The organism is Ruegeria sp. AK11 (genome assembly GCF_056541095.1).
The window spans coordinates 1-55,525 of the sequence record NZ_JBQFXU010000008.1 but is presented as its reverse complement, the minus strand read 5'-3'; the positions used below and the strand labels follow the sequence as shown (position 1 = coordinate 55,525).

Here is a 55,525-nt window from a genome sequence, read left to right as displayed (position 1 = left end):
CGGCCGATTTGGGCTGCTCAATGGCGGCACAATTACGCTGGATTCGAATTCCGGCCTGATCCGTCCGGATAGTGGAACAGCTACCTTTGTTGGTGACGTGGTCATCACCACGGTGGATGGGCTCAAGGTTACGACGGATCTGCTCAATACCTCGTTGGACGAAGTCCGGGGCGATACGCCGGGGCAGGTGAACGGAACCGGTCCGATCGGTAACTTTTCCGCGGGGCGTATGACCTTTGGCACTGAAAAAACGGACGGGCCGGTCCATATTGTTTTTACAGATGGTGTGAAGCTGGTATACGAGCCTGAAAAAGCAGAAAGATAACTTGTGTTCGATTTTCGATTTGTTCCTTTGTGCCTCGCCTTGATCGCGGGCGCCGCGCCCGTGACTGCGCAAGAGGCGCAGGTGGCTTTTGGGTCCGCGAATGCCGATCCGAGTCTGCCGGTCGAGGTGACATCGGAAACCCTGAACGTCAATCAAGAGGACGGATCGGCCGAGTTCATCGGGAATGTCATCGTCGTACAGGGTGAAATGCGCCTGACAGCCGAACGCGTGCTGGTTATCTACAATCAGGAACGCTCGGCGATCGAGCGAATGGAGGCGACCGAGAATGTGGTTCTGGTCAGCCCGCCGGATGCAGCAGAAGGCGACTGGGCTGAATACAAGATCGGCTCGGGTGAGATTGTCATGAAGGGCAATGTCCTGCTGACACAGGGCCCCAGCATCATCAGTGGCGATCAGATGAACGCCAACCTGACATCGGGCACTGCGACAATGACCGGGCGGGTCAAAACGATCTTGCAGCAGGGAAACAACTGATGGCGCGTCCCGACCTGAAACTGACCGAGGGCAGTTCCGGGCTGCGCATCGAGAAGCTGCGGAAGTCCTACAAAAAAAAGACGGTGATCCGCGATGTTTCGATGACGTTGGGCCGGTCCGAAGTGGTGGCGCTGCTGGGGCCGAACGGGTCTGGTAAAACCACAACGTTCTATTCAGTTGCGGGCCTTGTGTTCCCAGAGGCGGGAAAAGTCACGATAGACGGCCAGAATGTGACTACGTTGCCGATGTACCGGCGGGCACGGATGGGGATCGGCTATTTGCCGCAGGAGATGTCGATCTTTCGCGGCATGAGCGTCGAGGACAACATTGCTGCCGTTCTGGATATCACGGTCTCTCATGCGCATAAGCGCAAAGAGCGTTTGGAAGAGCTGTTGTCTGACTTCTCGATCGAACACTTGCGCCGGGCCCCGGCTCTGGCGTTGTCAGGCGGCGAGCGCCGCCGTGTTGAGATCGCGCGCTGTTTGGCCGCAGACCCCAAATACCTGCTGCTGGATGAACCGTTTGCAGGCGTTGACCCGATCAGTGTTGGGGATATTCGCCATCTGGTCGCGGATTTGAAAAAACGCGGTATTGGTGTGCTGATCACCGATCACAACGTCCGGGAAACGCTGGAAATTGTCGACCGGGCCTATATCCTGCATGACGGTCAGGTTTTGATGTCCGGCACACCTGATGAGGTTGTCGAAAACGAGAATGTGCGCCGCGTCTATCTGGGCGAGAATTTCCGCATTTCATAACCTTGCGCGGAGTTGTGCCAATTGCATGGCGGAAATCGCGTATATACACATCTGTTTTGATTGACTCTTCCCTCGTCTCTTGCCTCAATTGGCTTATGGCATTTACCCGGTTCCAGTCTGGATCTCGATGTCCCTTCTTCGAAGGGCTGGAAACAAGGCAACCGCGGAAAATGTCTCTACCCCCCACCCGATAAAAACAAGCTCGCCGCGTTTCGCGGCGTCAGAATGGGTGTGAATTGTGAAGGAGATCACATGCGTTACCAAATCAGCGGAAAACAGATCGACATCGGTGCGGCGTTGCAGACACACGTGCAGACCGAACTGAATGAGGTCGTGGGCAAGTATGCGCAGCGGCCTACGGATGCCAACGTCGTCTTTTCCCGTTCGGCGCATGAATATGTATGCGAAACAACGGTGCACCTGTCCACTGGCCTGACGGCGCAGGCCAAGGCCCATGCAACCGAGATCTACGCGGCATTTGAGGCATGCTGTGATAAAATGGAAAAACAGTTGCGTCGTTACAAGCGCCGCCTGAAGGACCACCACAAGGATCGGGCCGAACCGGTTGAACTCTTTGGGGCGTCCTCTTATATCCTCGCTTCTAATGAATCGGAGTCGGTCGAAGAACCCGAATCGCTTCAGCCAATGATTGTGGCTGAGATGGAAACAAAAATCCCATCTTTGAGCGTTGGAGAGGCCGTTATGCAAATGGAACTTGCCGGTGCGCCAGTACTGGTGTTCAGAAATGAAAACAAGGACGGATTGAATGTCGTTTATCGTCGCGAAGACGGTAATATCGGCTGGATTGATCCGTAACAGGCAAGGATACGGGGCTGCACCCGCTGATGCGGGTGCGTGCCATGGAGCGTGATCATGGAGCTTTCGAGCATACTGAAGCCTGAAGCGGTGCGTGTATTGTCCGCGGCTTCCAGCAAGAAGCGGCTGTTTCAGGAAATCGGTGACGTCGCCGCGGCGACGCTGGGCATCGATCCTCAGGAAGCAGTTGATTTCCTGCTGGAGCGGGAAAGCCTTGGACCGACCGGTGTCGGCCATGGTGTGGCGCTGCCGCATGCGCGCCTGCCCGATCTTGATTCGGTTTCAGGTGTTTTTGTCATGCTTGAGAAGCCCATCGATTTCGGTTCAGTTGATCGCCAGCCTGTGGACATCGCCTTCGCGCTGTTTGCACCGGAAGAGGCGGGTGTTGATCACCTCAAAGCTCTGGCGCTGGTGTCTCGCACATTGCGGGATACTTCGGTTTGCACCAAGCTCCGGGCGAACCCTGATCCGGTAAAGCTCTATGCGATCCTGACTGAGGCGCAGTCTATGCAAGCCGCCTGATTAACAAAAAAAGCCCCCGAAAACCGGGGGCTTTTTTCTTTTCATTTGACCGGATCAACCACCGGTTCCCATTTCCAGCGTCCACCAGATTTTACCACCGCCTTCCTGATGCCAGGCGAATCCCATTTGGGTGGCTTTGGCGTCCATGATGACAGACCTTGGTCCAGGTTCCTGCATCCATGCGGCAAGTGTTTCCGTCTCGGTCTCGTAGGTTTCGGAAATGGCTTCCCCAAGGAACGTTCCGAAATAGCCGACACGCGCTGCCCGGTCGATTGGTGATGAACCGTCTGACCCAAAATGCCAGGGCCGGTTCTGCCGCGACATATCCTTCGAATGTGTCGCTGCCGCTGCGTTCAGCTGCGCGTTCAGCTGTACGGGCTGCAACCCCTGAGCCTGACGCAAAGCATTGACCGAATCAAGCATGCGGAACTGCAGCTTTTCCGGATTGCCGCGGATCTTGTACACGGTCGGCAATGGGCGACCATCAGATCCCAGAGTGGTTGAGCCAGTGTTGGTACATGCCGCAAGTGCGACAAAGCAAATCAACAGTAAAGAAACGATGCGCGTCATGTTCGACCTGATTATTGTATCTCAACAGGGCATAGCGCGCCTGCTTGTTCTGAGCAAACGCGCAATGGCCACAACTTGCGTGATTCTGCCGGTTTGGTTTGCGACTGAAGCATTCTGGCAATAGAATGCCTCTGATTTCAGACCTCACCTAAACACAGGACCCGTCGTCATGGTCAAGAAGCGCATTCATTCGCCCACCCGCAGGGGGTTTCTGGCAGGGGCTACCGCCACTCTGGCTACACCGGCACTGGCGCAATATATCCCGGGCGACCCGCTGCGCCCTGCACCCGAAACCGAACCGGCGGTTCGCCGCAACGTATCCGGGTTCCGGGCATTGGATTGGCAACCGTATTTCTCGAACACCAGAAATGGCGCCATATTGGTCGACACCGTCTCAAGAGCGCTGCATTACTGGTCGGATGACCAAACAGTCTATAAATTGTACCCGTCGTCGGTTCCGCTGACCGAAGAACTCACCCGGCGCGGGCGCACCAGTGTGATCCGCAAGGTCGAAGGCCCAAGCTGGTCTCCGACGCCGTCGATGAAGAAGAGAAATCCGGAATGGCCGGACTACATTCCTCCGGGTCCTGATAACCCATTGGGAACACACGCTTTATACCTGAGCTGGAAGTATTATCGCATTCACGGGACGCACGATACACGCAAAATCGGCCGCAGATCTTCGAACGGCTGCATCGGCCTTTTCAACGAAGACATCGCCGAGCTGTTTTCGATGGCGAAGGTTGGCACGCAAGTGTTGCTAATTTGACGACATTTTCGTGTACGAACCCGCTCACCGGTCAAGTTGCAATTGCATTCCCGCTCTAATGCTGATTAGAAAAAACTACGAGGTAAGTCTTAGATGTGCGGCTCTGGATATTGGAGCCGTGCAAATTCTGGAGGTTAATATGAAGAAACTCGTTCTCGCCGCAGCTCTGACTGCAGCAGCTTCGACTGCATATGCTGGCAACCTGGAAGAGCCGGTTGTTGAAGCACCAGTTGTTGTTGAAGAAACTCAGGGTTCGTCGCAGGGCATTCTGCTGCCGCTGATCCTGCTGGTCGTTGTTGCTGCTGCTGTTGCTGCAAGCTAATCCGACACGGAATTCATGAAAAAGGCGGTGGAGCAATCCACCGCCTTTTTTAATTCCAACAGGTCTTCAAGCCTGTTGCGCGCCGGGGGATACTGACAGGCCAGTATCAAGCCGAGCCTAACGTTCTCATAGGAAATGCGGGTTGCGTTCTGTAAACGCTTTACTCCAGCCACCCGCACAGATTGTCTTCGATCACTTTTCCAAGTGCCGCGATATGGGCGTCGTCATCGTTAAGGCATGATATATAGGTAAACGCCTCCCCGCCTGCTTCTTCGAAGCTTTCTTTGATTTCTTCGTTAATCTCTTCAAGCGTTTCGATGCAGTCAGCAGAAAACGCCGGGGCAATAACTGCAATGTTCTTTTTGCCTTGCTTCGCCAGGTCGGCCACGTGATCCACCGTGTAAGGTTTCAACCATTCTTCGGGGCCGAAGCGCGACTGGAAGGTCGATACCAATTGATCATCTGTCCAGCCCAGCCGCTCCTTTAACAGCCTCGTCGTTTTAGCGCATTGGCAGTGATAGGGATCGCCCTGCTGAAGATACCGTTCGGGCATCCCGTGATATGAGCAGACAAGAATGTCGGGCTTTGTCTCCATAGCCTCGTATGCGCGTTCAACAGACTGTGCCAGCGCATCGATATAGATGGGTTCATCGAAATAGGCCGGAACGGTTCGCGTCGCGGGCTGCCAGGCTTCGTCCATCAGTGCGCGAAAGAACTGGTCGTTGGCGGTGGCCGTCGTTGCGCCAGCGTATTGAGGGTAAAGCGGAAAAAACAAGATGCGATCGCACCCTGCCGCTACCATCGCGCGCACTTTGGATTTGGTCGACGGGTTGCCGTAACGCATACAGAAATCGACCATGACCTGATCACCGTATCGTGCGTGCATCGTCTGGCTTAGCTTGGCGGTCTGGTCCTTGGTGATGGTCATCAGCGGGCTTTCGCCTTTTTCCTGGTTCCAGATCGATTTGTAAGCCTCGCCGGAACTGAAAGGTCGCTTGGTCAGGATGATCGCCTGTAGAATCGGTTGCCATTTCCACTTTGGATAATCGATGACACGCTGGTCCGACAAAAACTCATTCAGATATCGGCGCATCGGCCAATATGTGTAGTCGTCCGGCGTGCCCAGATTGGCCAGCAATATGCCGACGCGCCCCATCCTGATCTTGGGGTGATCCGTAGGAGCGTGAGCGGGTCGCGTGGCATCAAACATATGAGGCTTCCTGAATTTCTTGCGTTAGGGCCTGAAATAAGGGGATTTGGTCGCGCGTCAATCGGGCAGTTTGCCCTCGTCCGTGCGCAAGGCGTCAGCCAAACGTGCTTGCGCCGACCCAGGACGCAGTGGTTTGGGTTGACTGTCGTGAGGGGACCATCCGGTCAGGCAGATCAGTTCGAACGTGGCTGCCAGACGTCCCGACTCTGTGGTGAAATGAGACGCGTAGATGTTTTGCGCGGCCTCAAATACTGCGCGTTTGGTCGGGTGTTTCAGTCGCCCGGATAACGCATTGGCCTCACCCATATGCCGCAGATCGTGCATCAGGTGCCAGATGTCACGGTACTCAGCCGTGAGCGGCACCGAGTCTGCGACTGGCAAGGCCAGACCTGCCCGCTGCAACAAACCGCCCATGTCTCGCAACCCGGCCATCGGGGCGATGCGGGGGCTGAGGCCACCGGTAACGTCAATCTCGGCCTGACCCAACGCCGCGCGCAATTCGTGCAGCGTTTCGCCGCCCAGACAAACAACCAGCAACAACCCGTCGGGTTTCAGCGCGCGGTGGCATTGGATCAACTGGCCCACCGGATCGTTTGCGCAGTGCAGTGTCATGGCGTGGATCACAAGGTCATGTACGCCGGGTTGCAGTGCCAGCACGTCGTCATCCGCAATGATCGAGGCTTCGGGAAACGCGTCCGTCCAAAGCTGCGGGTATGCGGTCACGATCGCTGCCGCCGTAAAGGTTTTGTTAACCATGGAGAGCCGATCCTGAACCTCGTCCATCGCGGCGCGGTGCAGAAAAAGGGCGTCATCCTGCACGCGGCTGCGATGACGCAGAATGGCGGCACGGTCAAAAAGTGAGGGTGCAGTGGGTTCGGGCAGTTTCATAGCTGGCAAGTATCGCATCGCGCAACGGATTCAAACCGCACTTGCGCTGATTTATCCACCACGTTGCATGGGGTGCGGCGACCTGACCGAGTCCGATTTTGGCCTGTGTGGTCCATGCTGGCGGGAAACGCCATTCATTGGCGGCACGGTCTGTGAAAGTTGCGGTCTGCCCCTGATCGGGGGGCAGGACGAGTTTCGGACCGAGTGCGATGATTGCCTGAAGACCGCGCGCCCCTGGAGGGCAGGCCGCGCCGCGCTTTTGTATGACGGCAAGGCGCGGTCACTGATCCTGGCGTTGAAACATGGTGATCGGCCCGAACTGGCCCGCCCTGCCGCGCAGTGGATGGTGCAGGCAGGGCGCCCATTGTTGCGACCGGATATGGTGATTGTTCCGGTTCCTTTGCATTGGTCTCGATTGCTGAAAAGGCGATACAACCAGTCAGCGCTGTTGGCGCAGAACCTGGCGCGCGAGACAGGATTGGAATGTGTGCCCGATCTGTTGATTCGCAAAAACAAGACGCAGGTATTGGATGGCAAAACAGCAGCCGAGCGGGCACAGATTTTGGAAGACGCAATATGCCTTCACCCCCGAAATGCCCGCCATCTGACGGGCCGGAACGTTTTGCTGGTGGACGATGTGATGACGTCCGGGGCAACACTGGCCGCATGCACTCGTGCCTGTCAGGCGGCGGGGGCAAATCATATTTTCGTGTTGGCTCTGGCGCGCGTTGCCAAGGATGCCTAATTCGCCCAAGATTGCGCGAAATCCGAAGGGAACGGAAAATGAAGTCGGTAGAGATCTATACATCGCCACTGTGCGGCTTTTGTCATGCGGCCAAACGCCTGCTGAAGCAGAAAGGTGTCGAGTTCAAGGAGATCGACGTGTTGATGCACCCCAAACGCAAACCTGAAATGATTCAACGTGCCGGGGGTAAACGCACGGTCCCGCAGATTTTCATCGGCGCTACGCATGTCGGCGGTTGCGATGATTTGTACGAGTTGGAGCGTCAGGGCAAGCTTGACCCTCTGCTTGCGGCCTGATGAAAACCGCGCTGCTGCAAATCACCTCGTCGGACGATCCGGCTGAAAACCTCGGGATGGTACGAGGCATGATGGCCGAAGCGGCAGAACAGGGCGCCCGCTTTGTTCTGACACCAGAGGTTACGAATTGCGTTTCGACCAGCACCACACGGCAGCGCGCGGTTTTACAACATGAAGAAGATGACATCACCTTGGCGGGCCTGCGCGAACAGGCTGCTGATCTGGGTGTGTGGCTTCTGATCGGCTCGTTGGGGCTCAAGACCCATGAGAGTGACGGTCGCTTTGCCAATCGTTGCTTTATGATCGGACCGCAAGGTCAGATCGTGGCGCGGTATGACAAAATTCATATGTTCGATGTGCAGGTCACCGAGACCGAGACGTTCCGCGAATCGAAAAACTACCGTCCAGGTGAAAGAGCGGTCATCGCCGAGACGGATTTCGGCAAGGTTGGTCTGACCATCTGTTACGATATTCGCTTTCCATATTTGCACGCGGCACTGGCGCAGGCGGGCGCGCGCATTCTGACCGTCCCGGCCGCGTTCTCGCCGGTCACAGGTGCCGCGCATTGGGAAGCCTTGCTGCGCGCACGTGCAATCGAAACCGGGTGCTGGGTGCTGGCCCCGGCCCAAACAGGGGAACATCCAAAAACCGGCGATAAAACACGCTATACTCACGGTCACAGCATGGTCGTCGACCCGTGGGGAAAGGTGCTGATCGACGCAGGGACCGATCCAGGCATTCACATTTTCGATTTGGATGATAGTTCTGTGACTGAGGCACGGCGACGTGTCCCTTCACTGCACCACCGCCGTTCCTTCGACGGACCCTGACAGAACGGAACAATGACAGACGACACCAATGCCCTTGCGGTCACGCTGTTCAGCGAGATCCTGACCGCCGACCAGCTATTGCGGAACCGGCTTAGCCGGGTGCTGCCCAAGGGCATGGAAATCTCGCATTTCTCGGTTCTGAACCACCTGGCTTTTGTCGCGGATGAGCGTAGCCCGGCGCAGCTGGCCAACACGTTCCACGTGACCCGAGGGGCGATGACCAACACCTTGGCCAAGCTGGAATGGGCTGGATACATCCACATCCGACCCGATTGGGACGATGCCCGCCGCAAGATGGTCGCGATCAGCCCCGCCGGTAAACGCGCGCGGGATCAGGCGATTTCCTCGATTGCTCCGTTGATCAACCGCGTGGTCGGAGAGTTGGGGGACGACCGTGTTCGGTCGACATTGCCAGTGCTGCGCGATCTGAGAAAACAGCTGGAAGGGGAATAACCCTCAGCCCGGCTTCACACTCGCCGTCACATAGTTCACGCTTAGATCCCGGTCCGAGATCGACCAACTCCAGAGGATCGGGTTGAAGACGAACCCCTTGCGGTCCACCGGGTCCATCCCCGCCTGACGCAGCAGGTCGAACAACTCATCAGGGGTGATGAACTTGTTCCACTCATGCGTGCCGCGCGGCAGCCAGCGCATGACGACCTCGGCCCCGAAAATGGCCATGGCATAGGATTTCGGGTTGCGGTTGATGGTTGAGCAGATCAGCAGCCCACCCGGCTTGAGCAATTGTTGCGAGGCGGTCAGGAAACCCGCCGGGTCGGCCACATGCTCGACCACTTCCATGTTCAGGACCACGTCGAACTGCTCACCTGCGGCGGCCATGTCTTCGGCTGTGGTGTGGCGATAGTCGATCTGCAAACCGGATTGCTCGGCATGGATACGCGCAACAGGCAGGTTGCCTCCGGCGGCATCGGCCCCAACGACCTCGGCCCCCAGACGTGCCATGGGTTCGCTCAGCAGACCACCGCCACAACCGATATCCAGCAGGCGCAGCCCTTCGAACGGTTTCCGCGCTTTCAGATCGCGGTCGAATTCACCGGCGATCTGCTGTGTGATATAATCCAAACGGCAAGGATTCAGCATGTGCAAGGGTTTGAATTTCCCATGAGGATTCCACCATTCCGCCGCCATCGCTTCGAATTTTGCGATCTCGGATGGATCCACCGTGTTCGGATGCGCTTGCATTCCTGTCTCCGTATGCTCTTTTACGCTTAAGGACTATATAGGGCCATAATGGACAAGTACCCGGACCAAAAGCGCGCAGTTCAATATCTGTACCCGCCGATCGATCCGTTCGATCAGCGTATGGTCGATATGGGCGACGGGCACCGTATCTATGTGGAACAATGCGGCAACCCCGAAGGCATACCGGTGGTGATCCTGCATGGCGGTCCAGGCGGTGGCTGTAGCCCCGCAATGCGGCGTTATTTTGATCCACAGGCCTACAGGGTGATTCTATTTGATCAGCGTGGGTGTGGCCGGTCTCGCCCCACGGCTTCGGTTGAAAACAACACGACATGGCATTTGGTGGCCGATATTGAACGGTTGCGCGACCTGTTCGAGATTGATGAATGGATTGCTTTTGGCGGCAGCTGGGGCGCGACCCTTGCGTTGATCTATGCGCAGTCGCATCCAGACCGGGTCAGCCGATTGGTGCTGCGCGGTGTGTTCCTGGCAACTGACGCTGAACTTGACTGGTTTTATGGCGGCGGAGCGGGACGTTTCTGGCCGGAACAGTGGCAGAAATTTACCTCACTGTTGCCCGAGGTGGAGCTGAAGGACACCATCACCGCCTACAATAAACGCCTGTTCTCGGGGGACCGCGCGACCGAGACCCTGTATGCGCGGGCATGGTCGCACTGGGAAAATGCGCTGGCGTCGATCCACACGAACGGATCAGTGGGCGAAAGCCCCGGCGAATACGCCCGTACATTTGCCCGGCTCGAGAATCACTATTTCTACAATAAGGCGTTCCTGGAAACGGATGGGCAGATCCTAGATCAAATGGACCGGATCGCTCATATCCCGGGACACATCGTGCAGGGGCGATACGACATGATTTGCCCGCCGCAGGCCGCCTGGTCGCTGAGCGAACGCTGGCCGAATGCCGAGATCAAGATGGTACGTCAGGCCGGTCATGCGCTTTCTGAACCCGGGATCAGCGCAGAACTCATCCGGATCATGGATCGCGTAGCGGAGGGTTTGGCATGACACGCATCGACCGCCGTGCCTTGTTTGCCTCGGGTGCCGCCGCCGCGCTGCTTGCCGCGACAGGCGCGTCCCTGGCGGACAGACCTGAGAAAGGCGGCACGCTGCGATTGGCCGTACCGCGCGACGACAGTCTTGAGCAGGTGGCGCGCGGTGCGGTTTTCGACACGCTGACCGAGATCGCCCCGGATGGCACTTTGCGGGGCGAGCTTGCGACGGGCTGGCAAACCGACGCCGATGCGAGGGTCTGGAGCTTTGATCTGCGCAACGATGCGGTGTTCCACGACGGCGCGTTTTTGGACATCGCAGATGTTGCGGCCGTATTGGCCGAGGTCGGGCATACCGAGGCATTGACTGCCAACCGTTTGCGGCTGGAACTGGCCGAGGCAAATCCGGGCCTTCCATTCCTTTTGGCGGACAGTCGTTTTATCATTGCCCGCAATGGCGAAGGCGTCACGCCGCTACACAACGCCAATGGCACGGGTTGCTACCGTGTCGAACGCGCCGAAGACGGGCGGCATTTCCTGGGTCGCCGTGTTTTGGGGCATTACAAGGACGGTCAGGCCGGTTGGGTCGATGCATTCGAAGTGATCGTTATTCCCGATGCCCGTGTCCGCGCCGAGGCATTGCGTGATGGCTATGTCGATGTCGCCGCCTTCCCCGATTCGTCAGAGATCCGCGGTACGCGCGGTCTTCGCTACTATCCTTCCGAGACCGATATGGCACTGGCCGTCTCTGGGGCGGTGGGATTGCCGCGGCAGATTGCCGGACGCACGGTTCTGGACGACGGTCGTATCGCTGAACGGTGGTGGATCGTGTAATTTCGGGTGACACTTCTGTCGGGGGTTGCAGACTCGGATCATCCTGCGTATATGCAGTCTCAACAGCGGTGCGTTGGACTTCCGGTCCAAGGCTCCACCGGAAAATTCGACGGGCCGCGCGCCCGTTTTTTTGTGCCCGACTGACAGGGTAGAGAACCTGATGACAAACGACCTGATAGCCAAAGCTGCCATCGACCGGCGACTTGCCGAGATCATCACCCCGGTGATCGAAGATCTGGGGTATGAGCTGGTCCGTGTCCGGCTGATGAGTGGTAAGCAGACCACGCTGCAAATCATGGCTGACAAACCCGAAGGCGGCATCGAAGTGGATGACTGCGCCGAGATTTCGAATGCGGTCAGCGCCACCCTGGATGTCGAGGACCCGATCCTTGACGCCTATACGCTTGAGGTGTCCAGCCCCGGTATCGACCGCCCCCTGACCCGCCTCAAGGATTTCGAGACTTTCGAGGGGTATGAGGCCAAGATCGAAACTTCTGAACTGATCGATGGCCGCCGCCGGTTCAAAGGGGAACTGGCCGGGATTGAAGGGGAAGAGGTTCTGATCAATATCCCCGAAGGGTCCGAGACGATCACCATCGGCCTGCAATTCGACTGGCTGAGTGATGCCAAGCTGGTCCTGACCGATGACCTGATCAAGGAAATGCTGCGCCAGCGCAAGGACGCCGGTGCCCTGAACGAAAACGCTTTCGACGAGATTGAGACCGAAGGGTCCGAAGAGGAGACGAACTGATGGCAATTACCTCAGCCAACCAGCTGGAGCTGCTGCAGACTGCCGAGGCCGTGGCCCGCGAAAAGATGATCGACCCCGGTCTGGTTGTCGAAGCGATGGAGGAATCGCTCGCCCGCGCTGCCAAGAGCCGCTACGGTGCCGAGATGGACATCCGCGTGTCCATCGACCGCAAGACCGGCAAGGCGACTTTCACCCGTGTGCGAACCGTGGTCGAGGATGAGGAGCTTGAGAACTATCAGGCCGAGTTCACCGTCGAACAAGCCAAGCAGTACATGGAAGATCCACAGGTCGGTGACGTTTTTGTTGAAGAAGTGCCGCCGGTCGAAATGGGCCGGATTGCGGCGCAGTCCGCCAAGCAAGTGATCCTGCAAAAGGTCCGCGAAGCCGAGCGTGATCGTCAGTATGAGGAATTCAAGGATCGTGCGGGCACCATCATCAACGGTGCCGTCAAGCGCGAAGAATTCGGCAATGTCATCGTCGATCTCGGCGGTGCTGAGGCTGTTCTGCGCCGCAATGACAAGATCGGTCGCGAAAGCTATCGCCCGAATGATCGTGTGCGCGCGTATATCAAGGAAGTCCGCCGCGAAGTGCGTGGCCACCAGATCTTCCTGTCGCGTACCGCGCCAGAGTTCATGGCCGAGCTGTTCAAGATGGAAGTGCCGGAAATCTATGACGGTATCATCGAGGTCAAGGCCGTGGCCCGTGACCCCGGTTCTCGCGCCAAAATCGCCGTGATCTCGTATGACGGCTCGATCGACCCTGTTGGCGCCTGCGTTGGTATGCGCGGCAGCCGCGTGCAGGCCGTTGTGAACGAACTGCAGGGTGAGAAGATTGACATCATCCCGTGGAACGAAGACCAACCGACCTTCCTGGTGAACGCGCTGCAACCTGCCGAGGTTTCGAAGGTTGTTCTGGACGAAGAAGCAGGCAAGATCGAGGTTGTCGTTCCGGAAGAGCAGTTGTCTCTTGCAATCGGTCGTCGCGGTCAGAACGTGCGTCTGGCAAGCCAACTGACCGGGCTGGATATCGACATCATGACCGAAGCTGAAGAATCGGCGCGTCGTCAGAAGGAATTCGAATCTCGTACCAAACTGTTCATGGACAGTCTGGATCTGGACGAGTTCTTTGCGCAACTGCTGGTTTCCGAAGGCTTCACCAACCTCGAAGAAGTTGCCTATGTCGAGATTGATGAACTTCTGGTCATTGACGGCGTCGACGAAGGCACTGCGCAGGAACTTCAGACCCGGGCGCGCGAGTTCCTGGAAGCCCAGGCCAAAGCCGCTCTGGATGCGGCGCGCGCACTGGGTGCCGAGGACAGCCTCATTGAATTCGAAGGCCTGACCCCCCAGATGGTAGAGGCGCTGGCCAAGGACGATGTAAAGACGCTGGAAGATTTCGCAACCTGTGCAGACTGGGAACTGGCCGGTGGCTGGACCACGGTCGACGGTGAACGCGTCAAGGATGATGGCGTGCTGGAGCCCTTTGGCGTCACGCTCGAAGAAGCACAAGACATGGTCATGACTGCGCGTATCCTGTTGGGTTGGGTTGATCCGGCCGAGTTGGAGCAGGCGGAAGAAGACATCGACGGCGACGCAGCAGACGAGGAGGTCGAGGCCTGATCTCAGGTCTCGGGTGGCGCGTATGGGTCGCGGTGGCGTCCATAAGGATCGGTCTGACGGACCCGAACGCAAGTGCATCGCCACAGGCGAGGTTCAGCCTAAATATGGCTTGATCCGCTTTGTGACGGGCCCGGACGGTCAGGTCTTTCCGGATGTCGCGGCAAAGTTGCCGGGACGGGGCGTTTATGTGGCGGCGGATCGTGCTGCGCTGGACAAGGCCATTGGTAAGAAACTGTTTGCGCGGGGGTTCAAGGCACAGGTGACTGTGCCTCAGAACCTCGCGACAGAAGTTGAAAAGCAGATCGCGCGCCGTGTGATTGAGTTGCTCAGTCTGGCGCGCAAGTCCGGCGACGCGGTTGCCGGGTATGAAAAGGTCAAGTCGTGGCTGGACCGGGAAGAGGCTCAGGTGCTGATTCAGGCCACTGATGGATCGGGGCGCGGCAAGTCGAAGCTCAGTACGCCGCACTTCGGAAAATACATCGGTTGGCTGACGGCAGACGAATTAGGGCAGGCATTTGGGCGCCAAACGGTGATTCATGCGGCCTTGGCCTCTGGCGGACTCGCCAAACGTGTTGTAGAGGAAGCGCAGCGCCTGCGTGGCTTGCGCGAAACGGATGACGGCGGCAAGGGCCGCGCGGAAGGGTAAGAAGCTTTATGAGCGATAGTGACGGCAAAAAGACATTGGGTCTTCGTGGCGGGGCACGCCCCGGAAATGTGAAACAGAGTTTCAGCCACGGACGCACCAAGAATGTCGTGGTGGAAACCAAACGCAAGCGCGTGGTGGTCCCCAAGCCGGGCGCGGCAAAGCCGGGTGGCGGTGCCGCCCCTTCGGGTGATCCGTCGCGTCGTCCCGCAGGTATTTCGGACGCGGAAATGGCGCGCCGTATGAAGGCTTTGCAGGCTGCCAAGGCCCGCGAGGTCGAAGAGGCCGCTGAACGCGAAGCCGCTGAAAAGGCACGCGAAGAAGAGCGCGTGCGCCGCCGCGCGGAACAGGAAGCGAAAGAACGCGAGCAGCGTGAAGCGGAAGAGCGCGCGCGTCAGAAAGCCGAAGATGAAGAGCGCAAGCGCGTGGAGGCTGAAGAAGAAGCCAAGCGTGCCGCTGTTGCTGCTGCCGCTTCGCCGGCCCCTGAAGAAGCCAAAGCTGCACGCAGCCCGGCCAGCAAACCTGCGCCTGCTGCCGCACCTCGCAAGCAGGATCGCGAACGCGAACAGCGCGGTCGTGGCAAGGGTCGTGAAGACAACCGTCGTTCGGGCAAGCTGACACTGGGTCAGGCCACCGGTGACGAAGGCAGCCGCCAGCGGTCGATGGCAGCGATGAAGCGCAAGCAGGAACGCGCCCGTCAGAAAGCCATGGGCGGTTCGGTCGAGCGGGAAAAGGTGATCCGCGACGTACAACTGCCTGAGGCGATCATGGTCTCGGAACTGGCCAACCGTATGGCCGAGCGCGTGGCTGACGTGGTCAAATCACTTATGCAGATGGGCATGATGGTCACGCAGAACCAGACCATCGACGCTGATACTGCCGAGCTGATTATCGAAGAGTTTGGCCATAAGGTCACCCGCGTCTCTGATTCGGATGTTGAGGACGTCATCAAAGAGGTCGAAGACAGCGAAGCCGATCTGAAGCCTCGTCCGCCCGTCATCACCATCATGGGTCACGTCGACCACGGGAAAACATCGCTGCTGGATGCAATCCGCGATGCGCGTGTTGTGGCTGGTGAGGCCGGTGGCATCACCCAGCATATCGGCGCCTATCAGGTGAAAACCGATGGCGGCTCGACGCTGACCTTCCTGGATACACCCGGACACGCGGCCTTCACCTCGATGCGCTCGCGTGGTGCCCAGGTGACCGACATCGTGGTTCTGGTCGTCGCTGCCGATGACGCGGTCATGCCGCAGACAATTGAGGCGATCAATCACGCGAAGGCAGCCAAGGTGCCGATGATCGTGGCGATCAACAAGATCGACAAACATGATGCAAATCCGGACAAGGTGCGCACCGATCTGCTGCAACACGAAGTGATCGTCGAGAAAATGTCGGGTGAGGTTCAGGACGTAGAAGTGTCTGCCATCACCGGTCAAGGTCTGGACGAGTTGCTGGAAGCCATCGCATTGCAGGCCGAGATTCTGGAACTGAAAGCCAACCCTGATCGCGCTGCCCAGGGTGCCGTGATCGAGGCACAGCTGGACGTGGGCCGCGGCCCGGTCGCTACGGTTCTGGTTCAGAACGGTACATTGCGTCAGGGCGATATCTTTGTCGTGGGTGAGCAGTATGGTAAGGTCCGTGCTCTGATCAACGACAAGGGTGAGCGCGTCAAGGAAGCTGGCCCGTCGGTTCCCGTTGAGGTTCTTGGTCTAAACGGTACGCCTGAAGCAGGCGATGTTCTGAACGTGACCGAGACCGAAGCACAAGCCCGTGAAATCGCCGCCTACCGTGAACAGGCCGCCAAGGACAAACGCGCTGCCGCTGGTGCCGCAACGACCCTTGAACAGTTGATGCAGAAGGCAAAGGAAGACGAAAACGTCACCGAGTTGCCCATTCTGATGAAAGCAGACGTTCAGGGTTCGGCGGAAGCCATCGTTCAGGCAATGGAGAAGATCGGCAACGAAGAAGTACGCGTGCGCGTTCTGCATTCGGGTGTTGGTGCCATTACTGAAACGGATGTCGGTCTGGCTGAAGCGTCGGGCGCTCCAATCTTTGGCTTCAACGTGCGGGCCAATGCCTCAGCACGGAATACCGCAAACCAGAAGGGCGTCGAGATTCGCTATTACTCGGTGATTTATGACCTCGTAGACGACGTAAAAGCAGCCGCATCCGGCCTGTTGAGCGCCGAAATTCGCGAGAAGTTCATTGGCTACGCCGAGATTCGCGAAGTCTTCAAGGTTACTGGCGTTGGCAAGGTTGCTGGCTGTCTGGTCACCGAAGGCGTGGCGCGTCGTTCTGCCGGTGTCCGCTTGCTGCGCGACAACGTGGTGATTCACGAAGGCACGCTGAAGACGCTGAAGCGTTTCAAGGACGAAGTGGCCGAGGTTCAGTCGGGTCAGGAATGCGGTATGGCGTTCGAAAACTACGACGATATCCGCGCAGGCGACGTGATCGAAATCTTCGAGCGCGAAGAAGTCACCCGCACGCTGGACTAGCCCGGCAAAGGATGAAAACGAAAAACAGCGGCCCCCTTAGGCCGCTGTTTTCTTTTACCGAAGCGCTTATTTTGTCTGGGGCAGAAACGCATCTGAATGCATGATGATATCGAAATGATGCATTCCTTGCGCGAGCATAAAGCTGACAGAGTGTCCGGCCTTTCGCAGCCTTTCAGCATAGTCGCGGCTTTGGCGAATGAACTCACCTGTATCCCGTTCGGCTACCGAAACATGGTATCGAGGACCGGGCCGGGGCAGATTGCGGATGGGTGACAGATCGTTGACCTCGACCGGCGTCAATTGCAGTGGATCGTTCACCGACATCAGGCTGATCGGTTCCAGGTCGTATATTCCGCTGATCAGAATCACATCCCGCACCCGGAGCCCCGCTTTGGCAAGGGCATCTGATGAGGTTGCCATCACCATCGCCGCCAGATGCGCGCCTGCACTGTGACCTGACAGGGTGATCCGCGACGGATCGAACCCCAACTCCCCCGCCTTGGCCGCCAGCCACAACAACGCGTCACGGCATTCGTCGATCATGTCGCCAACCCGGGCATCGGGTGCCAGCGTGTAGTTTACAGTCGCAAAAGCTTGCCCGTGTTCTACCAGACCTGGTGCCATCAGAGACGATTCATTCTGGCTGAGCGCCTGCCAGTACCCGCCGTGAATGAAGACGTGCAGGGGTGCCTTGTCATCGCGAGCGGGAAAGAAATCAAGGACTTGTACGGGGCTGTCACCATAAGCCAGGTTTTCCCGTACCGGATAGTCGGCCCGCGCCTGAGCGCTTAGCGCCTTATAGCTGGCAAGATACGGGCTTAGGTCGCCGCCGATCATTGTGCTGGGGGAGTACTCCCGCTCCAGCTCGGATTGCGAAAATCCTCGATACAACATGTCTTAGGTCTGCCCGCTGTACATCAATTCGGTGCGCACGTCGTAAAGGTCGTGGAAAAACCGCAGCTCTAGCGCCTTTCGCAAAAAGGCCACGCCGCTTGAGCCACCAGTGCCGGGTTGCATCCCGATCACGCGCTCAACTGCGGTGGCATGATCAAAGCGCCAGCGTTGAAACAGGCTTTCCACATCCATCAGTTTTTCGGCCAAAGCATAAAGATCCCAGTATTTTTCAGTGTTGCGGAATACCTCCACCCAGATTTGTACCACGCGCGAATCGCCGCAATAGGGTTGGGCGTAATCGCGTTCGATCAGATCCTTGGGCACGTCGAACCCTTGACGGGCCAGCATGTGCAACACTTCGTCATAAAGCGACGGTTTGGTCAGAGCGGCATTCAGCATCTCCATCACCTCTGGGTCATGCGCATGGACCTTCAGTGTTGACGCATCCTTGTTGCCAAGAATGAACTCAATCTGCCGATACCCGTAGCTCTGAAACCCTGACGAGCTGCCCAGTGCCTGCCGAAACGTTAAATAGTCGGCAGGCGTCATGGTCAGAAGGGTTTCCCAGGCCGCAATCAGCTGCCGCTGAATGGCCTTGATGCGGTCGAGGTTTTTCATCGCTGGGCCAAATTCATCCTGTTGCAAAAAACGGCGCACCTCGACCAGTTGGTGATGCATCAGTTTCAGCCACAGTTCGCTAACCTGATGGATGATAATGAACAGCATCTCGTCCGGCTGCGCGGGGTCCTGAAAGGTCTTTTGCAGATTCAGCAGTGTTTTGAGTTGCAGAAAATCTCCATAGCTTTTGCGATGTGTCTCGGCGAAATCAGTGACCAGAGTGTCTTCGACACCTCTTTGCAACAGACGATCGTCTTTGTTCGCGCCCATCTCATGCCTCCCTTGTGCGATCCTTGCACCTGTCTAGGCGTTGAGTTCGTAACTTTCCAGCGGGTTAGGTCCAGTCAAGGACAACCTTGCCAGAGAGGCCGGATTTCATCGCGGCAAATCCATCCGCAAAATCATCAACCTCAAAGCGATGCGTGATCACGCGGGACACATCCAAACCGTTTTGCAGCATGGCGATCATCTTGTACCAGGTCTCGAACATCTCGCGACCATAGACACCCTTGATTGTGATCGCCTTGAAAACGATACGCGACCAGTCGACCGGAGATTTCCCCGGCGGTATCCCCAGCAGGGCGATTTTCCCACCCATCACAAGCGCCTCGACCATCTGGTCAAGCGCGGCTTGTGAGCCGGACATTTCAAGCCCCACATCAAAGCCTTCTTTCATTCCAAGCTGTGCGATGACATCGTGCAAATCTTGTTTGGAAACATCAACGGTCCGCACCGATGGCACCACATGTTCCGCCAGTTTCAACCGTTCGGCGTTAATGTCTGTGATCACAACATTGCGGGCGCCTGCATGGCGGGCAACGGCGGCGGCCATGATGCCGATGGGTCCTGCGCCGGTGATCAGGACGTCCTCGCCCAGAAGGTCAAAGCTTAGCGCGGTGTGTACAGCATTGCCCAGCGGATCAAGGATTGCCCCGATCTCATCCGGGATATCGTCCGGCAGGGGAACAACGTTGAAGGCAGGCAATTTCAGGTATTGCGCAAACGCGCCCTGTTCATTCACCCCGATCCCGCGCGTACCGGGGTCGAGGTGAAATTTGCCTGCGCGGCTTTGACGGCTTTCAGTGCCGATCAGATGCCCTTCGCCGGAACAGCGCTGCCCAACGTCCAGCCCGGTGACGTTGCGCCCAACTTCGACGATTTCCCCGGCGAACTCATGACCAGTGATCATCGGAACCGGAACGGTGTGAGAGGCCCACTCATCCCAGTTCCAGATGTGAATGTCGGTACCGCAAATTCCGGTCTTGTTGATCTTGATCAGTACCTCATCAGGCCCGATTTCAGGGACCGGGGCCTGTACCATCCACAACCCTTCTTCAGGTTTCGACTTTTCCAGCGCTTTCATCGTGTTGGGTCGCATCAGATCACCCCCAGTTCCTTGCCAACCTTGCCAAAGGCCGCCAGCGCGCGGTCCAGTTCGTCCCGTGTCAGGGCGGCGTTCATCTGCGTTCTGATCCGCGCCTGTCCGCGGGGAACAACAGGAAAGAAGAAGCCCGAGACATACACGCCCTCGTCAAACAGCTTGGCGGCCATCTCTTGTGCCAGCGTTGCATCGCCCAGCATGACAGGGATAATCGGATGTTCACCGGGCAAAAGGTCAAAGCCAAGCTTTTCCAGACCGGCACGCCAGTACTTTGCGTTTCCGAATAACTGCGCGCGTAGAATGTCGCCTTCTTCGACCAGGCGGATTGCCTCAAGTCCTGCGGCGACGATGGATGGCGGCAGCGAGTTCGAGAACAGATAGGGCCGCGCCCGCTGCCGCAGCAGGTCGATCACTGGCTGCGGCCCGGCGATGTAGCCGCCGATTGCCCCCCCAAGTGCCTTGCCCAAAGTTCCTGTCAGAATGTCGACATCAACACCAAAGTGATCCGGTGTTCCGGCGCCGCGCGGGCCCATGAAGCCGGTTGCATGGCAATCATCGACCATGACGATGGCATCGTATTTATCAGCCAGTTCGCGAATTTTCGGCAAGTTGGCCAAATAGCCATCCATCGAGAACACGCCATCGGTTGCGATCATGATATGACGCGCGCCATCCTCGCGCGCCTGCTTCAGCCACGCTTCCAGGTCGTTCATGTCATTGTTCAGATAGCGATAGCGCTTGGCCTTGCACAGCCGCACCCCGTCAATGATAGAGGCGTGGTTCAGACTGTCCGAAATGATGGCATCTTCAGGCCCCAGCAACGGTTCGAACAACCCGCCATTGGCATCAAAACAGGCCGCGAACAGGATCGCATCATCCTTGTTCAGGAATATCGCCAACCGCTGTTCCAGTTCACGGTGAATATCCTGCGTTCCGCAAATGAACCGGACCGAGGCCATGCCGAATCCTTTCGGACCCATCGCATTTGTTGCGGCCTCGATCAGCGCGGGGTGATCCGCAAGACCCAGATAGTTGTTGGCGCACAGGTTGATCACCCGTTTGCCGCCCACCGTAATCTCACCGCCCTGAGGCGAGGTGATCATTCGTTCGCGTTTATACAGCCCCTCGGATTCGATCTGTGCGAGTGTGTCCGTGATGTGGGACAGGAATGCATCTGCCATGGCGACCTCCGTTCAACTGAGTCGCACATCTAACATAGCGGATGAATTTCCCAAATAGGGGAATTTCAATATACAGGAAAATTTTCCGTGAAGGCGGAAATTTGCTGACGTCAGGCGTTCTTTACGATCAAAAACACCCGCGCTGGTTCTTTGGCTGAGATGGAATGCACGATATCCGCGGCATAGCGGGCGGTGTCCCCTTGGCTCAGATCCGACACGGCACTGCCCGATTTAATTTTGACGGCGCCTTCCAGCACGGTCAGCTGCTCACGCGCGCCGCGCGCATGCGGCTGGCTGTTCAAGGCCCCGCCTTTGTCGAACTCGATATCATAAACCTCATGACCACCGGCCTCTTCCGGTGGGGACAGGATGCGAATGCGGCAGTTCTGCCCCATATTGTCGATGCTGGGCACTTCGGACGCGCGCAGCACCTCGATCTGATCACTGGCTTTTGATCCTTCCAGAAGACCGGCAAAATCCACCTGTAATGCACGGGTCAGGTTCCAGAGGGTCGAGATCGTCGGGCTGCTTTCACCGCGTTCGATCTGGCTTACCATGGATCTGGATACGCCGCTCAGGTTTGCGACTGCTTCCAGCGACAGTCCTTTGGCCCGGCGTGCTTCTTTCAGGCGAGCAGGCAAAAGGTTCAGGATATCGTCTGTATTCTCCGTCATGACGGAATCCATGCGTGTTGGGACCCGGCTTGTCAATTCCATCCGTGACGGCACGTCCTATAGGACAGGATCATGCTGCATGTGCATACTGACGACGATTCCAAGAGGAGAAAGACATGACAGACATCGTATTGCTGGATGGTGCGCGCACCGCGATTGGAACTTTCGGTGGCGCACTTGCGTCAACCGCACCCATTGATCTGGCGACGGTGGTCACCGAAGCGGCCTTAGAACGGTCAGGGGTAGAAGGTGCGCAAATCGGGCATGTTGTATTTGGCCACGTCATCAATACCGAGCCTCGGGACATGTACCTGTCGCGTGTTGCCGCGATGCAGGCTGGGATTCCGAATGGCACCCCTGCGATGAATGTAAACCGTCTGTGTGGCTCGGGCGCACAGGCGATCGTGTCGGCGATGCAGTCCTTGATGCTTGGCGATGCCGATTTCGCTGTGGCAGGTGGCGCAGAAAGCATGTCGCGCAGCCCTTACATTGTTCCACAGGCACGCTGGGGCGCGAAAATGGGTGATGTCACTTCGCTGGACATGATGCTGGGTGCGTTGAACTGCCCCTTTGGCACAGGGCACATGGGTGTGACGGCCGAGAACGTTGCCGATGAACACCAGATCAGCCGTGAACAGATGGACGACTTCGCCCTGACCAGCCAGACCCGCGCGGCAGCCGCAATTGAAGCCGGATATTTCGAAAGCCAGATCGTGCCCGTTCAGGTGAAGGTCAAGCGCGACATGGTGGATTTCAAAGTTGATGAGCATCCCAAAGCGACGACAGCCGATGCGCTGGCCGGGTTGCGACCAGTGTTCAAGAAAGATGGGCGTGTGACGGCGGGCAATGCCTCGGGCATCAACGACGGTGCGGCGGCGATGGTGCTGGCAACGGCAGACGCGGCGGAAAAGGCCGGGTTGAAGCCAAAAGCGCGCGTGATCGGATATGCACATGCTGGCGTGCGCCCCGAAGTCATGGGTATTGGCCCGGTACCGGCTGTGCAAAACCTGCTCAGGAGGACGGGTTTGTCAGTGGAAGACTTTGATGTGATCGAAAGCAACGAAGCATTTGCCGCGCAGGCGCTGGCCGTCAACCAGGAGCTTGGGTTGAATGCAGCGAAGGTGAACCCGAATGGAGGTGCGATTGCGCTGGGGCATCCTGTCGGTGCGACGGGCGCCATCATTACCATGAAGACGCTTTATGAGCTGGAGCGCACAGGCGGATCAAAAGGGTTGATCACCATGTGTATTGGTGGTGGTCAGGGGATCGCCATTGCCATCGAGCGGCTCTGATCCGGGTCTGGGCAAAGGGGGGCTGTCTGCCCCCCATCGCGCAAGGCGCGATTCCCCCCGAGGATATTTTTAGCCAGATGAACCTGCGGATCACAATCAGCCGAGTGTAGTGATCAACAGAACTATGGCTGCGCCGGCAACCGCACCGAGAGCGGCGGGTAGGATTTTTGGCAACAGACCCGAGTTTTCCGGTTCTTCTTTGTGCGTCTGTGCAATCAACGCGTTTTCGACCAATGTCGGCAGGCGCGGACCAAAGCGTGCCAGAACCATAGCGGTTTTGGCAAAGTCACGAAGCGCGGCGCGCGGGCCGATGGATTGTTTGATGTAATCTTCGACCACGGGGCGGGCAACTTCCCAGATATTGATGTGGTCGTCCAGTGACCGGGCAACGCCTTCAACCACGACCATCGTGCGCTGTAGAAGGATCAGCTCGGTTCGGGTTTCCATGCCAAAACGCTCTGTCACTTCGAACAGATAGCTTAGCAAACGGCCCATCGAAATATGCGAGGCATCCATACCGAAGATGGGCTCACCAACCGCACGCAGGGCGCGGGCGAATTCATCGACGTCCTGGTGTGCAGGAACGTAACCGGCTTCGAAATGCACTTCGGCTACGCGCTTGTAGTCGCGGCGGATGAAACCGAACAGAATCTCGGCGTAGACCCGGCGCGTGTATTCGTCGATATGGCCCATGATACCGTAATCATAAGCGATGATATCACCGTTGGCGGCGACCTTGAGGTTGCCCTGATGCATATCGGCGTGGAAATAGCCGTCGCGCAGGGCGTGAAGAAGGAACAGGCGCAGCACACGTTCAGCCAGATCGCGGCGATCGTGGCCAGCGGCGTCCAGTGCGTCATTTTCACCCAATGGAACACCGTCGGCCCAGCTGAGTGTCATCACGCGCCGTGCCGACAGTGACCACAATATAGGCGGCAGCCAGAACCCTTTGTCGTCTTTTGTGTTGGCCGCATATTCCGAGGCAGCAGCGCTTTCCAGACGCAGATCCAGTTCACCCCGTACAACGCCATCGAAATGTTCAATGACCTCCATCGGACGCAATCGGCGAGCACCGGGCGCAAACAAATCGACTATGCGAGCGGCGAAATAAAACGCGTCCACGTCCTTGCGAAATGCGCGCTCAATCCCTGGGCGCAGAACTTTGACGGCGACATCCTCGCCCGTGCTAACAAGTTTGGCTTTGTGGACCTGAGCAATGGACGCGGCTGCAATGGGTTCACTGAAATCGCAGAATATCTCGGCAACAGGCTGCCCCAGTTCCTTTTCCACTTCGGCCAAAGCCACGGCTTTCGAGAACGGCGGCAGCTTGTCCTGCAAAACACGAAGTTGCACAGCCAGTTCATCGCCTACTACATCCGGGCGCGTCGAAAGCACCTGACCAAACTTGATGTAGGCCGGGCCCAAAGCGGTGAGTGCACGTGTTGCAGGCGGCATTTCCGGGTCGCCCTTGTACCCCAGCCACCAAAACGGTTTGCCTAGAGCGTGGGCAAGAAACCGGATAGCCCTTGGCGCCTCGAACGCGTCGAGGACCACGTTCATGGCACCGGTGCGCTCAAGCGTTGCGCCTGTACGGATCAGGCGGATGAAGTTGTGGGGACCACGCATGCGTCAGATCTTCCAGCCGGAATGCAGCGCGGCGATACCCATGCTGAGATTGCGGTATTTGGCGTTTTTGAAGCCAGCAGTTCGGACCATGTTCAGGAAGGTTTCCTGATCGGGGAACTTGCGGATCGACTCCACCAGATACTGATAGCTGTCGTAATCATTCGCGATCAGCTTTCCCATGCGTGGAATGACATTGAAGCTGTAGAGGTCATAGAGCTTCTGCAGCCCGTCATTGGGAAGCTGACTGAACTCCAGTACCATCAGGCGGCCACCGGGTTTCAGCACGCGAAAGGCTTCGTTCAGGGCCTCTTGCGGGCGGGTCACGTTCCGGATGCCGAAAGAAATCGTGTAGACGTCAAAGGTGTTGTCCTCGAACGGCAGGGCCATGGCATCGCCCACCACCCAGTTCAGGCTATCGGCCATCTGGTCGGCTTCGGCGCGTTGCCGGCCTTCGACCAGCATAGGTTCTGTCAGATCAAGAACCGTGGCATGGCCATAGCCTGCACGTTTCAGAAAGCGAAAGGAAATGTCACCGGTTCCGCCTGCAACATCCAGCAAACGCTGACCGGGACGTGGTGCCAGCCAGTCCATCATCGCGTCTTTCCAGACCCGGTGGATACCCATCGACATGACGTCGTTCATCACGTCATATTTCGAGGCGACCGAGTTGAACACGCCCTGCACGCGCCCGGCCTTGTCAGCCTCGCGTACGGTTTCGAACCCGAAATGAGTGGTGTTGTCGCTGTTGTCGGACATAAGCCTTGCCGTTTGTCGAATTTCGCTTCTGTTATAGGGCTCTGGAAGCGGGGCACAATGCGGCCCTTTGGAATAGGAGCCCTGTAATGCCAGAATTGCCCGAGGTCGAGACCGTAAGACGCGGCCTGAGCCTTGCGATGGAGGGGGTCGAGATCGAACGCGCCGATGTGAATCGCCCGGATCTGCGCTGTCCATTTCCCGAACGCATGGCAGAACGGCTGACCGGGCAGCGCGTGGATCGGTTACGGCGGCGATCAAAATATATCCTGGCCGATCTCAGCAGCGGCGAGACATTGTTGATCCATCTGGGGATGTCCGGGCGAATGACGGTGTCAGGGGATCCACTAGGTCATTTCCTGCGCGAACATCCTGCCGCTGAGAAACATGACCATGTTGTTTTTCACATGGCCAACGGGACGCGTATCACCTTTAACGATCCACGCCGGTTCGGAGCGATGGACCTGCTGCCCACAGCCACAGCCGAGGATCACAAGCTTCTGGCGGTTCTGGGACCAGAGCCCTTGGGCAATGATTTCCACGAGCAACACCTGATTGAGGCGCTCAAAGGCAGGAATACCCCAGTCAAATCAGCTCTGCTGGATCAGGGAATCGTTGCCGGATTGGGGAATATCTATGTTTGCGAGGCACTTTATCGCGGCAAGGTGTCGCCACGTCGCAAAGCAGGGCAAATATCTGCGGCACGTGTCGCATCGCTGGTTCCCATCATTCGGAGGGTGTTGCAGGACGCGATCGAAGCAGGCGGATCATCCCTGCGGGATTTCCGCCAAGCTGATGGAGAACTTGGATATTTTCAGCACAGCTTTGATGTCTACGGTCGCGAAGGAAAGCCCTGCCGCACCGAAGGTTGCACTGGTCTGATCCAGAGAATCACCCAGTCCGGCCGCTCATCCTTCTACTGTGCGCAATGCCAAAGATAGCTTGATCCAGAGAATTCGCGTGGTAAGGACTCGTAACTGAACGGAACAACCGGAAGCTTTTTTCTCATGGCTTTTGAGACGATCATCGTCGAAATCGAAGACCACGTCGCCTTAATCAAACTCGACAGACCGGATGCGTTGAATGCGCTGAACTCCCAGTTGCTGGGTGAGTTGTGTACCGCGCTGGAAGAGGCGGACAGCAACGACAAGGTGCGTTGCATCGTCATCACCGGATCGGACAAGGCCTTTGCCGCAGGCGCGGACATCAGGGAAATGTCCGAGATGAGCTTTGTCGATGTCTACACCACCAACCTTTTTGCTGATGCAAACAACCGGGTTTTGGCGATTCGCAAACCGATCATCGCCGCGGTTGCGGGCTATGCTCTGGGTGGGGGATGCGAGTTGGCAATGCTTTGCGATTTCATCATTGCGGCGGACACTGCAAAATTCGGCCAGCCTGAAATCAACCTTGGCGTCATAGCCGGGTTGGGCGGCACCCAGCGTTTGACGCGCTTTGTCGGCAAGTCCAAGGCGATGGACATGAACCTGACTGGTCGGTTTATGGACGCGGACGAAGCCGAGCGCGCTGGTTTGGTCAGCCGGGTCGTACCGGCCAAGAAGCTGATCGAGGAAGCCGTCGGTGCGGCGCAAAAAATAGCCGAGAAATCGGCACTGACGGCAGCGGCGGCAAAAGAAGCGGTCAATCGCAGTTACGAGCTTCCGCTGAGTGAAGGAATGCTGTTTGAGCGTCGCGTCTTCCATTCCATGTTTGCCACCGAGGACCAGAAAGAGGGCATGGCGGCGTTTCTTGAAAAGCGGGCTGCGCAGTTTCGCGACAAGTAAAACGCAAGAGACTAATGAAAGGCGGGCTATGCCCGCCTTTTCTTTACCCGATTTGTGAGCCCCAAGAATCGGCTTGGCAATCCTTGAAATGTTCGGTATTGAGCGCCGCAATACATGCGCGTGCGGCCCGCATGGCCCGACTCACACTCGTGATTTCTGATCCGGTGCGGATATATCCGTGGCGCGCAACCCTTGATAACCGTACCGAACGAAGGTCAGAGATACATGGCAAATTCGCCCCAGGCAAAGAAACGCGCCCGTCAGAACGAAAAGCGTTTCGCTGTTAACAAAGCGCGTCGTTCGCGCATCCGCACCTACCTGCGTAAAGTCGAAGAAGCGATTGCATCCGGTGACAAAGATGCGGCAACCGCAGCACTGCGCGCCGCCCAGCCTGAGCTGATGCGCGGCGTCACCAAAGGCGTGTTCCACAAGAACACTGCCGCGCGTAAAATGTCGCGCCTGTCGGCCCGGGTCAAAGCTCTGGGCTAAAGCCTGAGGGTTACCTTAGGTCAAGTCAGCAAGGCTGAACTAATGTCAAAGGCGCTGCGCATTGCGGCGCTTTTTTCGTGTTGCCGGAATACCGCGCCTTCACGAAACCGAGAGATTCTTTCGACCAAAGACCCGAGTCAATATCAGAGTTTCGTTGCCGCGCCCCATTTCAAGTTGCTACCACTGATGTCAGCGATTCACTCGCTTGGGGGGACAGGCTGTTTACTCGATCGGACTGACGGGCATCAGATCGATCTGGAAACATTCGTCGACGACTGGCGCAAGCTGGGCTGCCGATCTGCCGCGAAGTCCGGGTTATCCGGGATTCTCGGCCCTGTCTGAAAATTGAGATTGTGACGTGCAGCCCGAGTTTCGGGACGCTCATCTATTTTTGAGCGTCGAAAATCCGGGTGCACCGAACTTTCAGGGGCAATCCCCGCCAAACCGTTAGGTTTGGCGACAGGTTCCCTTTGGGTGTGTGAATGCAAGACCGGGCAACCGGCTTCGTATGATAAGGCCGACAGGCCAATAAGAATGGGATGCGTGAGGCGCTGAATGACACAAGAGAAATGGGGACTACTGCGTAACAAATTGCTGAAGGCTGTCGGTCGGAATAATTACACCACATGGATCGAGCCTCTGGAATTTAAAGAGCTGCAGGATGGTGTGGCGGTTTTTTCCGTGCCAACGAACTTTATGGGGAACTACGTTAGCCAGAATTTTGCGGACCTCATCTTGTACGAGCTGAATACGGCTGGGGAAACCGTTCAGCGTCTGGACTTCCGTGTTGCTGCCAACTCGCCCGCGCGTCCCAAGCCCGCAGCCAAGGTGGTCACCGAAACTCAGCCAGAGCCGGTACCCTTAGCGGCGACGGATAGTGCGCAGAACGCTTTGGAGTCGTTGCAGGCCGCGCCGCTCGATTCACGTTTCACCTTTGACAGTTTTGTGGTGGGTAAACCCAACGAGCTGGCCCATGCTGCCGCGCGCCGTGTGTCCGAAGGCGGCCCGGTAACATTCAACCCGCTTGTTCTGTATGGTGGAGTGGGTCTGGGTAAGACCCACCTGATGCACGCAATTGCCTGGGAGCTGAAAACCAAGCATCCGGAACTGAATGTCCTGTACCTGTCAGCCGAACAGTTCATGTATCGCTTCGTGCAGGCCCTGCGGGAACGCCGGATGATGGATTTCAAACATTTGTTCCGTTCGGTCGATGTGTTGATGGTCGATGACGTGCAGTTCATTGCCGGAAAGGATTCTACTCAGGAAGAGTTTTTCCATACGTTCAATGCGCTGGTGGATCAGAACAAGCAGATCATCATCTCGGCCGACCGCGCCCCGGGCGAAATCAAGGATCTGGAAGATCGTGTAAAGTCCCGCCTTCAATGTGGTTTGGTCGTTGACCTGCATCCGACCGACTATGAATTGCGTCTGGGCATTCTTCAGAACAAGGTCCAGCAATATAGCAGTTCCTATCCCGACCTGACGATTGCAGATGGCGTCCTTGAATTTTTGGCTCATCGTATCTCGACCAATGTCCGCGTGCTGGAAGGTGCTCTGACACGTCTGTTTGCCTTTGCCTCGTTGGTTGGACGCGAGATCGACATGGAGCTGACGCAGGATTGTCTGGCAGATGTCCTGCGCGCATCCGAGCGTAAGATCACGGTTGAAGAGATTCAGCGGAAAGTATCCGAATACTACAACATCCGCATGTCCGATATCATCGGTCCCAAGCGCCTGCGATCCTACGCGCGCCCCCGTCAGGTGGCGATGTATCTGTGCAAGCAGCTGACCAGCCGGTCGCTGCCAGAGATCGGCCGCCGGTTCGGCGGGCGCGACCACACCACAGTCATGCATGGCGTCAAGCGCATTGAAGAGCTGAAACTGACTGATGGTCAGATCGCTGAAGACGTGGAAATGCTGCGCCGTTCTCTCGAAGCCTGAACCGGGCCAGTAGTGCTAAGAAACGCTCCGGACTTCTGTGCCGGAGTGTTTTTTGTGCGTAAGAATCCACGGTTGCACCAGAACTGAGGCGTGTGGGGCACGCCGCACTTGACGGTTGGTGCATTCCAACCCAGAAATCCGTAAAAAATCCTTGTGCCTCGGGGTGGAACCGCTAACGTGCCAGTCCCGCCCATGTCGGTACGCAAGTCAGAGGAATTGAGGGTATGAAGATCAGCATTGAACGCGGCACCCTTCTTAAAGCCGTTTCGCAGGCTCAGTCCGTTGTAGAACGTCGCAATACAATTCCTATACTTGCCAATGTCCTGATCGAGGCCGAAGGCGATCAGGTCCAGTTCCGTGCCACCGATCTGGATATCGAAGTGGTCGATAAGGCACCCGCACAGGTCGAAAAGGCGGGCGCGACGACCGTCGCGGCAACAACCCTGCATGAGATTGTGCGCAAACTGCCGGACGGTGCGCTGGTGACATTGACTGCTGACAGCGCCGCAGGACGGCTGACAGTTGAAGCGGGTCGGTCGAATTTTTCGCTGGCGACACTGCCAAAAGAAGATTTTCCGGTGATGGCGTCCTCGGAATATCAATCGAATTTCAGCGCGTCGGCAGCATTGCTGCGCCGGTTGTTCGACAAGTCAAAATTCGCCATCTCGACCGAAGAGACCCGGTACTATCTGAACGGTGTGTACATGCATGTGGCAGATGGGTCCGAGGGTGGAAAAGTGTTGCGTTGTGTGGCCACCGATGGCCACCGGCTTGCGAGAATTGACGCAGATTTGCCAGCTGGCGCGGCGGATATGCCCGGCGTGATCGTGCCTCGCAAAACAGTGGGCGAGTTGCGCAAGCTGTTGGATGACGACGAGATGGATATCGCCGTTTCGGTCAGTGAAACCAAGGTACGCTTTGCCACGCCGGATATCACGCTGACGTCGAAGGTTATTGACGGCACCTTCCCCGACTACACACGTGTTATCCCACAAGGAAATACCCGCAAGCTTGAAGTGGATGCTGCTGAATTCGCGCAGGCCGTAGATCGCGTGGCGACTGTTTCGTCGGAACGGTCGCGGGCAGTGAAGTTGCAATTGGAAGGCGACAAGCTGATCTTGTCGGTGAATGCTCCTGACAGCGGCGCCGCCGAGGAGGAATTGGCTGTCGCTTACGGGGATGAGCGGTTGGAGATCGGGTTCAACGCCAAATACCTGTTGGAGATTGCGTCTCAGGTGGATCGTGAGAATGCAGTTTTCCTGTTCAACTCGGCTGGTGACCCGACATTGATGCGTGAAGGCAACGATCTGAGCGCTGTATACGTCGTCATGCCGATGCGCGTCTGATCGCGCGGATGCGATGCCTCCGGCGGGAGTATTTTTGAAAAGATGAAGGGAGGGGTCATGGGATTGGCCCTGACCGAGCTAACGGTCTCGCATTTTCGATCTCATAAGCTGGCGCGGTTGTCTCTGGACGGCCGACCGGTTGCCATTCACGGGCCGAACGGGGCCGGGAAGACCAATATTCTTGAAGCGGTGTCGTTGTTTTCGCCCGGTCGCGGGATGCGGCGGGCGAGCGCGGCCGAGATGACCCGTCGGCCCGAGGCGTTGGGTTGGAAACTGTCCGGGTTGCTGGACGCTCAGGGGCAGCGGTTTGAAATCGAAACCTGGTCCGAGGGCAGCGCAGCGCGACAGGTGCGAATTGATGGCAAGTCGGCGACCCAGATCAATCTGGGGAAACTTGCACGGGTAGTCTGGCTGACCCCGTCCATGGACCGTCTGTGGATTGAAGGGGCTGAGGGACGCCGTCGGTTTCTGGACCGTATCGCGCTGAGTTTTGACCCGGCCCACGCCGAAACATCGCTGATTTATGAAAAAGCGATGCGCGAACGTAACCGTCTGCTGAAAGAGCAGATCAGGGACGCGCATTGGTACGCCGCGCTTGAAGGGCAGTTGGCCGAGACGGGGCACCGCATCCATACCGCGCGGTTGAGGTCGCTGGATCTTCTGCGGGCGGCGCAGGACCGGGCGGAAACGGTCTTTCCTTCGGCCGAACTGGAGTTGGTGCAAACCGAAGGCGCAATGCCCGAGACAGCGGAAGATTTGCGAGACGCGTTGAGCGAGAGCCGGTTCAGGGATCTGGCAGCGGGCCGAACCCTGGTGGGGCCGCATCGGTCCGACCTGTACGGTGTGTTCGCGGCCAAGGGCGTGCCGGCACGGGAGTGTTCCACTGGTGAGCAGAAAGCGCTCTTGGTGTCGCTGATCCTGTCCAATGCGCGGGCGCTGGCGGCAATGCTGGGCGCACCTCCAATCGTACTGCTGGATGAAGTGGCCGCGCATCTGGATGCTGGGCGGCGTGCAGCGCTTTATGACGAGATTTGCGCGCTGGGCGCTCAGGCCTGGATGACCGGTACCGGGCCTGAACTGTTTGCGGAATTGGGCGACCGGGCCCAGACGCTGATCGTTACCGAAAGCGATGAGGGTTCGGTCGTGACTGCTTAGGCCGGTTCGCTGACTTTACGTTCCCACAGAAAACCGCGCATAACTTCGTCCACTGGGGTTTTGGCCATGTGGTTAACGTAGTTCGACATGGTTTTCTGGGCCAGACCCAGCACGACATCCAGAACCGCGCGATGGGAATAGCCCGCATCAAAGAACGCCTGAAGCTGATCTTCGGTCGGGTTGCCGCGTGTTTCCATGACTTGCAGGGTGAAGGTGCGCAGTGCTTCGAGCTTGGCTGAAGGCAGTGGGGTTTCATTGCGCAGGGCGTCTGAGATATCATCCGATATCTTCATCATCTTGGCGATACCGGTGTGGGCGGGCACGCAGTAGTGGCACTCGTTTTCCACATTGATGGTCTGCCAGACGACGGTTTTCTCATCATTGTCGAAATCGGTTTGCAGGAACAGACCGTGCAAAATCTGGTAGCCTTCCAGATGTTGAGGGCTTTCGGCCATGACCTTATGCAGGCCGGGCAAGCGACCAAAAGCGGCCTGAGACTTTTGCAGCAGCGGTTTGGACGCTTCAGGCGCGGTTTCGAGGTCGTGAGACGGGAAATTGGCCATGTTGGAACTCCTGTTTCTGGCGCGATGGGTCGTATTTAGGGTTTCTTGAGTGATCGCTCAAGTATATATTTGAGTGAGCGTTCAAGAATTGGTGATGTTGATGCCTCGCAAACCCGCATATGATCGTGACGCGTTGATCGCGAAGGCGAAGGATATCTTCTGGCGTCAGGGCTGGGCTGGTACATCGCTGAAGGATCTGGAGCGGGAACTGAAGCTGAAGCCCGGCAGTTTTTATGTGGCGTTCGGGTCGAAAGATGCGCTCTATGCGCTAACGCTGGAGAGCTATACGCAAGAAGGTGTGGCGCGCCTAAATGCCCTGGTGGAAAAACTGGGCCCGAAGGAGGCGCTGAAAGCGCAGCCCCGATTGGTGATCGAAGCAGCCGAGACCCCGGCAAAGGCCTGCATGTTGGCAAAGACATATGCCGAGATGAAGGCGAAGGATCATGACCTTGCGGATCAGGCGGCGCATTACATGGCGGAAATGAAAGACTGTTTCGCGGATATGTTTCGCAAGGCTCAGGATGCCGGTGAAATCGGGGCGGGACATGATCCGGATCGATTGGCGGCACGGTATCAGTCGGACATTCTCGGGCTGCGATTGTCGGCCGAGCGCAAGGATGTCGATGCGTTGGAAATTGCCGCGGATATCGCTTCTGATATCGATCGTTTGTGATCCCCTTTTCGGGTGGCAAAAAACGATCCGGAACAACACAAAATATTGGGGGATGGCGTGACAATCCCTACCAGAAAACGTATAAGTTACCAAAATAATATAGGTACTGACTGAATGTCCGAAGACGCACAGGCTCCTCAAGAATACGGCGCAGATTCTATCAAGGTTCTCAAAGGCTTGGAGGCAGTTCGCAAACGCCCCGGCATGTATATCGGAGACACGGATGATGGCTCGGGTCTGCACCATATGGTGTATGAGGTTGTCGACAACGGGATTGACGAGGCTCTGGCGGGTCATGCCGACCATGTGACGGTGAAAATTCACGCCGATTCCAGTGTTTCGGTCAGCGACAATGGGCGTGGTATTCCGGTGGACATCCACCCGGAAGAAGGCGTGTCGGCGGCCGAGGTCATCATGACCCAACTGCACGCTGGCGGAAAATTCGACAGCAATTCGTACAAGGTGTCGGGCGGCCTGCACGGTGTGGGTGTTTCCGTGGTGAACGCGCTTTCGGATTGGTTGGAACTGCGTGTCTGGCGCAATGGCAAAGAGCATGTCGCGCGGTTTGAAGGTGGCGAAACCGCTGAGCACCTGAAGGTTGTCGGTGAATGCGGAGACCGGACAGGAACAGAAGTGCGGTTTCTGGCTTCGACCGATACATTCTCGAACCTCGAATACTCATTCGAGACATTGGAAAAACGCCTGCGCGAACTGGCTTTCCTGAATTCGGGCGTGCGGATCATCCTGATTGACGAGCGTCCGGCGGAACGGCTGGAAACTGAGTTGTTCTATGAAGGTGGGGTCAAGGAATTCGTCAAGTATCTCGACCGGTCCAAAACCCCTGCCATGTCCGAGCCGATCTATATCAAGGGCGAGCGCGACGATATCGGCGTGGAAATCGCAATGTGGTGGAATGACAGCTATCACGAATCTGTCCTGCCCTTTACCAACAATATACCTCAGCGCGATGGCGGTACCCATGTGGCGGGTTTCCGTGGTGCCCTGACCCGGACGATCAACAACTACGCGCAGTCCAGCGGGATCGCGAAAAAGGAAAAGGTCAGCTTTACCGGTGATGACGCGCGCGAAGGTCTGACCTGTGTGCTGTCGGTCAAAGTGCCTGATCCGAAATTCTCGTCACAGACCAAAGACAAGCTGGTCAGTTCGGAGGTTCGTCCGGCGGTCGAAGGTCTGATGAACGAAAAACTTGCCGAGTGGTTTGAAGAAAACCCGACTGAGGCCAAGGCGATCGTCGGCAAGATCATCGAGGCCGCTCTGGCGCGTGAGGCCGCGCGCAAGGCGCGTGAACTGACCCGCCGCAAAACGGCGATGGATGTGAACTATCTGGCGGGCAAGCTGAAGGATTGTTCCGAAAAAGACCCGTCCAAAACCGAAGTCTTCCTTGTCGAGGGCGATTCAGCCGGAGGGTCGGCGCAAACGGGCCGTGACCGGCTGACTCAGGCGGTTCTGCCGCTGCGCGGTAAGATACTGAACGTGGAACGCGCGCGGTTTGACCGGATGTTGTCCTCGCAGGAGATTGGTAATCTTGTCATGGCGCTGGGCACGGGTATTGGCCGCGATGAGTTCAACATCGAAAAGCTGCGTTACCACAAGATTGTCATCATGACTGACGCGGATGTGGACGGTGCGCACATCCGGACCCTGTTGCTGACGTTCTTCTACCGGCAAATGCCTGAGCTGATCGAAGGTGGGTATCTCTATATCGCGCAGCCGCCACTTTATAAGGTTTCGCGCGGTAAATCAGAGGTTTATCTGAAAGATCAGGCGGCGCTGGACGATTATCTCGTCAATCAGGGGATCGAGGGTGCCGTGCTGAAACTGGGATCGGGCGAAGAGATCATTGGTCAGGATTTGGCCCGCGTGGTGGACGAAGCGCGACAGTTGAAGCGTGTTCTGGACGCCTTCCCGACACACTACCCGCGCCACATTCTGGAACAGGCAGCCGTTGCCGGTGCCTTTGTGCCGGGTGCGGTGGACGCCGACCTGCAAGGGGTGGCTGACAAGGTTGCCGCCCGTCTGGATCTGATCGCGTTGGAGTATGAGCGTGGCTGGCAGGGCCGGATCACGCAGGATCACGGAATTCGCCTGGCCCGCATTCTGCGTGGTGTCGAAGAGGTTCGCACCTTGGACGGCCCGATGCTGCGGTCGGGGGAGGCCCGCAAAACAGGCAGCTTCACGCAAAGCCTGCAAGAGGTCTACAACACATCGGCCACGTTGATCCGCCGTGATCGTAGCCAATTGATCCACGGTCCGCTGGACCTGTTGCGCGCCATTCTGGAAGAAGGGGAAAAGGGCCTGTCCCTGCAGCGCTACAAAGGTCTGGGAGAGATGAACCCCGACCAGCTTTGGGAAACAACTTTGGACCCGGATGCACGCACGCTGCTTCAAGTGCGCGTAGACGATATGGTGGAAGCCGACGATCTGTTCACCAAGCTAATGGGTGATGTTGTCGAACCTCGTCGGGAATTTATCCAGAAAAACGCTTTGAGCGTCGAGAATCTGGATTTCTGACGGTGTAAAGACCAACGTGCTACCTGTTTGGGGCTGAAGTCGATCTGTGCAATTGCTGATCGAGCGATGTGCATCTTGGATGGCACTGGCCATGCTTCAGCGTGCGGGCTCTGACCTATCAGTCGACGTAACGAAACTGTGGTAAAGCCTGCTCGGTTGCTTCTAACCTTTGCCGGGCGAGGTAGCGGCAGGAATGGTTGCGGCGGATGTTCAGCAAAGTACTAAAAATGACCGGCAGTGCGGTGGTTCTGGGCGGGGTAGCTTTGATTGGCTACCTTTGGTTCGCACCCCCGGATCTTTTGAAGGTGGGAACCAACTACTCTGCCAAGATTGTCTGTTCGAACGTTTTCATTGCTGGACGGGATCCTGACGAAGTTCTGGCTGTGGACGTGCAAGCACCCGGCCACCCTCTGCTGGGGCAAATCTCAATAGAGGTGGATCGGGAAGCGCAGACTGTGAAAGCGCGGATCTTCCGGTTTTTTGCACCCGCGAGATCGCAGTTTCGTCAGGGGCTTGGCTGCACAAATGTTCATGAGGCTGATCTGAGCAACCAGACACTTTCCGCGCCTGATCCGCTGCCAGCAGGACTATGGCCAAACGGGAATGACGTTGCCTTGTCCCAAGACCCGAAGCTTCAGATTGTACTGTCGAATGACAGTTTGGTGGGCGAAGGATTTCGCGCAGTTGTGGTGGTTCGAAACGGGCGCATCATTGCTGAACGGTACGCAGCTGGGTTTGATGCGGATACCCCGTTACTGGGCTGGTCCATGACCAAGACAGTTACGGCCGGATTGATCGGCACCTTGATTGAAGCGGGTCAAATGAGATTGTCAGATACGTTTGTCGACAGCTTTCCCGATTGGGCCGACGACGCAAGGCGCAACATTACCGTGGCTGATATGCTGGCGATGACAAGCGGGCTGCAATGGGATGAAGAATACGGCGACGTTTCAGACGTAACACGCATGCTGTATCTTCGTGACGGTATGGCCGAATTTGCTGCCGGGCGCGTTGCTGAATCCAGTATTGGAACGGACTTCAACTATTCCTCGGGCACGTCCACGATGCTGTCTCGGGTTTGGCAGGACAAGTTGGGCGACGGTGGGCTGAGCTATCCGCACAACGCGCTATTTGCGCCGATTGGCATGACATCGGCGGTTATCGAGACGGATGTCAGCGATACCTTCATCGGGTCCAGTTATATGTATGCGACGGCGCGTGACTGGGCCCGGTACGGGCAGCTTTTGCTGCAAAAAGGGGTTTGGAAGGGCTCTCGGATATTACCAGAAGGTTATGTGAACTGGATGTTCGAGCCGGTTGATGCTTCGGATGGCAAATACGCCAAGGGCCACCTTTGGCTGGAAGCACCCGGAGATTTGCCACCTTTTGAAGATGCCGTCTGGTTGCAGGGGCATGATGGTCAGTCCATCGGTATTTTCCCCTCTCATGATATGGTGATTGTGCGATTGGGATTGACGCCGTCCCGGCTGGGTTACTCATCCTTGCCGCTGGCCAAGGAACTGATTTCCGCATCTGGAAGCTAGCGTGCCAGGGTGCAAAAACCTGTTGGCCGCGACAGACAGATCACGCCTGACTGGCAAGTATTTCGACAAATACATCCTCGATCAGGACACAGGGTCGCAGGAGAGTGTCTTGCAAGTTGTAGGCATTTAGTATACCGCGGCATACAAAATTAAGGCGCTGGTTTGTTACCCGCCAGCGCACCAGCTAAATGGTCGGAACCGTCATGAGCCTATATACAGAATACCTGAACGAGATTGAGACGCGCAAAGAGCAAGGTTTGCACCCCAAACCCATTGAAGACGGTGTGCTGCTTCAGGAAATCATCGAGCAAATCAAGGATGTTGAAAACGTTCACCGCGCCGAGTCTTTGACCTATTTCATCTATAACACGCTGCCGGGGACAACCAGCGCAGCTGGTGAAAAGGCACGGTTCCTGAAAGAGATCATATTGGGTGAAGCCTCGGTCGAAGAAATCTCGCAGGTCTTCGCGTTCGAGCTGCTGTCACATATGAAAGGTGGCCCCTCGGTCGAGGTTCTGCTGGATCTGGCGCTGGGCGATGATGTGTCGATTGCAAGTCAGGCGGCAGAGGTGCTGAAAACACAGGTGTTCCTGTATGATGCGGATACCCAGCGCCTCAAATCTGCTTTTGAGGCCGGAAACGCAGTCGCAAAGGACATTCTGGAGAGCTATGCCAAGGCCGAGTTCTTTACCCGGCTGCCTGACATCGATGAGGAAATCAAGGTTGTGACTTATGTCGCGGCCGAAGGGGACATTTCCACCGACCTTCTGTCGCCCGGCAATCAGGCGCATTCTCGTGCGGATCGGGAACTGCATGGCAAATGCATGATCACACCGGCGGCGCAGGCCGAGATTCAGGATTTGCAGAAACAACACCCGGACAAACGTGTCATGTTGGTCGCAGAAAAAGGGACCATGGGCGTCGGGTCCTCGCGCATGTCCGGCGTCAACAACGTCGCCTTGTGGACCGGAACGCAAGCCAGCCCTTATGTTCCCTTTGTGAACATCGCACCGGTTGTCGCGGGAACAAACGGAATCTCACCGATCTTCCTGACCACCGTTGGCGTGACCGGAGGTATCGGTATTGACCTGAAGAACTGGGTCAAAAAGCTGGACGATGACGGCAACCCGATCCTGAACAACGACGACGGTCCTGTCCTTGAACAGAAATACTCGGTCGAGACCGGAACCGTTCTGACCATCAACACAAAGGACAAGAAGCTTTACAACGAAGCAGGCGATAAAGAGCTTGTCGATGTATCGTCGTCCTTCACGCCGCAAAAGGTCGAATTCATCAAGGCTGGCGGCTCTTACGCTATCGTCTTTGGTAAGAAGCTGCAGACATTTGCGGCCGAAACCCTTGGCGTTGCGCTGGAATCTGCATTTGCTCCGTCCAAGGAAATCTCGCACGAGGGTCAGGGCCTGACAGCTGTCGAGAAGATCTTCAACAAAAACGCGGTTGGCGTGGCTGACGGAAAGGTTCTGCACGCGGGTTCGGACGCTCGGGTTAAGGTCAATATCGTTGGGTCGCAAGACACCACCGGCCTGATGACCGCGCAGGAACTGGAAGCCATGGCGGCGACCGTGATCTCGCCCATCGTTGATGGCGCCTATCAATCCGGGTGCCACACAGCGTCAGTTTGGGACGCAAAGGCGCAGGCGAACATTCCTAAACTGATGAAATTCATGAACAACTTTGGCCTGATCACTGCGCGTGATCCCAAGGGTGTTTACCATTCGATGACAGACGTAATCCACAAGGTGCTGAACGACATCACCGTGGACGATTGGGCCATCATCATTGGCGGCGACTCGCACACCCGCATGTCCAAGGGCGTAGCGTTTGGTGCGGATTCGGGCACCGTTGCGCTGGCGCTGGCCACCGGTGAAGCCACGATGCCGATCCCTGAATCGGTTAAGGTGACCTTCAAAGGCCAGATGGCAGACCATATGGATTTCCGCGATGTGGTTCACGCCACCCAGTCGCAGATGTTAAAGACATTCGTTGACAACGTCTTCCAGGGCCGGATCATCGAAGTTCATATCGGCACCTTGCTGGCGGATCAGGCGTTCACCTTTACCGACTGGACGGCCGAGATGAAGGCCAAGGCATCAATTTGTATTTCCGAAGATGACACGCTGATTGAATCTCTGGAGATCGCCAAAGGCCGCATCCAGATCATGATCGACAAGGGTATGGAAAACGAAGCCCAGACGCTGCAAGGTCTGATCGACAAGGCGAATGCGCGGATCGCGGAAATCAGGTCGGGTGATAAGCCAGCCCTGAAACCCGATGAAAACGCCAAGTATTTTGCCGAGCTCGTTGTTGATCTGGATGAGATCGACGAACCGATGATAGCCGATCCGGATGTGAACAATGCTGACGTATCAAAGCGTTACACCCACGACACTATCCGCCCGGTTTCCTACTACAAGGGTGAAAAGAAGGTCGATCTGGGCTTTGTCGGGTCGTGCATGGTGCACAAGGGCGATCTGATTATCGTCTCGCAGATGCTTAAGAACCTTGAAGAGGAACAGGGCACTGTCGAGTTCAAGGCCCCGCTGGTTGTTGCGGCACCAACCTACAACATCATTGATGAGCTGAAAGAAGAAGGCGAGTGGAGCATTCTCCAGAAATACTCGGGCTTTGAATTCGATGATCTGTTCCCGAAAAACAAGGCACGTACGGAATATGAAAATATCCTGTACCTTGAGCGGCCCGGCTGCAACCTTTGCATGGGGAACCAGGAAAAGGCTGCAAAAGGCGATACCGTTCTGGCGACATCCACGCGCCTGTTCCAGGGTCGTGTTGTTGAAGACTCGGATGAGAAAAAGGGTGAGTCCCTGCTGGCGTCGACACCGGTTGTCGTGCTCTCGGCCATATTGGGCCGGACCCCAACCGCCGAGGAATACAAGTCGGCGGTAAAGGGGATCGACTTGACCAAGTTTGCACCGCCGATGGAAAAACCCGCGACCGCGAAATCGGCTCACTTCTGAAGACGTTTTGAACCTTGTAAGCCCGGCCGCCAATAAGCGGTGGCCGGGCTTTTCCAACTGAATGACACTCCCAGCCTTTCGACACCTCGTCTTAGCAAGGATGGGTTATGCACCTGACACATCCGCTCAGGTTCCGTTTCGTCGGACCCTGTCAAAGAATGGGTAAAGGGCCGCGGGTCTTGGTCTGGCGAAGCACAAAGTTGCTGCGGGTGTCGCGGACCAGCCCTGATTTCAACAGGCGCTGCATGATAAAGACTTCAAGATCCTCGGGGGTTTTGGCGTAAACCTTCAGGATAAAGTCGTGATCCCCGGTGATCGAGGCGCACTCGACGATTTGCGGCTCGGTCTCGACCAGACGAAGAAACGCCGAGATGCTGTTTTCCTGATGGTCTTTCAGTGCAACGTGGACATAGGCGATGGCATTCAAGCCTACAGCCTTGGCAGAGACCTGCGCGCGATACCCTGAAACCACCCCGGACGATTCAAGGTCACGGACGCGGCGCCAGCATTGCGACGCAGATAATCCGGTCCGGTCGGCAAGCTCCTGCATTGACAGACGCCCGCTGGCCTGAAGCTCTCGCAAAATATCGATGTCGGCTGAGTGAAGCATTTGGGCCGCAAATCGCAGTATCTCGGAATGTCCCATTCATAATACGGACGATAGGTAGAATATCAAAACAAATTCTCCATGTGAGTTGAGGTATCCTGATCTCATGCAGGAGGATGCTGATGCCCAAATCGACGAAATATGTCGCCAAACTGGCGGATGAACATGGCCACATTACCTACACAGACGAAGAAAATGCGGTCTGGGCTGATCTTTACGCGGCACAGGAAGAAAATGTTCGGCGCTATATGGCACCGGAATACCTAAGCGGTTTGGCGCGGCTGGATCTGCCGAAGACCAAAGTGCCATCTTGTGCGGAAATTTCGAAACGGTTGCTGGACCTGACCGGCTGGCGGGTGCAGCCGGTTCCGGCGCTGATTGGGTTCAAGACATTTTTCGGGATGCTGGCGGATCGGGTTTTTCCGGCCGCCTCTTTCATCCGCTCCCGGGAAGATTTCGACTATATCGAAGAGCCGGATATCTTTCATGAGATATTCGGACATACACCGTTGTTAAGTGATCCACGTTTTGCCGCGTTCAGCCACGCCATCGGGCTAGCCGGAAAGCAGGCAGATGACGCGGATTATGCCTGGTTGATCAGGCTCTACTGGTTTTCGATCGAGTTTGGCCTGCGCCGCCAGAACGGCCAGATCAAGGCGCTGGGTTCAGGGTTGGCGTCGTCGCCGACAGAACTGGTCTATGCCGTGACCAGCGACATACCCGATCGTGACCCGTTTGACGTTCTGACGATTCTGCGAACACCCTACCGGATCGATATGCATCAGATGGGGTATTTTGTTCTGGATGACCCTGAAGAGTTGTTTGAGGCCGCCGAACGGGACCTGCTGGCAGATGTTCGTCGTGCGCGCCGCCTCGGGCTGTTGCCGAACAAGTTTCCCGAAAAGGTAACCGCCGCCGAGTAGCAGGGGCTGCGTCTTTTCAAGCGTCAAGGTTTTTGTACATAAAGGTTGTGGGCTCGAATTTTTGTTCAAATGGGTTCCGGCAGTAATTCGGTATTTCCCCCGCGATCTGAAACCCGAGGCTTTGATAAAGCAGCCGCGAGGGATCGGTGCTGCGCGTATCAAGTACGAGCATCGTGCGCCCCACCTCTCGCGCCCGAAGAACAAGCGCGTTCATCAGGGATCGGCCTAACCCCCGCCGTCTGGCGTTGGGATGGACCAGAAGTTTCGCCACATCGGCGCGGTGGGGTTGGTTGGGCATTGCCGCCGGGATCAATTGAACGGTGCCTGTAATGCGGGGACCGTTATGCGAAACGAACAAGTCCAGCTTACCTGACCTGAGACCGGGCTGTACGTTTTGTTGCCAGTACGCACGCGCATCGTTCAGGGTAAACGGAAGTATGTAACCTATGCTGGCCCCATCATGAACACAGGCATGCAAGATTCCAGCCAGGTCATCCAGTGCCGTGTCAAAATCGTTCTCGGTCAGGCGCGTGATCATATAAGCACCAGCAGGTAACGTGCGCCACGCGACGCCCCTGTTTCAAACCGGGTCGGTCCCGACAGATGGTAGCGCAGGCAATCCCCGGCGTTCAGCGCGTGGGGAGTTCCATCAACCGTCAGAGTAAGCGCGCCGTCCATTAAGATCAGATGATGCTCTTGCCCCGATTTAGGTGGCACTTCGTAGGTAATGACCGTGTCCCGGGGCAGGTGGCATTCCAGAACCTCGGCGTTCAATCCATTTGCAAGTGGTGAAACAGCACGGCGGGTGAAGCCGGTTTCGGGGTCGCGCCACTCGGTCTGGCGTTCGAATGGAACCTTGGGGTCAAAGCTGTCTTCAACCATCATCAGCAGGCGTGAGATCGGCAGATCGTATACAGCGCACAGACGGCCTAGATTGTCGGCTGTTGGGCTGACATCCCCTTTTTCCATACGGGACAAGGTGGCGCGGCTGATCCTGCTGTGTTCGGCAAGGTAATCCAAAGACCAACCACGCCCGCGGCGCAGTTCGCTCAGGCGATTGGCGAGGCGGTTTGACAGGGTGTCAGGCATTACATCATATTGAAAAATTTTCTTATATACGAGAAAATATACAAATAAACATCACATATCAACGAAAAAGGATGCGGACAATCCGCATCCTATTCAAGAAGTCAGAGCCAAGAAGGATTACTTCCAGCCAACTTCGTTAAAGATCTTCTGCGCTTCGGGGATGTTCTTTGCAACGTCTGAAAGGTTCACGTCGTCTGCCTTGAATTCACCCAGCGCCTTGACCGACTCGGCCAGTTCGACATTTGGAACTGCCGGGAACTCGTCATTTCCCGCCGAGAAGTATTTCTGCGCCTGATCGCTGGCCAGATATTCAAGGAACAGGATCGCGTTTTCCTTGTTGGGTGCATGCGCGGCGACCCCACCACCGGATAGATTCATATGCGCGCCATAGCTGTCCTGGTTCGGGAAGACCCAGCCGATCATATCGCGGTCTGCGGACAAGCCTTTGACGTCTGTGCGAATGGAGCGCGCGAAATAGTAGGTGTTCGAAACCGCGATGTCACACTCGCCCGAAACGATGCCGCGCAACTGGTCGGTGTCACCGCCCTGCGGGTCACGCGCCATGTTGGCGACAACACCCTCGGCCCAGGACTTGGCGGCCTCAGTGCCTTCATGTGTGATGATCGATGCCAGCAGGGTCTGGTTGTAGGTGTTGGTCGAAGACCGGATACAGACCATTCCCTTGTATTCCGGTTTTGCCAGATCAGCGTAGGTGGCCGGCGGGTTGGTCACGTTTTCCTTGTCGAAAAAGATGATCCGACCGCGTTGCGAGAAACCAAACCACTGATTGTCGCTGTCCTGCAGGTTGGTGGGAATGCGCTCTTCCAGTGTAGCGCTGTCGATTGATTGCAGGACACCTGCATTCTTGGCCCGCGCCAGACGCGACGTGTCCACGGTCAGCATCACGTCGGCAGGTGAGTTCGCGCCTTCCGCTTCCATCCGGGCAATCAGTTCATCCGCTTTGCCTTCGATCCTGTTGATCTTGATGCCGGTTGCGTCTTCAAAGTCGGTATACAGCCGTTCGTCGGTGTCATAGTGGCGCGACGAATAGAGGTTCAGTTCGCCCTCGGCGGCGGCAGAGGTTGCGATCAGAGCCGACAGTGCGGCGGCCAGGCAGGTCGTGGATTTCAGCATTGTGTGCCTCAACAATTGAATTTCGGGTCGGTCATTAATCCGACTGATTTTCTCAATTATACGATTCTGGGCGGGATGCAAGTAAATCCGACTGATTTACTTGGTCAAAAGGTCGCTGTGACGTTCAATATGCGATGCTCTGAAGGCATACGAGGGGGGAAGGTTGGTGGTAACGTGGTCGAGGGACTTGGTCCAAGCGCTTCTAGCGGATATTTTGGCAAGACAGATTGTCCGAGAAAAGAACATGCCGTCTTATTCACTTAAAGGAAGAACGTGAGATATGCCCGAAACACTGGCTGAAAAATTGGAGAAATCTAACCTTGGCCATTGGATGTCGCGCTTTGAAGGGTTCATGGTTTTTGTTGGCGTGGTTGGTCCTTTTGCCACACTGCCACAGCTCGTGAAGCTGTATTTGACGCATTCGCACCATGCCTCGGGACAATCCTTGTTGTCTTGGTCGCTATATACCGCCTTGTCCCTGCTTTGGTTTGCTTACGGCTTGGTTGTTGGAAAGCTTCCAATCTATGTCGGCAACGGGATTTCGATGGTTCTGAACTTTCTTATGGTCGTTGGCATTCTGATCCATGCAGGGATTACATTTTAGGCGCGGGTGGAACAAAAAAAACCGCACTCGAAGGTGCGGTTTCTTTAAGCAGTGATGTGCCGTTCTTAGCCCTGACGAGCTTTGAACTTGCGCTGCGTCTTGTTGATCACGTAGACGCGGCCTTTGCGACGCACAATCCGGCAGTCGCGGTGCCGGTTCTTGAGCGAGCGGAGCGAGTTCTTGACCTTCATGGTCTGTCTCCAATCTGCGGCGCCTTCATCAAGGACGTGGCCAGCGCCTGGGTTACTCGGGTGCCCCGGAAAACCGGAACAGTGAAACGATGGTGGGCGGTACAAGGATCGAACTTGTGACCCCTTCGATGTCAACGAAGTGCTCTACCGCTGAGCTAACCGCCCACTTTCCCTTTGCGTGCCTTGCCCCATAACGAAATGGGGCGCGGATCCCCGCGCCGGTAGCGGGGTCTATAAAAGGAGTCGCAAAAGGGTTCAAGGGGTTTGGAAGAACAATTTTTCCGGTCTATGTTGATTACGAACACGGAGGGATCATGCAAAGCGCAGCCTATGTATTGGATATGCCCGAAAACCGCACCTCGTGCGTGGTTTTTTCATCGCCACACAGCGGGCGGGAGTATCCTGAGGCATTTCTGAACCGGTCCGTGTTGAACCGGAGCGTGATTCGATCCTCAGAAGACGCCTTTGTTGATCAGTTGTTCGCGCCGGCTGCGGAAAACGGTGCCCCTTTGATCAAGGCGGCCATGCCACGCGCCTATCTGGATTTGAACCGCAGTCTGGATGAGCTTGACCCGGCCTTGATCAGCGGTGCCCGCAGGCACGGGCATAATCCAAGGGTCGCGTCAGGGCTGGGGGTGATTCCCCGCGTAGTTGCCAACGGTCGGGCAATCTATCGCGGCAAACTTACCATGGACGAAGCGCGGCTGCGCATCGACACCTACTGGCGCCCTTATCATGCGCGGTTGAAATCCCTGCTGGCCGAATCACACGAGATGTTCGGACAGGCAATTCTGGTGGACTGCCACTCGATGCCGCACGAGGCGGTGGCCATGGCGGGCACTGCGCGCGGAAGGCGGCCCGAGATCGTGCTGGGCGACCGGTTTGGCGCGTCCGCGTCGTCAGAGGTCGTCGATATCATTGAAGCCGCTTTCGCGGCAGCGGGTCTCAACGTGGCACGCAATGCGCCTTTTGCCGGAGCATATGTGACGCAAACCTATGGTCGTCCCGGTCGCCAGCAGCACGCTGTACAGATCGAGATCGATCGCGCTTTGTACATGGACGAAGAAAAAATCGCGCCCAATGCCAATTTCATGGCGTTCTCGAAGCTGCTCAGGCAGGTGGTTCGCGAGATTTCCAGCCTGGGTGCGAGCCCAGAGCGTCTGGCGGCGGAGTAGCTTCAGCGCAGCGCACGGCCCTTCATGATTGCTTCGGCCCCGAACCGCTGGCGAATCTCGTCCGTGGCCCGTTCGGCCTTGGATCTGCGGGCAGCATCCGGATCCAGCAAGTCGCCGGAAATATCCGCCTGATCAGCCGGGCAAAGGTCGGACAAACCACAGCCCAACAATCGATATGGCCCCTGATCGCCAACCTGATCGAACAGGCCCCGGGCCGTGCGGTAAATCCGGTCGGCAATCTGTGTCGCATCCCGCAAGGCTACGCGCCGCGTCAGGATCTTGTGATTGGCTTTCTTCAGTTTCAACGTGACAACCCGACCAGCCAGATCCTTTGCCTTGGCGCGGTCCGACACTTTCAAGGCCATCCGCCACAAATGACCGTCCAGAATATCAAGGCTCGACGTATCTTCGAAAAATGTCGTCTCGTTGCTGATGGATTTCATCGGCTCATGCGCCGATACGCGTCGCTTGTCCTGACCCCGAGCCAAGTGCCACAGGCGATATCCCATTGAGCCGAACCGCGCGGTCAGCGCTTCCTGATCCCAACGCAGCAAATCACTGAAAGTTCTGATCCCTGCCTTGTCCAGCGCTTCTTGCGCAGCCGGGCCAATGCCCCAGATCAACCGTACGGGTTTGTCATTCAGAAACTCTGCCGTTTCCACCTTGCCAATCACTGAAAATCCGCGCGGTTTGTCGAGATCCGAAGCGACCTTGGCCAAAAATTTGTTGTGACTTAATCCGATAGAGCCGGTGACACCGATTTCATCCTTCATGCGCTTGACCAGACGCGCCAGCATGACGGCCGGCGGCGCGCCATGCAGACGTTCGGTTCCCGACAGGTCCATGAAGGCTTCGTCCAGCGACAGGGGTTCGACCACGGGTGTCAATTCATCCATCATCGCGCGGATGTCGCGCGACACCTCAGCGTAGACGGACATGCGGGGCTTGATCACGACGGCTTCGGGGCAGAGTTGCAGGGCCTTGAACATGGGCATAGCCGACCGGACGCCGCGAATACGGGCAACGTAGCAGGCAGTTGAAACAACGCCGCGCTTGCCGCCGCCAATGATAACCGGTTTGTCCGCCAGTTCCGGGTTGTCACGTTTTTCAACCGAGGCATAGAAGGCGTCACAATCCATATGGGCAATCGACAAGTCAAACAGTTCCGGGTGTGTCTTTACCCGCGGACTGCCACAGGCAGTACAGCGTTGTTCGTTTGACAATGTGGTCAGGCAATCTCGGCAAAGACCGGGCATCTGCGTCCTCATGCGTTCCGCAGTTGGCTTGGACGTTCTTTATATCACCTGTGATCCTGGATCAAAGGCCCTGCTGACATGGGGTGATTTGGAAAGAAGACCCCCCGCACATCGCGGGGGGAAGTAACGAACCTCAGGAAGAAGCGGTTCGTTGGGGAGTATTTCCCCTTCAGAATCTCTGAAAATCCTTGGTTTCGATAGGATGAAGGTTGTGCCGAGAAAACTCGGGTTTTGAATGTGTGTTTTCTGGCACAGAGACGATTTGGCGCGGTTTTGTCAAAAAGTGACCTAAGGTCAACTTGTTGCGCGGAAAACCCAACGCAAAACCCACCTGAAAAGGCCAAGTGGTCTTAGCACACCTTGAGAGAATTTAGTTCGGAAAGAACGGTCTCAGCAGCGGCTTTTGGGTCTATTGCCTGATAAATCGGGCGGCCGACAACGATATGATCAGCGCCATCCTGAATAGCGCTTGCAGGGGATGCTACACGTTTCTGGTCACCAAGCGCTGCGCCAGCCGGGCGCACACCAGGGGTTACGATCAGACGCCCTTCAGCCTGTGGCAGAGCCCGGATCAGGGCGGCCTCTTGCGGGCTGGCGATAACGCCATCAGCCCCGGCTTCAAAGGCCTTGGCCGCGCGTTCGACAACCAAATCCTGCACATCACCAGGTTTCAAAAGACTTGCGTCCAGATCGTCGCGGTTCAGCGAGGTCAGGATGGTTACGGCGAGGATCTTCAGGTCTTTACCCGCAGCACCTTCTTTGGCGGCGCGCACCACATGAGGGTCACCATGCACGGTCAGAAAATCCAGATCGAATTGCGCCAATCCCCGCACGGCATTCTCAACTGTATTGCCAATGTCGAACAACTTCATGTCCAGGAAGATGCGCTTGCCGTGATCTTGTTTCAGTTCGTTGGCCAATGCCAGCCCGCCACCGGTCAGCATACCCAGCCCGATCTTATAGAAAGAAACACTGTCCCCCAAACGTTCTGCCATGGCCAACCCTTGCAGAGCGTTGGGAACATCAAGGGCTACGATCAGGCGGTCATCAGACATGGGGGGCGCTCCTTTTTGGCAAACGTCTGCGTCCTAGCGGCTTCGGGCCGCTCTGTCCATCTGCTAAGCCGCGCAGGCAGCTTCAAATCGTGTTATCGTGCTCTGTATTGAAAACTCGAATTCAAAATAAGGGGCGACAAATGAAAAAGCTGGTTTTGTTGGGCGCGTTGATTGCACTGGCCGCATGTAATGAAACGCCGCCCGAGGAGACGGATACAGGGGCTGCACCTGTGCCGACCAATGACGATTTGCGTTTGGTTGGTGGTTACAGGTCCGAGGATGATTGGTGTCAACTTACTGGTGAAACGGCGTTTACCGGCAATTTCCTGGACCATACGGCAGATCTGGTTTCTTGCCCGACGGGAAGTGCGGCAGCCCAATCTTTGGTGAATGATCTGGGTGCCGTTCAGGTCGCCGAGACCGGTGGTTATTCAGTCTATACCATCCAGCGCGAATAGGTCGATTTCTGTGTTTTAGCCTCTTGAACCACCGAAGATATTTCCCAGATTGAATGTGAGGCTTCGACCGACATGTGCTGCCAGGCGGGCATGTCAAAACGGGGCGCTTGGAAAAGGAGAATATCATGGACTTGAACAAGTTCACCGAGCGGGCACGGGGATTCGTGCAGGCAGCGCAAACCATTGCGCTGCGCGAGGGGCACCAGAGGCTGGAGCCTACGCATATACTCAAAGCACTGATGGATGACGATCAGGGGTTGGTCAGCAACCTGATCACGCGCGCGGGTGGGGCCCCGAACCGCGTGGTTGAAGCGCTGGACACCGCGATGGGGAAAATCCCCAAGGTCAGCGGCGACGCGAGCCAGATCTACATGGACGGCCAGACCGCCAAAGTACTGGACGAGGCTGCAAAGTTGGCATCAAAGGCGGGCGACAGTTTCGTGCCGGTCGAACGCGTGTTGATTGCGCTGTGCATGGTGAAGTCCAAGGCCAAGGATGCATTGGACGCCGGAGCCGTATCAGCGCAAAAGCTGAATGAGGCGATCAACGACATTCGCAAGGGTCGCACCGCTGACAGCGCGTCGGCGGAAGAAGGCTATGACGCGCTCAAGAAGTACGCGCGTGATCTGACCGAGGCTGCAGCCGAAGGCAAAATTGATCCGATCATCGGTCGGGATGAGGAAATCCGCCGTTCGATGCAGGTTCTGTCGCGTCGCACCAAAAACAACCCGGTTCTGATTGGTGAGCCCGGCGTCGGTAAGACCGCGATCGCCGAAGGTATGGCCCTGCGTATCATCAACGGCGATGTGCCTGAATCGCTGAAGGACAAGAAGCTGCTGGCGCTCGACATGGGTGCTTTGATTGCTGGCGCGAAATACCGTGGCGAGTTCGAAGAACGCCTCAAGGCCGTTCTGACCGAGGTGACTGAAGCCGCGGGTGAGATCATCCTGTTCATCGACGAGATGCACACGCTGGTCGGTGCCGGGAAATCGGACGGTGCAATGGATGCGGCCAACCTGATCAAGCCTGCGCTTGCCCGGGGTGAACTGCATTGTATCGGTGCGACCACGCTGGATGAGTATCGCAAATACGTAGAAAAAGACGCTGCCCTTGCGCGCCGGTTCCAGCCTGTAATGGTACAGGAGCCGACAGTCGAAGATACGATCAGCATCCTGCGCGGCATCAAGGAAAAGTACGAACTGCACCACGGTGTGCGCATCTCGGATTCAGCGCTTGTTTCAGCGGCGACCCTGTCGCACCGCTATATCACTGACCGCTTTCTGCCCGACAAAGCCATCGACCTTGTCGACGAGGCCGCATCGCGTTTGCGGATGGAGGTCGACAGCAAGCCCGAAGAGCTTGATCAACTCGACCGGAACATCCTGCAGATGCAGATCGAGGAAGAGGCGCTGAAGCTTGAAGATGACGCGGCCTCGAAAGATCGTCTGGAAACCTTGCAAAAGGACCTGGCCGATTTGCAGGAACGATCCGCCGAGATGACAGCACAATGGCAGGCCGAACGCGACAAGCTGGCGGGGGCCCGTGACCTGAAGGAACAGCTCGACAAGGCGCGCGCTGATCTTGAGATCGCCAAGCGTGAAGGCAACCTCGCCAAAGCGGGGGAATTGTCCTATGGCGTCATCCCCGAGCTTGAAAAAAAGCTGACCGAGGCCGAGAACGCCGAAAGCAATGGTATGATGGCCGAGGAAACAGTGCGCCCTGAACAGATTGCTTCCGTCGTGGAGCGCTGGACCGGTATCCCGACCTCGAAAATGCTGGAAGGTGAGCGCGAGAAGCTGCTGCGGATGGAAGACGCTCTGCATTCCCGCGTGATCGGTCAGGATACAGCGGTGACTGCTGTCGCCAACGCCGTGCGCCGTGCGCGTGCGGGTCTGAATGACGAAGGCCGCCCGCTGGGATCGTTCCTGTTCCTCGGGCCGACCGGCGTGGGTAAGACCGAGCTGACCAAGGCCGTGGCGAATTTCCTGTTCGATGACGACAATGCGATGGTGCGTATCGATATGTCCGAGTTCATGGAGAAACACGCGGTTGCCCGTCTGATCGGGGCTCCTCCGGGCTATGTCGGTTATGACGAAGGCGGTGTGCTGACCGAAGCCGTGCGGCGCAGGCCCTATCAGGTCGTGCTGTTTGACGAGGTTGAAAAGGCGCACCCGGATGTGTTCAACGTGCTGTTGCAGGTTCTGGATGATGGGGTTCTGACCGATGGTCAGGGCCGCACCGTGGACTTCAAGCAGACGCTGATCATCCTGACGTCGAACCTTGGGTCTCAGGCGCTCAGCCAGTTGCCCGATGGCGCGGACAGCGCGCAGGCACGCCGTGACGTGATGGATGCGGTGCGGGCACATTTCCGGCCCGAGTTCCTGAACCGTCTGGACGAAACGATCATCTTTGACCGCCTCAAGCGGGCCGATATGGATGGCATCGTCGATATCCAGATGGCGCGTCTGCAAAAGCGCCTGGCGGCCCGCAAGATCGAACTGGCCCTGGACGATGGTGCCAAGAAATGGCTGGCCAATGAAGGCTATGACCCTGTCTTCGGAGCCCGCCCGCTGAAACGCGTGATTCAGCGCGCCCTGCAGAACCCGCTGGCCGAAGCGCTGTTGGCCGGTGAGATCAAGGATGGTGAGGTTGTCCCGGTCACCGCCGGGGCTGATGGCTTGATCATCGGTGACCGGTTGGGGACGTCAGAACGGCCCCGCCCGGATGATGCAGTGGTGCATTGATTTAGGCACAAACGGAAGACCCGCCGCATTGGCGGGTCTTTTTTGTCTGCATCTACGCTCTTCGACGCGCCAAAATTCCCCGGCTTGTCCGGGATGGTGGGCCTGCGGGGAATGAGTACTCGCTTTCGCATTCAAAGCCAGCTTTGTGCAATAGTCCCAGAATTTCTTCTCTGCCGAATGTGCGATGGCGCCATTGCAGCCAGATGATTGCATTGCACCAATGCGGCTTTGACACCACCAGATACAAACGACCGCCAGGGCGCATCATATCGTGAATCTTCTCAAGTGCGCGCAACGGATCGGGGCAATGTTCGATGACATGCGCAGCCAGTGCCACATTAGCAGGTTCCAGAACGACAGACCCTAACAATCCCTGCACAAGTCTTGGCTCGACACCCCGCGCCTGTAACGCGCTTTGACCCTGTTTCAACATGGCTTGACTGGGTTCGAGAAGGGTTATTTCGACGGGTGACCCGTGAATAGCGACCCAGGCTTCTGCAAACGAGGCCGTCCCGGCACCGATATCAACAACCCGACTGTTATGCTCTGTCGCGAGCTGACTTGCTGACAGAAAACCAAGATACGCATCGTAATAACCAAGAGCACGCATCTTATCCCGCCATTTTGGTGCAGCGGTATCATAGCGCCGTGTGGTGTCAGACTTGGTCTTGCCCATTGGCTGGCTTGCTCTCAGTGCCTACCACTCATGGAATGCGCAGATGGAAACTGACCCACTGAAGAAAGCGGGCCAGTTTCCCCAAACGTCAGTTTCATCAGATCAGCGCAAGTATCCGCGCCGGACCTCCGGTGCCGCCTGCGTGTTTCGGTGCGCCAATAACAAGTGTTGCGCCTGACGCGGGTACCTGATCCAGATTGGCCAGGCATTCGATCCCGAACCGGCCGGATGGCAACCAGGCATAATGGGTGGCGAAATCCGCAGACATGCCGTGATCCAGTGACAAGGTGTCAACGGCAATAGACCGGGCTCCGGTTTCCTCCATCAGCATCTGCGCAGCTTCAACGTGAAAGCCCGGGTAATGCTGCGCTTCACCGTCGAAATTGCGGAACGCGTCCGTTGCCGTTTTGCCAGCCCACCCAGAGTGCATGGCGACACAAGCGCCGTCTGGTATATCGCCATTGGTGGCTATCCAGGCTTTCAGGTCATCAGGGGTTAAACGCGTATCGGCGTCTTCTGCTGCGCGGGCAGCGATATCGACCACGCAAAGTGGTGCGACCAGATCTGAAACCGGGATTTCATCGACCGAAGCCCCATCCGCAGAAAAGTGCAGCGGGGCATCTATATGCGTGCCCGTATGCTCATTGATTGACAAATTGAACAGATTGAATCCGTGCTCCGCGAAATTGAATGCCTGTTCGGCCGAGATACCCGGCTCTCCGCCCCAGGTCGGGAACTCCGGGCTGAGCGTGTGGGTCATGTCTTGGACACCGCCATGCCCCGCGGCCAGTGCGGCCGGTGCCATAGCCCCGGTTGCGGCAGCCGCAACACCCGATGCCGCCGCGGCTTTGAAGAACCCGCGCCGGGACAGCATCCTGTCTTTTACGGCGTTCATTACACAGATATCACACATTTTTCGTCCTCCCATTGCGGCCACGCGGCTGCAAAAACAGGCCCGCCACACTGTTGATCGCGTATGGTGCCTGTCTGACAGAGTGCAGTTTTGGACCCGCAGTTGTAAAGACTGCAGGCAGACAACCCGGCTGTTGCCCTCCGTTCAGAGCCAGCTCTGAGTGAATCGTATATCCCCAACGAAATGTTCGAGCACTGAGAGTTGGCTCAGGTCGTGACAACCGCTGAAAGCGGGCAGAGCGCGGCACAATCCGCCTGTCTGGGCCTGTCGCCACTCGGAACGTTACAATCACGTCGCTCAAACGTGACGCCTGTTTCCATGGGTCTGTGCTATCAGCACCCTAAGTCTGTAATGACAAACAAATACGACGGAGACCTAGATGGCGCATCGCTGGACCAATACATTAACACATGCCGACGTCACCCCACGGGCGTCCTTCCTGAACCGTCGGCAGGTCATGGCCGGGATGGCGGGTGTTGGTGTGGCGGCAATGGGCCAACCAGCTGCGGCGCAGGATGCGCTGGAGCCGAACACCTGGGATGAGATCACGAGTTACAACAATTATTATGAGTTCGGGACCGGAAAAGATGACCCGGCGAAATATGCGCATACGCTGGTGACCGAACCCTGGAGCGTAAAGATTGACGGTCTGGTCGATCGTCCTGGTGAGTATGATTTCAAGGACATCCTGTCCGAGATGACGATCGAAGAACGCATCTATCGCTTCCGTTGCGTTGAAGCCTGGTCGATGGTCGTACCATGGAACGGGTTCGAACTGGCCGATCTTCTGAAAATGGCGGGGGTGAAAGACGGCGCGAAATACGTAGCGTTCGAAACGGCCCACCGCCCGGATGAGATGCCGGGAACGCGCTATCCCATTCTGGAATGGCCCTATCGCGAGGGTTTGCGCCTGGACGAGGCGATGCATCCGCTGACGATCATGGCCACTGGTATCTATGACAAGCCGATTCCAAATCAGAACGGCGCGCCTTTGCGTCTGGTCGTACCGTGGAAATACGGGTTCAAATCGATCAAGTCGATTGTCCGGATCACGCTTGTTGAAGAAGAGCCGCCCACGAGTTGGAATATGGCCAATTCGCGAGAATACGGTTTTTATAGTAATGTAAACCCGAACGTTGATCATCCGCGCTGGTCGCAAGCCTCCGAACGTGAAATCGGCGGCGGCCTGTTTGCCTCGCGCAAACCGACGCTGATGTTCAACGGTTATGAAGAAGAGGTCGCCAGCCTTTATGAAGGTATGGATCTGGCCAGGAATTACTAGAATCATGCAGGCCATCAATCAGACACTCCGGCGTATTCCGGTATGGGCCGTTTATCTGATGGGCGCGCTGCCCGCGCCCTGGCTGTTCTATCTTGGCCTGACTGGCGGTTTGGGAATCGAACCGATTGAGGCGCTGGAACACCGCTATGGCGAACTGGCTTTACAGTTGCTGATTGCCGGGCTGGCCATCACATCCTTGCGCCGATTTGTGGGCTTGAACCTGATGAAGTTCCGTCGGGCCATTGGGGTGCTGACTTTTGTATATGTCAGCCTGCATCTCCTTGTCTGGCTGGTTCTGGACGTTCAGCTTCCCAGCCAGATTTGGGCGGATATCCTCAAGCGTCCTTATATTACCGTTGGAATGGGGGCGTTTCTTTTGCTGTTGCCTCTGACGGCAACATCCAACAACTGGTCGGTGCGCCGACTGGGGCCGCGTTGGCGCAGGCTGCATTGGCTGGTGTACCCGGCCGCTTTGCTGGGCGGCCTGCATTATGTGATGCTGGCAAAAGGGTTTCAGATCGAGCCGCTGATCTATTTGGCAGCTATCGTCATTCTTCTTGCCCTTAGGTTGCCGATTCCAAGCCTGTCACTCCAGTCCAACACAGCAGATTCTGCCTGACTCGGAAGCGAGTCTGTGAGTAACATTGTAAACAAGGCGATAAAGTGCGGAACCCCATCTGTGTTTCCGACGATTCCGGCGCGCTTCCGCCTGATCGTGAATAGTTAACGCGTTGAAAATAAATAATTATTTTTGAAATCGGCATTTTCTTTTGTTTTCGTGCATTTTCCGCTTGCGGGTTTTGAGAGTAATACTTAGAACCCCCTTCACCGGCGCAACTGAGGTTGGCCTGACGGACTGGAAAGACGGTTGA

The 55,525-nt window shown here is 56.9% G+C and carries 56 protein-coding genes and 1 tRNA gene (1 of these 57 cut by a window edge); 35 read left to right on the top strand and 22 right to left on the bottom strand.

The features are described 5' to 3' along the window. The 5 genes from ACR0D9_RS15945 to ACR0D9_RS15925 all read left to right on the top strand — a co-directional run. A protein-coding gene (locus ACR0D9_RS15945) for an LPS export ABC transporter periplasmic protein LptC (protein WP_480539409.1) crosses the window boundary here: on the top strand, positions 1 to 325 show its 3' portion. 275 nt of this gene lie to the left of the window's left edge; 325 of the gene's 600 nt are visible here — the last part of the coding sequence; its start codon lies off the left edge, out of view; its stop codon occupies positions 323 to 325. Positions 326 to 328: 3 nt separating this feature from the next. Beyond that, on the top strand, positions 329 to 820 hold the full coding sequence (locus ACR0D9_RS15940; RefSeq protein WP_480483925.1) for an LptA/OstA family protein: 492 nt from the start codon (positions 329 to 331) through the stop codon (positions 818 to 820). Continuing rightward, entirely contained in the window at positions 820 to 1,578 is a 759-nt protein-coding gene (lptB, locus tag ACR0D9_RS15935) for an LPS export ABC transporter ATP-binding protein (protein WP_480474775.1), read from the top strand. Before ACR0D9_RS15940 ends, lptB begins: the two co-directional genes overlap by 1 nt. A 252-nt stretch (positions 1,579 to 1,830) precedes the next feature. Beyond that, complete coding sequence (hpf, locus tag ACR0D9_RS15930; protein ID WP_480483926.1) at positions 1,831 to 2,394, top strand: ribosome hibernation-promoting factor, HPF/YfiA family; 564 nt, start codon at positions 1,831 to 1,833, stop codon at positions 2,392 to 2,394. Positions 2,395 to 2,451: 57 nt separating this feature from the next. After that, positions 2,452 to 2,916, top strand: coding sequence for a PTS sugar transporter subunit IIA (locus tag ACR0D9_RS15925; RefSeq protein ID WP_267363095.1), 465 nt, complete (start codon positions 2,452 to 2,454; stop codon positions 2,914 to 2,916). 54 nt (positions 2,917 to 2,970) lie between these two features. Here ACR0D9_RS15925 and dalA read toward each other — a convergent pair whose 3' ends face one another. After that, on the bottom strand, positions 2,971 to 3,486 hold the full coding sequence (gene dalA / locus ACR0D9_RS15920) for a divisome-associated lipoprotein DalA (protein ID WP_267363096.1): 516 nt from the start codon (positions 3,484 to 3,486) through the stop codon (positions 2,971 to 2,973). Between the two features lie 169 nt (positions 3,487 to 3,655). Here dalA and ACR0D9_RS15915 point away from each other — a divergent pair, with 169 nt between their 5' ends. Together ACR0D9_RS15915 and ACR0D9_RS15910 are read left to right on the top strand one after the other, a co-directional pair. After that, complete coding sequence (locus tag ACR0D9_RS15915) at positions 3,656 to 4,255, top strand: L,D-transpeptidase (RefSeq protein WP_267363097.1); 600 nt, start codon at positions 3,656 to 3,658, stop codon at positions 4,253 to 4,255. A gap of 139 nt (positions 4,256 to 4,394) precedes the next feature. Beyond that, entirely contained in the window at positions 4,395 to 4,577 is a 183-nt protein-coding gene (locus ACR0D9_RS15910) for a hypothetical protein (protein ID WP_117870963.1), read from the top strand. Positions 4,578 to 4,737: 160 nt separating this feature from the next. Here ACR0D9_RS15910 and hemH read toward each other — a convergent pair whose 3' ends face one another. Further along, on the bottom strand, positions 4,738 to 5,787 hold the full coding sequence (gene hemH, locus ACR0D9_RS15905; RefSeq protein ID WP_480488125.1) for a ferrochelatase: 1,050 nt from the start codon (positions 5,785 to 5,787) through the stop codon (positions 4,738 to 4,740). A gap of 57 nt (positions 5,788 to 5,844) precedes the next feature. Then, a complete protein-coding gene (locus ACR0D9_RS15900; RefSeq protein WP_480488123.1) occupies positions 5,845 to 6,675 on the bottom strand; it encodes a methyltransferase domain-containing protein in 831 nt (276 codons plus the stop codon). Between ACR0D9_RS15900 and ACR0D9_RS15895 the strand changes: the two genes are divergently transcribed. Genes ACR0D9_RS15895 through ACR0D9_RS15880 form a run of 4 tightly spaced genes read left to right on the top strand, consistent with a single transcriptional unit; the run spans position 6,656 to position 8,999 of the window. Then, a complete protein-coding gene (locus tag ACR0D9_RS15895) occupies positions 6,656 to 7,420 on the top strand; it encodes a double zinc ribbon domain-containing protein (protein WP_480539407.1) in 765 nt (254 codons plus the stop codon). The two genes, ACR0D9_RS15900 and ACR0D9_RS15895, sit on opposite strands and share 20 nt — an antisense overlap. Before the next feature lie 38 nt (positions 7,421 to 7,458). Beyond that, entirely contained in the window at positions 7,459 to 7,716 is a 258-nt protein-coding gene (gene grxC, locus ACR0D9_RS15890; RefSeq protein WP_209507200.1) for a glutaredoxin 3, read from the top strand. Then, the gene (locus ACR0D9_RS15885) at positions 7,716 to 8,546 is read left to right on the top strand and encodes a carbon-nitrogen hydrolase family protein (protein WP_480539405.1); all 831 of its coding nucleotides are present in this window, start codon (positions 7,716 to 7,718) and stop codon (positions 8,544 to 8,546) included. The genes grxC and ACR0D9_RS15885 overlap by 1 nt, the downstream gene beginning before the upstream one ends. A 12-nt stretch (positions 8,547 to 8,558) precedes the next feature. Further along, positions 8,559 to 8,999, top strand: coding sequence for a MarR family winged helix-turn-helix transcriptional regulator (locus ACR0D9_RS15880; RefSeq protein WP_267363106.1), 441 nt, complete (start codon positions 8,559 to 8,561; stop codon positions 8,997 to 8,999). 3 nt (positions 9,000 to 9,002) lie between these two features. On the opposite strand, the gene ubiG is transcribed toward ACR0D9_RS15880, so the two are convergent. Then, on the bottom strand, positions 9,003 to 9,749 hold the full coding sequence (ubiG, locus tag ACR0D9_RS15875) for a bifunctional 2-polyprenyl-6-hydroxyphenol methylase/3-demethylubiquinol 3-O-methyltransferase UbiG (protein WP_480539403.1): 747 nt from the start codon (positions 9,747 to 9,749) through the stop codon (positions 9,003 to 9,005). Positions 9,750 to 9,797: 48 nt separating this feature from the next. Here ubiG and pip point away from each other — a divergent pair, with 48 nt between their 5' ends. From pip to infB, 6 genes are all read left to right on the top strand, one after another. After that, entirely contained in the window at positions 9,798 to 10,775 is a 978-nt protein-coding gene (gene pip, locus ACR0D9_RS15870; protein ID WP_267363109.1) for a prolyl aminopeptidase, read from the top strand. Further along, on the top strand, positions 10,772 to 11,593 hold the full coding sequence (locus tag ACR0D9_RS15865) for an ABC transporter substrate-binding protein (protein WP_267363110.1): 822 nt from the start codon (positions 10,772 to 10,774) through the stop codon (positions 11,591 to 11,593). Before pip ends, ACR0D9_RS15865 begins: the two co-directional genes overlap by 4 nt. A gap of 160 nt (positions 11,594 to 11,753) precedes the next feature. Next, entirely contained in the window at positions 11,754 to 12,344 is a 591-nt protein-coding gene (rimP, locus tag ACR0D9_RS15860; protein ID WP_267363111.1) for a ribosome maturation factor RimP, read from the top strand. Next, complete coding sequence (gene nusA, locus ACR0D9_RS15855; RefSeq protein WP_480488115.1) at positions 12,344 to 13,963, top strand: transcription termination factor NusA; 1,620 nt, start codon at positions 12,344 to 12,346, stop codon at positions 13,961 to 13,963. The genes rimP and nusA overlap by 1 nt, the downstream gene beginning before the upstream one ends. Before the next feature lie 22 nt (positions 13,964 to 13,985). Then, a complete protein-coding gene (locus tag ACR0D9_RS15850; protein ID WP_480488113.1) occupies positions 13,986 to 14,609 on the top strand; it encodes an RNA-binding protein in 624 nt (207 codons plus the stop codon). Between the two features lie 8 nt (positions 14,610 to 14,617). Beyond that, on the top strand, positions 14,618 to 17,104 hold the full coding sequence (gene infB / locus ACR0D9_RS15845) for a translation initiation factor IF-2 (protein WP_480488111.1): 2,487 nt from the start codon (positions 14,618 to 14,620) through the stop codon (positions 17,102 to 17,104). A 66-nt stretch (positions 17,105 to 17,170) separates the two neighbouring features. On the opposite strand, the gene ACR0D9_RS15840 is transcribed toward infB, so the two are convergent. From ACR0D9_RS15840 to ACR0D9_RS15820, 5 genes are all read right to left on the bottom strand, one after another. Further along, positions 17,171 to 17,998 (bottom strand): alpha/beta hydrolase, encoded by an 828-nt coding sequence (locus tag ACR0D9_RS15840; protein ID WP_480539400.1) that lies wholly within the window; start codon positions 17,996 to 17,998, stop codon positions 17,171 to 17,173. Between the two features lie 3 nt (positions 17,999 to 18,001). Continuing rightward, the gene (locus tag ACR0D9_RS15835) at positions 18,002 to 18,886 is read right to left on the bottom strand and encodes a tryptophan 2,3-dioxygenase (RefSeq protein WP_480483938.1); all 885 of its coding nucleotides are present in this window, start codon (positions 18,884 to 18,886) and stop codon (positions 18,002 to 18,004) included. 64 nt (positions 18,887 to 18,950) lie between these two features. Next, positions 18,951 to 19,979 carry an L-threonine 3-dehydrogenase gene (gene tdh / locus ACR0D9_RS15830; protein ID WP_480488190.1) on the bottom strand — a complete coding sequence of 343 codons (1,029 nt, stop codon included), beginning with the start codon at positions 19,977 to 19,979 and terminating at the stop codon, positions 18,951 to 18,953. 14 nt (positions 19,980 to 19,993) lie between these two features. Next, positions 19,994 to 21,178, bottom strand: a complete 1,185-nt coding sequence (locus tag ACR0D9_RS15825) for a glycine C-acetyltransferase (protein WP_480483939.1) — start codon at positions 21,176 to 21,178, stop codon at positions 19,994 to 19,996. 110 nt (positions 21,179 to 21,288) lie between these two features. Next, the gene (locus ACR0D9_RS15820; protein ID WP_480539398.1) at positions 21,289 to 21,852 is read right to left on the bottom strand and encodes a helix-turn-helix domain-containing protein; all 564 of its coding nucleotides are present in this window, start codon (positions 21,850 to 21,852) and stop codon (positions 21,289 to 21,291) included. 116 nt (positions 21,853 to 21,968) lie between these two features. Between ACR0D9_RS15820 and ACR0D9_RS15815 the strand changes: the two genes are divergently transcribed. Then, on the top strand, positions 21,969 to 23,144 hold the full coding sequence (locus ACR0D9_RS15815) for an acetyl-CoA C-acyltransferase family protein (RefSeq protein ID WP_480488107.1): 1,176 nt from the start codon (positions 21,969 to 21,971) through the stop codon (positions 23,142 to 23,144). A 96-nt stretch (positions 23,145 to 23,240) separates the two neighbouring features. On the opposite strand, the gene ubiB is transcribed toward ACR0D9_RS15815, so the two are convergent. Next, the gene (gene ubiB, locus ACR0D9_RS15810) at positions 23,241 to 24,770 is read right to left on the bottom strand and encodes a 2-polyprenylphenol 6-hydroxylase (RefSeq protein ID WP_480483942.1); all 1,530 of its coding nucleotides are present in this window, start codon (positions 24,768 to 24,770) and stop codon (positions 23,241 to 23,243) included. Between the two features lie 3 nt (positions 24,771 to 24,773). After that, positions 24,774 to 25,526, bottom strand: coding sequence for a bifunctional demethylmenaquinone methyltransferase/2-methoxy-6-polyprenyl-1,4-benzoquinol methylase UbiE (ubiE, locus tag ACR0D9_RS15805; RefSeq protein WP_480539396.1), 753 nt, complete (start codon positions 25,524 to 25,526; stop codon positions 24,774 to 24,776). Positions 25,527 to 25,612: 86 nt separating this feature from the next. Between ubiE and mutM the strand changes: the two genes are divergently transcribed. The 6 genes from mutM to recF all read left to right on the top strand — a co-directional run bounded on the left by mutM (position 25,613) and on the right by recF (position 32,238). Continuing rightward, a complete protein-coding gene (gene mutM / locus ACR0D9_RS15800; RefSeq protein ID WP_480488106.1) occupies positions 25,613 to 26,464 on the top strand; it encodes a bifunctional DNA-formamidopyrimidine glycosylase/DNA-(apurinic or apyrimidinic site) lyase in 852 nt (283 codons plus the stop codon). A 66-nt stretch (positions 26,465 to 26,530) separates the two neighbouring features. Then, complete coding sequence (locus tag ACR0D9_RS15795) at positions 26,531 to 27,307, top strand: enoyl-CoA hydratase (protein WP_267363125.1); 777 nt, start codon at positions 26,531 to 26,533, stop codon at positions 27,305 to 27,307. Between the two features lie 225 nt (positions 27,308 to 27,532). Beyond that, a complete protein-coding gene (gene rpsT / locus ACR0D9_RS15790) occupies positions 27,533 to 27,796 on the top strand; it encodes a 30S ribosomal protein S20 (protein ID WP_039541017.1) in 264 nt (87 codons plus the stop codon). 555 nt (positions 27,797 to 28,351) lie between these two features. Next, on the top strand, positions 28,352 to 29,737 hold the full coding sequence (gene dnaA, locus ACR0D9_RS15785; RefSeq protein ID WP_480488104.1) for a chromosomal replication initiator protein DnaA: 1,386 nt from the start codon (positions 28,352 to 28,354) through the stop codon (positions 29,735 to 29,737). A 224-nt stretch (positions 29,738 to 29,961) separates the two neighbouring features. Continuing rightward, positions 29,962 to 31,083: a DNA polymerase III subunit beta gene (dnaN, locus tag ACR0D9_RS15780; RefSeq protein ID WP_480519984.1), complete on the top strand. Its 1,122-nt coding sequence runs from the start codon at positions 29,962 to 29,964 to the stop codon at positions 31,081 to 31,083. Between the two features lie 57 nt (positions 31,084 to 31,140). After that, on the top strand, positions 31,141 to 32,238 hold the full coding sequence (gene recF / locus ACR0D9_RS15775) for a DNA replication/repair protein RecF (RefSeq protein WP_480539393.1): 1,098 nt from the start codon (positions 31,141 to 31,143) through the stop codon (positions 32,236 to 32,238). Here recF and ACR0D9_RS15770 read toward each other — a convergent pair. Beyond that, on the bottom strand, positions 32,235 to 32,801 hold the full coding sequence (locus ACR0D9_RS15770; protein ID WP_480539392.1) for a carboxymuconolactone decarboxylase family protein: 567 nt from the start codon (positions 32,799 to 32,801) through the stop codon (positions 32,235 to 32,237). The genes recF and ACR0D9_RS15770 overlap by 4 nt on opposite strands. A gap of 100 nt (positions 32,802 to 32,901) precedes the next feature. Here ACR0D9_RS15770 and ACR0D9_RS15765 point away from each other — a divergent pair, with 100 nt between their 5' ends. From ACR0D9_RS15765 to ACR0D9_RS15750, 4 genes are all read left to right on the top strand, one after another. Then, entirely contained in the window at positions 32,902 to 33,474 is a 573-nt protein-coding gene (locus ACR0D9_RS15765; protein WP_480539390.1) for a TetR/AcrR family transcriptional regulator, read from the top strand. A 114-nt stretch (positions 33,475 to 33,588) separates the two neighbouring features. Beyond that, complete coding sequence (gene gyrB / locus ACR0D9_RS15760; RefSeq protein WP_480539388.1) at positions 33,589 to 36,006, top strand: DNA topoisomerase (ATP-hydrolyzing) subunit B; 2,418 nt, start codon at positions 33,589 to 33,591, stop codon at positions 36,004 to 36,006. Between the two features lie 206 nt (positions 36,007 to 36,212). Beyond that, positions 36,213 to 37,550 carry a serine hydrolase domain-containing protein gene (locus ACR0D9_RS15755; protein WP_480539386.1) on the top strand — a complete coding sequence of 446 codons (1,338 nt, stop codon included), beginning with the start codon at positions 36,213 to 36,215 and terminating at the stop codon, positions 37,548 to 37,550. Between the two features lie 203 nt (positions 37,551 to 37,753). Continuing rightward, entirely contained in the window at positions 37,754 to 40,546 is a 2,793-nt protein-coding gene (locus ACR0D9_RS15750; protein WP_480539384.1) for a bifunctional aconitate hydratase 2/2-methylisocitrate dehydratase, read from the top strand. A 151-nt stretch (positions 40,547 to 40,697) separates the two neighbouring features. Here the strand turns inward: ACR0D9_RS15750 and ACR0D9_RS15745 are convergent, their stop codons facing one another. Continuing rightward, the gene (locus tag ACR0D9_RS15745; protein WP_209507270.1) at positions 40,698 to 41,156 is read right to left on the bottom strand and encodes an Lrp/AsnC family transcriptional regulator; all 459 of its coding nucleotides are present in this window, start codon (positions 41,154 to 41,156) and stop codon (positions 40,698 to 40,700) included. A 119-nt stretch (positions 41,157 to 41,275) separates the two neighbouring features. Between ACR0D9_RS15745 and ACR0D9_RS15740 the strand changes: the two genes are divergently transcribed. Continuing rightward, on the top strand, positions 41,276 to 42,076 hold the full coding sequence (locus ACR0D9_RS15740) for a phenylalanine 4-monooxygenase (RefSeq protein WP_480539382.1): 801 nt from the start codon (positions 41,276 to 41,278) through the stop codon (positions 42,074 to 42,076). A gap of 16 nt (positions 42,077 to 42,092) precedes the next feature. Here ACR0D9_RS15740 and ACR0D9_RS15735 read toward each other — a convergent pair whose 3' ends face one another. The 3 genes from ACR0D9_RS15735 to ACR0D9_RS15725 all read right to left on the bottom strand — a co-directional run bounded on the left by ACR0D9_RS15735 (position 42,093) and on the right by ACR0D9_RS15725 (position 44,299). Beyond that, positions 42,093 to 42,614: an N-acetyltransferase family protein gene (locus ACR0D9_RS15735; RefSeq protein WP_480539380.1), complete on the bottom strand. Its 522-nt coding sequence runs from the start codon at positions 42,612 to 42,614 to the stop codon at positions 42,093 to 42,095. Then, positions 42,611 to 43,165: a helix-turn-helix domain-containing protein gene (locus ACR0D9_RS15730; RefSeq protein WP_480483954.1), complete on the bottom strand. Its 555-nt coding sequence runs from the start codon at positions 43,163 to 43,165 to the stop codon at positions 42,611 to 42,613. The genes ACR0D9_RS15735 and ACR0D9_RS15730 overlap by 4 nt, the downstream gene beginning before the upstream one ends. 117 nt (positions 43,166 to 43,282) lie before the next feature. Continuing rightward, positions 43,283 to 44,299 (bottom strand): Fe(3+) ABC transporter substrate-binding protein, encoded by a 1,017-nt coding sequence (locus ACR0D9_RS15725; protein WP_480474864.1) that lies wholly within the window; start codon positions 44,297 to 44,299, stop codon positions 43,283 to 43,285. A gap of 280 nt (positions 44,300 to 44,579) precedes the next feature. Between ACR0D9_RS15725 and ACR0D9_RS15720 the strand changes: the two genes are divergently transcribed. Then, positions 44,580 to 44,903, top strand: coding sequence for a SemiSWEET transporter (locus ACR0D9_RS15720; protein WP_480474865.1), 324 nt, complete (start codon positions 44,580 to 44,582; stop codon positions 44,901 to 44,903). Between the two features lie 65 nt (positions 44,904 to 44,968). Here ACR0D9_RS15720 and ykgO read toward each other — a convergent pair whose 3' ends face one another. Continuing rightward, positions 44,969 to 45,094, bottom strand: coding sequence for a type B 50S ribosomal protein L36 (gene ykgO, locus ACR0D9_RS15715; RefSeq protein ID WP_008755722.1), 126 nt, complete (start codon positions 45,092 to 45,094; stop codon positions 44,969 to 44,971). 90 nt (positions 45,095 to 45,184) lie between these two features. Next, positions 45,185 to 45,259: transfer RNA gene (locus ACR0D9_RS15710), tRNA-Val, on the bottom strand. A gap of 149 nt (positions 45,260 to 45,408) precedes the next feature. Here ACR0D9_RS15710 and ACR0D9_RS15705 point away from each other — a divergent pair. Then, positions 45,409 to 46,269 (top strand): N-formylglutamate amidohydrolase, encoded by an 861-nt coding sequence (locus tag ACR0D9_RS15705; RefSeq protein WP_267365028.1) that lies wholly within the window; start codon positions 45,409 to 45,411, stop codon positions 46,267 to 46,269. Positions 46,270 to 46,271: 2 nt separating this feature from the next. Here ACR0D9_RS15705 and ACR0D9_RS15700 read toward each other — a convergent pair whose 3' ends face one another. After that, positions 46,272 to 47,525, bottom strand: coding sequence for a DNA polymerase IV (locus ACR0D9_RS15700; protein WP_480539378.1), 1,254 nt, complete (start codon positions 47,523 to 47,525; stop codon positions 46,272 to 46,274). A 350-nt stretch (positions 47,526 to 47,875) separates the two neighbouring features. Then, entirely contained in the window at positions 47,876 to 48,580 is a 705-nt protein-coding gene (gene pyrF, locus ACR0D9_RS15695) for an orotidine-5'-phosphate decarboxylase (RefSeq protein WP_480483957.1), read from the bottom strand. A 140-nt stretch (positions 48,581 to 48,720) separates the two neighbouring features. Here pyrF and ACR0D9_RS15690 point away from each other — a divergent pair, with 140 nt between their 5' ends. Next, entirely contained in the window at positions 48,721 to 49,038 is a 318-nt protein-coding gene (locus tag ACR0D9_RS15690) for a hypothetical protein (RefSeq protein ID WP_209599181.1), read from the top strand. 125 nt (positions 49,039 to 49,163) lie between these two features. Further along, positions 49,164 to 51,782: an ATP-dependent chaperone ClpB gene (clpB, locus tag ACR0D9_RS15685; RefSeq protein WP_480539376.1), complete on the top strand. Its 2,619-nt coding sequence runs from the start codon at positions 49,164 to 49,166 to the stop codon at positions 51,780 to 51,782. A 52-nt stretch (positions 51,783 to 51,834) separates the two neighbouring features. Here the strand turns inward: clpB and ACR0D9_RS15680 are convergent, their stop codons facing one another. Then, positions 51,835 to 52,458, bottom strand: a complete 624-nt coding sequence (locus ACR0D9_RS15680; protein WP_480488071.1) for a class I SAM-dependent methyltransferase — start codon at positions 52,456 to 52,458, stop codon at positions 51,835 to 51,837. Between the two features lie 97 nt (positions 52,459 to 52,555). Then, positions 52,556 to 53,371: a cyclase family protein gene (locus tag ACR0D9_RS15675; protein WP_267365017.1), complete on the bottom strand. Its 816-nt coding sequence runs from the start codon at positions 53,369 to 53,371 to the stop codon at positions 52,556 to 52,558. 379 nt (positions 53,372 to 53,750) lie between these two features. On the opposite strand from ACR0D9_RS15675, the gene msrP reads away from it, so the two are divergent. Further along, positions 53,751 to 54,653 (top strand): protein-methionine-sulfoxide reductase catalytic subunit MsrP, encoded by a 903-nt coding sequence (gene msrP / locus ACR0D9_RS15670; protein ID WP_480539374.1) that lies wholly within the window; start codon positions 53,751 to 53,753, stop codon positions 54,651 to 54,653. 4 nt (positions 54,654 to 54,657) lie between these two features. Further along, on the top strand, positions 54,658 to 55,272 hold the full coding sequence (gene msrQ, locus ACR0D9_RS15665; protein WP_480488067.1) for a protein-methionine-sulfoxide reductase heme-binding subunit MsrQ: 615 nt from the start codon (positions 54,658 to 54,660) through the stop codon (positions 55,270 to 55,272). Positions 55,273 to 55,525 lie beyond the last annotated feature (253 nt).

Excerpts from the sequence above, each read along its gene's own strand:
- lptB (WP_480474775.1), top strand. The coding sequence starts at position 820 with ATGGCGCGTCCCGACCTGAAACTGACCGAGGGCAGTTCCGGGCTGCGC.
- hpf (WP_480483926.1), top strand. The coding sequence starts at position 1,831 with ATGCGTTACCAAATCAGCGGAAAACAGATCGACATCGGTGCGGCGTTG.
- ACR0D9_RS15925 (WP_267363095.1), top strand. The coding sequence starts at position 2,452 with ATGGAGCTTTCGAGCATACTGAAGCCTGAAGCGGTGCGTGTATTGTCC.
- dalA (WP_267363096.1), bottom strand. The coding sequence starts at position 3,486 with ATGACGCGCATCGTTTCTTTACTGTTGATTTGCTTTGTCGCACTTGCG.
- ACR0D9_RS15915 (WP_267363097.1), top strand. The coding sequence starts at position 3,656 with ATGGTCAAGAAGCGCATTCATTCGCCCACCCGCAGGGGGTTTCTGGCA.
- ACR0D9_RS15910 (WP_117870963.1), top strand. The coding sequence starts at position 4,395 with ATGAAGAAACTCGTTCTCGCCGCAGCTCTGACTGCAGCAGCTTCGACT.
- hemH (WP_480488125.1), bottom strand. The coding sequence starts at position 5,787 with ATGTTTGATGCCACGCGACCCGCTCACGCTCCTACGGATCACCCCAAG.
- ACR0D9_RS15900 (WP_480488123.1), bottom strand. The coding sequence starts at position 6,675 with ATGAAACTGCCCGAACCCACTGCACCCTCACTTTTTGACCGTGCCGCC.
- grxC (WP_209507200.1), top strand. The coding sequence starts at position 7,459 with ATGAAGTCGGTAGAGATCTATACATCGCCACTGTGCGGCTTTTGTCAT.
- ACR0D9_RS15885 (WP_480539405.1), top strand. The coding sequence starts at position 7,716 with ATGAAAACCGCGCTGCTGCAAATCACCTCGTCGGACGATCCGGCTGAA.
- ACR0D9_RS15880 (WP_267363106.1), top strand. The coding sequence starts at position 8,559 with ATGACAGACGACACCAATGCCCTTGCGGTCACGCTGTTCAGCGAGATC.
- ubiG (WP_480539403.1), bottom strand. The coding sequence starts at position 9,749 with ATGCAAGCGCATCCGAACACGGTGGATCCATCCGAGATCGCAAAATTC.
- pip (WP_267363109.1), top strand. The coding sequence starts at position 9,798 with ATGGACAAGTACCCGGACCAAAAGCGCGCAGTTCAATATCTGTACCCG.
- ACR0D9_RS15865 (WP_267363110.1), top strand. The coding sequence starts at position 10,772 with ATGACACGCATCGACCGCCGTGCCTTGTTTGCCTCGGGTGCCGCCGCC.
- rimP (WP_267363111.1), top strand. The coding sequence starts at position 11,754 with ATGACAAACGACCTGATAGCCAAAGCTGCCATCGACCGGCGACTTGCC.
- nusA (WP_480488115.1), top strand. The coding sequence starts at position 12,344 with ATGGCAATTACCTCAGCCAACCAGCTGGAGCTGCTGCAGACTGCCGAG.
- ACR0D9_RS15850 (WP_480488113.1), top strand. The coding sequence starts at position 13,986 with ATGGGTCGCGGTGGCGTCCATAAGGATCGGTCTGACGGACCCGAACGC.
- infB (WP_480488111.1), top strand. The coding sequence starts at position 14,618 with ATGAGCGATAGTGACGGCAAAAAGACATTGGGTCTTCGTGGCGGGGCA.
- ACR0D9_RS15840 (WP_480539400.1), bottom strand. The coding sequence starts at position 17,998 with ATGTTGTATCGAGGATTTTCGCAATCCGAGCTGGAGCGGGAGTACTCC.
- ACR0D9_RS15835 (WP_480483938.1), bottom strand. The coding sequence starts at position 18,886 with ATGGGCGCGAACAAAGACGATCGTCTGTTGCAAAGAGGTGTCGAAGAC.
- tdh (WP_480488190.1), bottom strand. The coding sequence starts at position 19,979 with ATGAAAGCGCTGGAAAAGTCGAAACCTGAAGAAGGGTTGTGGATGGTA.
- ACR0D9_RS15825 (WP_480483939.1), bottom strand. The coding sequence starts at position 21,178 with ATGGCAGATGCATTCCTGTCCCACATCACGGACACACTCGCACAGATC.
- ACR0D9_RS15820 (WP_480539398.1), bottom strand. The coding sequence starts at position 21,852 with ATGACGGAGAATACAGACGATATCCTGAACCTTTTGCCTGCTCGCCTG.
- ACR0D9_RS15815 (WP_480488107.1), top strand. The coding sequence starts at position 21,969 with ATGACAGACATCGTATTGCTGGATGGTGCGCGCACCGCGATTGGAACT.
- ubiB (WP_480483942.1), bottom strand. The coding sequence starts at position 24,770 with ATGCGTGGTCCCCACAACTTCATCCGCCTGATCCGTACAGGCGCAACG.
- ubiE (WP_480539396.1), bottom strand. The coding sequence starts at position 25,526 with ATGTCCGACAACAGCGACAACACCACTCATTTCGGGTTCGAAACCGTA.
- mutM (WP_480488106.1), top strand. The coding sequence starts at position 25,613 with ATGCCAGAATTGCCCGAGGTCGAGACCGTAAGACGCGGCCTGAGCCTT.
- ACR0D9_RS15795 (WP_267363125.1), top strand. The coding sequence starts at position 26,531 with ATGGCTTTTGAGACGATCATCGTCGAAATCGAAGACCACGTCGCCTTA.
- rpsT (WP_039541017.1), top strand. The coding sequence starts at position 27,533 with ATGGCAAATTCGCCCCAGGCAAAGAAACGCGCCCGTCAGAACGAAAAG.
- dnaA (WP_480488104.1), top strand. The coding sequence starts at position 28,352 with ATGACACAAGAGAAATGGGGACTACTGCGTAACAAATTGCTGAAGGCT.
- dnaN (WP_480519984.1), top strand. The coding sequence starts at position 29,962 with ATGAAGATCAGCATTGAACGCGGCACCCTTCTTAAAGCCGTTTCGCAG.
- recF (WP_480539393.1), top strand. The coding sequence starts at position 31,141 with ATGGGATTGGCCCTGACCGAGCTAACGGTCTCGCATTTTCGATCTCAT.
- ACR0D9_RS15770 (WP_480539392.1), bottom strand. The coding sequence starts at position 32,801 with ATGGCCAATTTCCCGTCTCACGACCTCGAAACCGCGCCTGAAGCGTCC.
- ACR0D9_RS15765 (WP_480539390.1), top strand. The coding sequence starts at position 32,902 with ATGCCTCGCAAACCCGCATATGATCGTGACGCGTTGATCGCGAAGGCG.
- gyrB (WP_480539388.1), top strand. The coding sequence starts at position 33,589 with ATGTCCGAAGACGCACAGGCTCCTCAAGAATACGGCGCAGATTCTATC.
- ACR0D9_RS15755 (WP_480539386.1), top strand. The coding sequence starts at position 36,213 with ATGTTCAGCAAAGTACTAAAAATGACCGGCAGTGCGGTGGTTCTGGGC.
- ACR0D9_RS15750 (WP_480539384.1), top strand. The coding sequence starts at position 37,754 with ATGAGCCTATATACAGAATACCTGAACGAGATTGAGACGCGCAAAGAG.
- ACR0D9_RS15745 (WP_209507270.1), bottom strand. The coding sequence starts at position 41,156 with ATGCTTCACTCAGCCGACATCGATATTTTGCGAGAGCTTCAGGCCAGC.
- ACR0D9_RS15740 (WP_480539382.1), top strand. The coding sequence starts at position 41,276 with ATGCCCAAATCGACGAAATATGTCGCCAAACTGGCGGATGAACATGGC.
- ACR0D9_RS15735 (WP_480539380.1), bottom strand. The coding sequence starts at position 42,614 with ATGATCACGCGCCTGACCGAGAACGATTTTGACACGGCACTGGATGAC.
- ACR0D9_RS15730 (WP_480483954.1), bottom strand. The coding sequence starts at position 43,165 with ATGCCTGACACCCTGTCAAACCGCCTCGCCAATCGCCTGAGCGAACTG.
- ACR0D9_RS15725 (WP_480474864.1), bottom strand. The coding sequence starts at position 44,299 with ATGCTGAAATCCACGACCTGCCTGGCCGCCGCACTGTCGGCTCTGATC.
- ACR0D9_RS15720 (WP_480474865.1), top strand. The coding sequence starts at position 44,580 with ATGCCCGAAACACTGGCTGAAAAATTGGAGAAATCTAACCTTGGCCAT.
- ykgO (WP_008755722.1), bottom strand. The coding sequence starts at position 45,094 with ATGAAGGTCAAGAACTCGCTCCGCTCGCTCAAGAACCGGCACCGCGAC.
- ACR0D9_RS15705 (WP_267365028.1), top strand. The coding sequence starts at position 45,409 with ATGCAAAGCGCAGCCTATGTATTGGATATGCCCGAAAACCGCACCTCG.
- ACR0D9_RS15700 (WP_480539378.1), bottom strand. The coding sequence starts at position 47,525 with ATGCCCGGTCTTTGCCGAGATTGCCTGACCACATTGTCAAACGAACAA.
- pyrF (WP_480483957.1), bottom strand. The coding sequence starts at position 48,580 with ATGTCTGATGACCGCCTGATCGTAGCCCTTGATGTTCCCAACGCTCTG.
- ACR0D9_RS15690 (WP_209599181.1), top strand. The coding sequence starts at position 48,721 with ATGAAAAAGCTGGTTTTGTTGGGCGCGTTGATTGCACTGGCCGCATGT.
- clpB (WP_480539376.1), top strand. The coding sequence starts at position 49,164 with ATGGACTTGAACAAGTTCACCGAGCGGGCACGGGGATTCGTGCAGGCA.
- ACR0D9_RS15680 (WP_480488071.1), bottom strand. The coding sequence starts at position 52,458 with ATGGGCAAGACCAAGTCTGACACCACACGGCGCTATGATACCGCTGCA.
- ACR0D9_RS15675 (WP_267365017.1), bottom strand. The coding sequence starts at position 53,371 with ATGTGTGATATCTGTGTAATGAACGCCGTAAAAGACAGGATGCTGTCC.
- msrP (WP_480539374.1), top strand. The coding sequence starts at position 53,751 with ATGGCGCATCGCTGGACCAATACATTAACACATGCCGACGTCACCCCA.
- msrQ (WP_480488067.1), top strand. The coding sequence starts at position 54,658 with ATGCAGGCCATCAATCAGACACTCCGGCGTATTCCGGTATGGGCCGTT.